This is a genomic window from Accumulibacter sp. (assembly GCF_029255125.1).
In the GTDB taxonomy this organism is placed as follows: domain Bacteria; phylum Pseudomonadota; class Gammaproteobacteria; order Burkholderiales; family Rhodocyclaceae; genus Accumulibacter.
Genome location: NZ_JAPUVR010000081.1, coordinates 1 through 57,671, shown reverse-complemented (window position 1 = coordinate 57,671; position 57,671 = coordinate 1). Strand labels below are relative to the sequence as shown.

The following is a 57,671-nucleotide window of genomic DNA, read 5'->3' as shown; positions in this document are numbered from 1 at the left end:
GCCAGCGACCTGAGCGACCCTCTCGTCGGTCATCTTGCGCGTCTTGGCCTGGATGTTCTCGCCTTCCTTGACCAGCGCGTCGAACACCTTGCCGCCTTCTTCCTGCGCTTTGGCAAAGGCGCCAAGGCCGGCCAGCCAGATTTGCTGCGCCGATTCCTTGACCGTCATTGCCAGTTGGTTGTCCGCCAGTCCACCCGCCAAATCACGCAATTTCTTGCCCATCATCATCTCCTTAACGTCGTTGTCGAAAGGTCAACAAGTTTTTTGCTTGCCCTCAGGAGCTAGTCTAGTGACAATATCTAGAGGACGCACACTAAAGACCAGCAAAGTTGCCCGCCGAGCGTGTGTGTCCAGCCACGGCAGGCTTCGCACGACGACCTTGAGTCCAGGGAGACAAGCATGAACTACTTCGTGACCGGCGCCACCGGTTTCATTGGCAAACGCCTGGTTGCCAAGCTTCTGGCGCGACCGGAGGCCACAGTGTACTTCTTGACGCGCGCCATCGAAATGCCGCGGCTGGCTGAACTGTACGCCTACTGGCAGACGAACGAAGCGCGCGTCATTCCGATTGTCGGCGACCTGACGCAGGCGCAGCTTGGCGTCTCGCAAGCCGACCTGGGCAGGTTGAACGGCCGCATCGACCACTTCTTTCATCTGGCCGCGATCTACGACCTGAAAGCCAGCGCTGCCGATCAGCAGCAGGCCAACGTCGAGGGTACGCGCAACACGGTACGCCTGGCGGAAGCGATTGGCAGCCGGCATTTCCATCTGGTCAGTTCGATCGCTGCCGCCGGACTTTTCGAAGGACTCTTTCGCGAGGACATGTTCGAGGAGGCTGAAAACCTCGACAACCCCTACTTCCGTACCAAGCACGATTCGGAGGCGATCGTGCGCAAGGAGTGTTCGCTGCCATGGCGCGTCTTCCGTCCTGCTATCGTCGTCGGTGATTCGCGCACCGGTGAAATGGACAAGGTCGATGGGCCCTACTACTTCTTCAAGCTCATCCAGAAGATGCGCAAGCTGTTTCCGGCTTGGATGCCGACCATCGGCATCGAAGGCGGGCGCATCAACGTCGTCCCGGTGGACTTCGTCGTTGCGGCAATGGATCACATTGCCCACCTGGACGGCGAGGACGGTCATTGTTTTCATCTGACTGATCCAACGCCGATGCGCGTCGGCGATCTGCTCAACACCTTCGCGCGTGCTGCGCACGCGCCGGAGATGGCCATGCGGATCAATGCTGCATTGCTCGGCTTCATCCCTCGTTCGGTGCGCAAGGCGATGTTTGCCCTGACCCCGGTACGGCGAATCCGCAGCGCAGTGATGAAAGACCTCGGCCTGCCCGACGACATTCTCGAATTCATCAACTACCCGACGCGCTTCGACTGCCGTGAAACGCAACGCGCGCTACGCGGCAGCGGCATTGCCGTGCCGCCGCTCGACACCTACGCCTGGCGGCTATGGGATTACTGGGAACGCCACCTTGACCCGGACCTCTTCATCGATCGCACCCTGCGCGGCCAGATCGAAGGCAAGCTTGTCCTCGTCACCGGCGGATCATCCGGGATAGGCAAAGCCACCGTACGCAAGATGGCGGAAGCCGGAGCCATCGCGGTGACCATTGCGCGCGATGCACAGGCGCTGGAGGAAACCCGGCGCGAATTCGAGGCTGACGGGCTGAAGCTGATCACCTACGCGGTGGACGTTGCGAACCCTGAGCAGTGTGCCGCTTTCGTCGAGGAAATCAGCCGGCTGTACGGGGGCGTAGACATCCTGGTCAACAACGCCGGGCGCTCGATTCGCCGTGGGATAGAAAGCTCGTTCGATCGCTTTCACGACTTCGAGCGGACGATGGAGGTCAACTATTTCGGTGCGCTTCGGCTGACCATGGGCTTCCTGCCGGGCATGATCGCCAAACGCAAGGGCCACGTAATCAACATATCGTCGATCGGCGTACTGACCAACGCTCCACGTTTTTCCGCTTATGTGGCGTCCAAGGCCGCGATGGACGCCTGGGCGCGCTGCGCGGCCTCGGAATTTGCCGACCGCGGAATCGAATTCACGACGATCAACATGCCACTCGTCAAGACTCCGATGATCGCGCCAACCAAGCTTTACGACCAGGTGCCGACGCTCAGCCCGGACGATGCCGCGGAGATGATCGTCGAGGCGATCATTCACAAGCCAGTGCGCATCGCAACGCGGCTCGGAATCTTTGGTGCGCTGCTTCATTCGCTGACGCCGAAAGTCGCCCAGATCGTGATGAACACCAGTTTCCGCATGTTCCCCGATTCGAGCGCTGCGTCGCACGCAAGCGCCGAATCGAAACAGCAAACCGCCGACCAGATCGCCTTTTCGCAGATCATGCGCGGAATTCATTTCTGACCCGGCGGCACGACAAGCGATGAATACCACGAATCCTGGCAGCGCCCATAGCGCGAGCGCGCGTCAGCTCCTGAAAGATTTGCACGACAGCTTCCCTGTCCTGCGCGACTGTCGCCCGCTGGCCATCGGAATAGACAAGCAGTTGCTGGCGCGTCTCCCCGGTCTTGATCGCAAGCACTTGCGCATCGCGCTGGGCATACACACGCACTCCCTGCGCTACCTGAAAGCGATCGAGAAGGCGCAGGTCAGGCTTGATCTGGAAGGTAATCCGGCGGGCGAGATTACGCCTGAACAACGTGTTTACGCCAGCCAACTGGTCAAGGAGCGGCTGGAGAAGCAGGCGGCGCAACGTCGTGTGCAGCGCGAAGCAGATGCTTTGGCGCGACAACACGCCGAGAAACTCGGCCGCCTGGTCGAGAAGTTCGGTCGCCTCAAATAGGCAATGGTGCAGCCCAGGCGGCGTGGCTGGTGCCTGATCGCTCATCAAATCGAATCGCCGCATGAAGCACCTCTTGCGAGACAGCGCACCGATCGAGCTCTATGCGTGGCTGGACGCCGACGCTGAACTACCCGGCTGGGATATCCTGCTCGGCAATCCTTTCGGCAAGTCCTTGCCGGAAGATCAGTTCACGACGGTGCAGAATTACTTTGCCGAGTACCACCTGGAGTACTTCCGGCAACGGCTCTATCAGCACTTTCCCAGCCGCCTGCATGCGCTGCTGCTGTTTGCCACGCGCGTGGACGCCGAAACCTTCCGCCGCAAGCACCCGGCTCGCGTCTGCGGAAAGCTGCTCGTTTGCGCGCGCAGCAAGGGAACGTACACGTGTTCGTTTCACGACTCCAGCTGGCTTGATTACCTGCGGCTGCCGCACAGCCTGAACCTTGCGATGCTCGACGAAGTCGCCCGCCACTACTGGAGCGGTGCGCTGGTCGAAGAAGTTGGCCTGACCTTCATGAACGAACGCTGGCACGAGCCGCCGGTCATCGAAGCGCTCTTCCAGGGAATGCTCGAGCCCCTCGCCAACGCACCCGACAGCGGCTGGCTGCCGGGCTTTGCCTGAGCGTGCCGGTGACACCCTCGCCTTCCCGCGGGCGCTCGCCAGGCGTTCGAACGCCGGGCGGGCTGCAGCTTCGCCGGTGAACCGCCCGCCGATCAGCGGAGTCGTGCTGGCGGGCGGATTGGGCCGCCGCATGGGGGGCGCCGACAAGGGGCTGCAGTTGCTCGCCGGCAAGCCGCTCGCGCAATGGGTCGTCGAGCGCCTGCGACCGCAAGTCGACGAAGTGCTGATCAATGCCAACCGTCAAATCGCCGTCTACGCGGGTCTGGGCTACCCGGTAATCAGCGACCGCGTCCCGGGTTTCGCCGGCCCGCTGGCCGGCTTGCACGCGGCCTTGGCCAGCGCCACGCATCCGCTCGTCGCCTGTGTTCCCTGCGACTCGCCGCGACTGCCCGCCGATCTGGTTGAACGCCTCTACCACGCACTGGCCAGCCAGCGGTGCGACCTGACGCTCGCCCGAACCTGCGCGCAGCGGCAGCCGGTATTCTGCCTCTGCCGGCGTGCCTTGCTGCCCCATCTCACCCAGTTCCTGCACGACGGCGGCCGTCAGCCTGGCCTCTGGTACAGCACTTTGAACGCCTGCGAAGTCGCTTTTGACGACGAAGTCGCGGCTTTCTGCAACATCAACACGCCCGACGATCTCGCTCGTCTGGCGGGTGAAGCGCCTTGGCCCGAAGGCACTTCGGCCTCCGCTGCAGATCAGCTTCAGCCTTTAGCTGCGCGCTGCACGCACTCGAGGTAGGCGACAGCATCGATTGCAGTGCGCTCCCTTTGCGAGCGCCAGAGCGCTTCGCCCAGGCATTCGAGGATGCGGTGTTCTGCCGCGTGCGGGTCGAGGCGCGCGGCCAGGGCCTGAAAAGCCGCGCGGATTCCGCGCGGCTGGTCGATGCTCAGTTGCTCGGCAATCGCCAGATGCAGCGACAGATGAAGAAAGGGGTTGAGCTGTCCGCCCTCGGGCGGATATTCCTGTGTGGCGGCGAGCGCCGGGTCGGCGAGCAAAGCATGATACTCGGGATGGCGGATGATCACATCGACCGCAGCAGCCTCGGCACCTTCCAGCAGCGAACGCTCGCGGTGTTTCTTCCACGCGCGGCAGAAGAAGTCGCGCACCTGCTCTCGCGTCGGATTAAACATCTGACGACGCGAGCGATTGGCCGACCACAGCGTTGTGCGCGCAGAGATCGGCAAGGCAACAGCGCGCGCATTCCGGCCGGCGTGCCTTGCAGACGTAACGCCCATGCAGGATCAACCAATGATGCGCCGACCGCCGGAATTCCTCGGGAACACACTGCAGCAACTCCCGTTCGACAGCCAGCGGAGTTTTTCCGCTGGCCAGGCCGATCCGTCGAGCAACGCGAAAAATGTGCGTATCGACAGCGATTGTCGCTTCGCCGAAAGCAACGTTGAGCACCACGTTCGCCGTCTTTCGCCCGACGCCGGGCAGGGCTTCGAGCGCTTCACGCGTCGCTGGAACCTCCCCGGCGTGCTTGTCGAGCAGTTGCCGGCAGCTTGCGATGACGTTTTTCGCTTTGCTTCGGAAGAGTCCTATCCGGTTGATATAGGGAACCAGACCGGACTCGCCGAGAGCGAGCATGGCGTCTGGCGTCGGGGCATCGGCAAAGAGCGCACGCGTCGCCTGGTTGACGCTCTTGTCGGTCGCCTGCGCCGACAGGATCACGGCAACCAGCAGTTGAAACGGCGTCGCGAACTCGAGTTCCGTTTCCGGTTGTTCGTTTGACTCCCGCAAACGGGCAAAGATCCGACCGATGTCAGCCGCGCTCAGGCCTGTCGAATCGGCCATCTCAGGCACCGCCGACCAGCTTGCCCAGCGTCGTTGCCGACTGACCTCGGCTGCGCCGCGCCGCCGTCCGTGCTTCGACCCAGTTCTTCCAGGCAATCAGGCAGCCGAGAACGATGAAAGCGCCGGGTGGCAGGATGGCGAGCAGGAAACCCGGATAGTCCTCCGGCAGGATCTGCCATGGACGCAATGCCGGAATGACCATGTCGATGCCCGCAAACAGCGTGCCGCCGCCGATGAACTCGCGCAGGCCGCCGAGCAGCGCCAGCGTCCACAGCATCCCGACGCCCATGAAGACGCCGTCGAAGGCCGACTGCAGCGGGGGATTGCGGTTGGCAAAAGCCTCGACGCGCGCCAGTACGATACAGTTCGTGACGATCAGCGGAATGAAGATGCCGAGCACCTGATACAGCTCATGAAACTGTGCGTTGAACACGAGATCGACGACGGTTACCAGAGCGGCAACGATCAGGATGAAGACCGGAATCCGAATTTCGTGTGGTATCAGGTTGCGCAGGGCGGCCACCGCAACGTTGGCAATCGCCATGACCAGAATCGTCGCCAGCGAGAGCATGACGCCGTTGACCATGTTGCTGGTTACCGCGAGCAAGGGACAAAGGCCGAGGATCTGGACCAGGCTGGTATTCTGGTGCCAGACGCCATTATCCCGGATCTCCTTGAACTCAGCGCGGCTGATCATCGCTTTTCTCCTCTCGGGTGCCGTCGGCCAACCACTCCGCGCGGTGTTTGGCAAAATGCTGCAAGGCTTTGTGTACCGCGCGGATGATTGCCCGCGGCGTGATCGTCGCGCCGGCGAGCGAGTCGAAGCGTCCGCCATCCTTCTTCACCCGCCAGTCGTGCTCGCCCAACGCAGCCAGCGACAGGCCATCGAACTGTCTGATCCACGGATGTTCCTTGTTCTTGTCCTTGCGCGGCTCGATGTAATCGCCCAGCCCAGGTGTTTCCTTGTGCTGAGTGACGCGCACGCCGAGCAGCGTTCCGTCGGCGGCTACCGCGATCAGCAGGCGGATCTTCCCCGAGTAGCCGTCAGGCGCAACGGCCTCGAAGACGAGTGCGGTGATCACACCCTGCCGGCGTGCCCGATACGCCGCCGATTCCTGCTCGAGGCCCAACTCCGGCGTCGCCGCCAGTGGCCGGACATCGCTGAGAAAGTCATTGTCATACAGCTCGCTGGGCAGCACCTCGCTGATCAGTTTCATCTTCTCAGCCAGCGCCGCCGCTTCGACCGCGGGTCGTGTCCATTGATAGGCGGCTGCCAGCAGACCGGTGAACGCGATCACGAAGAGAAACAGGATAAGTGCCGTGCGCGCGGCCATCCTGAGCGGACTCGGTGTCTTCGCCGCCGAGCTCATCGCTCTTTTTTCATGCCGAAGATCGGCGGCTGAGTGTACATGTCGATCAGCGGTACGCAGAGGTTCATCAACAAGACAGCGAAAGCGACGCCGTCAGGATATCCGGCGAAGACGCGGATGACGTAGGCGAGAACCCCGGCAGCAAAGCCGAAGACGAGCCTTCCCTTGGCCGTCGTGCAACCCGATACCGGATCGGTCACGATGAAGAAGGCGCCCAGCATCGCGCCACCCGAGAAGAGATGGAACAGGGGATTGGCGAAGCGCTCCGGCTGCCATGCCCAGAGGGCTGCGGCGAGTAACGAGAGGCCGGCGATGAAGGCGAGCGGCGCCTGCCAGCCGATCACCTTGCGCTGCCATAGCCAGAGGCCGCCGAGCAGGTAACCGGTGGTCACCCACTCCCAGCCGCGCCCGGCAAAGTTGCCGAACACCTCTTGCGTCGCGAGCAGCGTCGGCACATCGACGCTACCCTCGCTCACCTTCAGTGCGGTCTTGATCGCATCGAGTGGCGTTGCTCCGCTCATCACGTCGATGCGCGGCGCCAGCCCGGCGACCAGCTCGAACTGCTCGCGCAGCGAAAGTTGCAGACCGATGACCGGCCACTGTGACATCAGCGCCGGAAACGAGACGATGCACGCGGCGAACGCGACCATCGCCGGATTGAAAGGGTTCTGCCCCAGCCCGCCGTACAGGTGCTTGGCAATGACGATGGCGAACAGGCTGCCGACGACGACCAACCACCACGGCGCCATTGGCGGAACGGTCAGCGCGACCAGCCACGCAGTGACCACCGCGCTGCCGTCAGTGAGAAACATCGCCATCGGTCGGTTGCGCAGCCGAAGCATCAAGGCTTCGCCAGACAGCGCAGCAATCGTTGCCAGCAACAACTGGAACAGGATGATCGGTCCGATCAGCCAGACGTAGGCGGCGATTCCCGGCAACAGACCGATCAGCACCTGCAGCATGATGCGCCGCACGCTGGTGCGCTCAAGCAGCAGATAAGGGGGAGTCGAGAAGTCCATCGCTCAATCGCCCGATCCGGCAGAATCGGACGAGCGCTCAGGCGGCGCGGGCGGCGCACTGGCGCTGCTTGCCTGCCGTGCCCGGCGCGCGTCGACGGCGGCGATTTCCTTCGCCTGCTCCGGGGTGAGGCGGTCAGTATTTCGCGCCGCTTGTCCGGCGCGTTGGGCGCGCGCTCGTTCCATCGCAGCCTGGATCGTCGCCTTCTTCAGCGCTTCAGCGTCGAGTGCGCCGGCGCTGTCGGCCGCTTCGCCGGTCGCCGGCGGCGTGTCCTGCGGTTCGAGCGCGCGCGGCGTGCCTGCCGCGTCGCTGTTGGTTTGCGCCACCACGGTCTTGCGTTCAGCCGCCTTGGCGGCAGCCGCTTTCGCCAGCCGCTCGGCCTTTTCCTCCTTCTCGCGTTCCTCGCGCGCGTTGCGCAATTCAAAACGCGCCTTGGCGGCGTCGGCCGCCTTCTTCTCGCGCTCGCGTGCCCAGATTTCGCTCTTGGCAAAACGAAAATACTGGACCAACGGAATGTGCGACGGGCAGACATAGCTGCAGCAGCCGCATTCGATGCAGTCGAAGATGTGATACTCCTGCGTCTTGCCGAAGATCCGGGCCCGCGAAAACCAATACAGCTCGAAAGGCTGCAACTCGTGCGGACATACGTCGGCGCACGCTCCGCAACGGATGCACGGCATCTCGGGCGGATTCGGCGGAAATAGTCCGGCCGAGCCGGCGATGATACAGTTGGTCGCCTTGACCACGGGGGCGTCGAGGCTGGGCAGGGCAAAGCCCATCATTGGCCCGCCCATCAGGAAAGCGTTCGTATCGCGCTGCGGCTCACCGAGCGCTACGAAGTCGCGCAGTGGCGTCCCGATACGGACGTCCCAATTGCGCGGATGGGCGACGTTGCCGGTGAGCGTGACGATGCGCGAAATGACCGGCTCGCCGAACTCGAGCGCGCGGTACGCCGTGTAGACGGTGGCCACGTTGAAACATTGCACACCGAGTTCGGTAGACCGCCGACTGGCCGGCACCTCCTTGCCGGTCAGCACGCGAATCAACTGCTTGGCACCACCTGCCGGGTAGCGCGTCGGAACGGCCACGACCGCATAATCGAGGCCCAGGTGCGCGACCGCATTGCGCATTGCGGCGATCGCTTCCGGCTTGTTGTCCTCGATGCCGATCAGCACGCGCTGCGCCGCCAGCAACTCGCGAAAGATGGCAATACCGCGCACCGTCTCCTCGGCCCGCTCGCGCATCAGCATGTCGTCGCAGGTCATGAAGGGCTCACACTCGGCGCCATTGATCACCAGGTCTTGCACCACCACGGACTTCGCTGGCGCCAGTTTGGCATGGCTGGGAAAGACCGCGCCGCCCAGGCCGACGACCCCGGCGTCGCGCAGGGCCTCGCGTACGCGTTCAGGTGGCTGGCTCCGGTAATCGATCGGCTGGCGCTCCGCCCACTCGTCGCAGCCATCGGGCTCGATGACAACGCTCAGCGTAGTCAGCCCCGAGGGGTGCGTCGCGACATGTTCTTCAACCGCCAGGACACGACCCGAAGTCGGCGCGTGCACCGCCGACGACATCCAGCCGTCGGCACCGCCGATCAACTGGCCTTTGCCCACCTTTTCGCCCGGGCGGACGAGCGGATTGGCCGCCCCGCCGATGCTCTGGTGCAAAGGCACGTAGAGGCGCGCGGGCAGCGGCGCGAAGCCGATCGCTTCCTGTACCGACGGGCTCTTGTTGGTCTGTGGCTTGACGCCGCCTTTGAAGCTGAACAGTCGCTGCAGCATCAGCCGGCCCTAGGCAGCCCGCCGAATCTCGAAGACCGGGTACTTCCACTTCCAGTTATCGAGATTCTCGCTCAATGGCTCCATGCGGATACATTCGACCGGACAGGGCGGGATACACAGTTCGCAACCGGTGCAAAGCGGCCCGACGATCGTGTGCATCTGCTTTGCTGCGCCGACGATGGCGTCCACCGGGCACGCCTGAATGCAGAGCGTGCAGCCGATGCACGTCTGTTCGTCGATGATCGCCACCTGCTTCGGCTTCTCCTCGGCGGCCAGGGGCTTGACCTCGCGGCCGAGTAGATCAGCCAACTTGCGCACGCCGTCCATGCCGCCAGGCGGGCAAAGGTTGATTTCCGCTTCGCCCGACGAGATCGCCTCGGCGTAGGGTTTGCAGCCGGGGTAGCCGCACTGGCCACACTGCGTCTGCGGCAGGATGGCGTCGATCTTTTCAACCAGCGGATCACCCTCGACCTTGAACTTGATCGAGGCGTAGCCGAGCGCAGCGCCGAGGACGATGGCGCCGAGCGCCATGATGGCCAGGCTGGCGATCATTGATACTTGTCCAGACCGACGAAGCCCATGAAAGCCAGGCTCATCAGCCCGGCAGTAACCATTGCGATGGCTGCACCCCGAAAATAGACGGGCACGTCTGCCCCTTCGATGCGCTCACGAATACCGGCAAAGAGAACGAGAACGAGCGAGAAACCTGCCGCGCTGCCGGCCCCGAAAAGCAGTGACTCGACGAAATTGAAACGGTTGGCGACGTTCAGTAGCGGCACCCCGAGGACGGCGCAGTTGGTGGTGATCAGTGGCAGGTAGATACCGAGCACCTGGTGCAGGAGTGGGCTGGTCTTCTGAATGACCATCTCGGTCAACTGGACGATCGCCGCGATCGTCACGATGAACGACAGCGTGCGCAGGTATTCGAGCCCGAAAGGCATCAACAGGTAATGGTCGATGACGTAACTCGCTCCCGTCGCCACGGTGAGCACGAAGGTGGTCGCGGCGCCCATCCCGAAAGCCGTGTCCAGCTTCTTCGAGACGCCCATGAACGGACACAGACCGAGGATCTTGACGAGAACGACGTTATTGACGAGGACGGCGCCGACGATGATGAACAGGTAATGGGTCATGGCTGTGGCATGGACGCTGGGCAGCACGTTCCGAAGCGGAGAGATTATCCCGGGCGCGAGCCCCGTACGCAAGCGCCGTCGAGCGCGCTGCGGTCATCCCTGCCGCAGGCTGGCAATCGCCTTGGCCGCTTCGGCGACCAGTTGGGGACCGCGATAGACGAAACCCGTGTAGAACTGGACGAGACTCGCTCCAGCAGAGATCTTCGCGGCCGCATCGGTACCGCTCATGATCCCGCCGACACCGATGATCGGCAGCTCTCCCGCCAAGGCTTGCGCCAACTGACTGACGACCGCGGTCGAGCGCGCAAACAGTGGTTGCCCGGAAAGTCCTCCTGCCTGATCCGAGTTTGGCAGGCCCTCGACCCCGCTACGCGCGACCGTCGTATTGGTGGCAATGACCGCGTCGATCCGGTGCCGGCGCAACAGGTCGGCGATCAACTGGACTTGCCCATCTTCAAGATCAGGCGCGATCTTCAGCGCGAGCGGCACGTAGCTGCCGTGCACATCGGCCAGCCTGGTCTGCGCTGCTTTCAGGCGAGCCAGCAAGGCGGCGAGCGCATCGTCCTTCTGCAACTCGCGCAGGTTCTTCGTGTTCGGACTCGAAATGTTGACCGCAACGTAACTGGCTGCCGGATAGACGCGATCAAGGCAGATCAGATAGTCATCGGCGGCCTGCTCGATCGGCGTGTCGAAGTTCTTCCCGATATTGATGCCGACGATACCGCCGCCGCGTTTGAACCGGCTGCCGGCAACATTCGCCAGCAAGCGGTCGACGCCATCATTGTTGAAGCCCATGCGATTGATGATCGCCCGCTGCTGTGGGATACGGAACAGACGCGGGCGTGGATTTCCCGGCTGTGCGCGCGGCGTCACCGTGCCGACCTCGATGAAGCCAAAGCCGAGGCTGGCCAGCGCATCGATGTGGGCGCCGTTCTTGTCCAGCCCGGCGGCCAGACCGACGCGATTGGGAAAGTCCAGCCCCATCACCCGCAGCGGGTCGGCTGCTACCTTCCCGCTCAGTACGCAGCCGGCACCGGTGGCCGCGAGCAGATCGACACCCGCCAAGCCAAGCACGTGTGCGGTCTCCGCGTCGAGCGAAAAGAAGAAGCGGCGAATCACCGGATAGAACATGGGCGCATTCTAGCGCATCGCAACATGCCAGGCGACCGCTGTTTTCCGGGTCAGACGGCAGCGGCGACGCGCGCTACCTCGAACGTCTTTTCGCGCCTGAGCACGCTCGACTGGCCGACGCGCAAGCAGAAGTCACTTACAATGTTGTGTTGCTGTCCCCCGACTTCATCAACGAGAAAGGATCAACCATGTCATATTCCGCTTTCGTGCAGGCACGTGATTTCCTTCTGGCGCACCGTACCGACTATCAGACCGCCTACGACGGCTTCAAGTGGCCGGAACTGACCGAGTTCAACTGGGCCATCGACTACTTTGATGCGATGGCAGCCGGTAACGATCGGCGAGCGCTGTGGGTGGTCAACGAAGACGGATCGGAACAGACAAGGTCGTTTGCCCAGATGTCTGCTCGTTCGAATCAGGTCGCCAACTGGTTGCGCGGACAAGGCGTGCGGCGCGGTGATCGAATCCTGATGATGCTCGGCAATGAAGTCGCGCTCTGGGACACCATGCTCGCCGCTTTCAAACTCGGCGCCGTGCTCACGCCAGCGACGACGCTGCTCGCACCGGACGATCTGCGCGACCGCCTCGACCGCGGTCAGGTGCGGCACGTCATCATCGGCCATACGCACGTCGACAAGTTCGCCAACCTGCCGGGCAACTACTCGCGCATCACGGTCGGCGGCGCGGTGAGCGGTTGGCACGCGCTGGAAGATGCCTACCAGGAGTCGAGCGACTTCCGGCCGGACGGCGCGACGCTGGCGACCGACCCGATGCTCCTCTACTTTACCTCCGGCACGACCTCGAAGCCGAAGCTGGTGCTGCACAGCCATCAGAGTTATCCGGTTGGCCATCTGTCGACGATGTACTGGCTCGGCCTGCAGCCCGGCGATGTGCACTGGAACATCAGTTCCCCGGGCTGGGCAAAGCACGCCTGGAGCTGTTTCTTTGCGCCGTGGAACGCTGGCGCGACGATCTTCATCTACAACTACTCGCGTTTCGCCGCGTCGGCGATTCTCGACACGCTGGTGCGCTGTTCGGTCACCACGCTGTGCGCCCCGCCAACCGTCTGGCGCATGCTGATCCAGGAAGACCTGGGCAAGTACCCGGTCAAGGTGCGCGAGTTGATCGGCGCTGGCGAGCCGCTTAATCCGGAAGTCATCGACCAGGTCAAGGAGGCTTGGGGGATCACGCTGCGCGACGGTTTTGGCCAGACCGAGACAACGGCGCAGGTGGGCAATTCGCCGGGCCAAGCAGTCAAACTAGGGTCGATGGGACGACCAATGCCGGGCTACCAGGTTCGCCTGGTCGACAGCGACGGTCATGTCTCGGATGAAGGCGAAATCTGCCTCGACCTGAGTGCACGCCAGCTTGGCCTGATGATTTCGTACGCCGATGACCCGGAAAAGACGGCCGAGGTGATGCGCGACGGTTTCTATCACACTGGCGATACCGCGTCGGTCGATGCAGACGGCTACATCACCTACGTCGGACGCGCCGACGATGTCTTCAAGGCTTCCGATTACCGGATCAGCCCGTTCGAACTGGAAAGCGTGCTGATCGAGCATGAGGCCGTCGCCGAGGCAGCCGTCGTCCCGAGTCCGGACCCGCTGCGGCTGGCTGTTCCGAAGGCTTTCCTGACGCTACGTGCGGGTCATGAACCCAGCCGCGAACTGGCGCGCGACATTTTCGTCTTCCTGCGTAGCCGCCTCTCACCTTACAAGCGCGTCCGCCGCATTGAGTTCGGCGAGTTGCCGAAGACGATCTCGGGCAAGATTCGCCGGGTCGAGCTGCGCAAGGGTGAGCAGGAGAAGGCGGCGGCACCGCAGCGCGGCGCCTTCGAGTACTACGAAGACGATTTCGAGTTCTGAGGCGTCCCCGGCTGGTCGAGCGAATGACCGCCTGACCAAGCCAAAGCCGAATCTGCCGCTCCGCTGGCCAGCGCCGCGGCAGATTCGCTGACCTTACCTGGTGCAGATCGACCGGGGCGTGCGGGTTGAGCGAGCGGCCACCATCCGCGTCGGCCCGTGGTGCGGACTGCGGCGTCGGGGTTTGCCACGAGGGCGATCAGGCCGGGCGATCGAGCTTTGCCGCGAGTTGGTCGCCGCCGCGTGCGTCGCCCGCCTTGCCGACCAGCTGTTGCTCGATTCCCTCGAGCAGTCCGCTCGCCGCGTCTTCGATCATGTCGAGTACGAGGTCAAAGCCGTGCCCCAGACCATAGTATGGATCCGGGACTTCGTCGTCGTCGAAATTCTTTGAGTAGCTCATGAACAGACCGAGACGCTCATGCTTGTCGGGCGGACAGATGCGCTTCAAGGCGTCGAGATTGTTCTGATCCATGGCCAGAATCAGGTCGAAGTAATCGAGGTCCTGCGCGGCAACCTTGCGCGCGCGCATGTCGGAGAGATCGTAACTACGGCTTGCGGCGGCCCGCTGCGTCCGTTGATCGGGAGCCTCGCCAACATGGTAGCCGTGCGTCCCGGCTGAATCGACTTCGACTTTGTCCTCGAGGTTCTTCTGGCGCAGAAGATGACGGAAGACGCCCTCTGCAGTCGGCGAGCGGCAGATGTTTCCCATGCAGACGAATAGAACCTTGATCACCCTCGACCTTCCAGTTTTGTTTCCACTTCGGCGCCGCGCCGGCTCGCGCGGGCGGCACCGCCTGTCCACGCGTATCTTATAATGAATTGCTTCTTTTCCGAAACTCACCGAGTGGCGGGCGGGCGGCTACCCGCCTGCTGCTCCACGCCGGTTGCTTGGCTGCGGGCACCCATCGGTGTGGCCTGCGCCGCGTAGACGGGGCTACGGGCAGGCTGCACCTACCCGTCAACGGCTGCGCGGCGGCGGCTTCGTTTGGGCAGGGGATGGCTTTGTGCCGACGCCGCCCCCCGCTGCTCGTGCTTGGCTGCTGAGCTTCGCGTGCGCGCCGCTCGTCGGTCCGTCAGACTCGCTCGCCGGACGCCGGCCGGCCGATGCCTTGCCGCTCTTTTCCGCTTTGTCAGAATGGTCGTTCTTCTCGCTGGCAAAGGGATTGATCGACACGTTGAACTGTATGCGCAGCGGTGTCCCCTGCAACTCGAAAACGCTGCGGAAAGTGTGCTCGAGATAGCGACGGTACGACGCGGGAACCTTGTCGAGGGCGTTGCCGTGGATGACGATCAGAGGCGGGTTACGGCCACCCTGATGCGCATAACGCAGCTTCGGGCGAAACTGGCCGCTGCGCGGCGGCGCCTGACGCGCAACGGCGTCGATCAGGGCGCGCGTCAGCTTCGGCGTTGGCAACTCGGCGCTGGCCGCACGATAGGCGGCGTCAACCGAGCGAAAGAGCGCCTCCAGCCCGTGCCCACGCAGCGCAGAAACGTAGTGGAAACGAGCAAAGTCGATGAACAAGAGCTGCTTCTCGAGGGTTTCCTTGATCTGCTGGCGACGATACGAGTCGAGGTCATCCCACTTGTTGACCGCGACGACCAAGGCTCGACCGGCCTCGCGAATGAACGCGGCAATGTGCGCGTCCTGATCTGCAATGTCCTGTCGCGCATCGAGCACGAGAATCACCACCTGGGCTCCCTCAATTGCCTGCAGCGTCTTGATCACCGAGAACTTTTCGATGGTTTCGAAGACCTTGCCGCGACGCCGCAGACCAGCCGTATCGATCAGCGCATAACGACGCCCGCCGCGCTCGAAGTCGACCACGATCGAGTCGCGCGTTGTGCCTGGCTGATCGAAAGCAATCACCCGCTCCTCGCCGAGCAGCGCGTTGACCATCGTGCTCTTGCCGACGTTCGGTCGCCCGACGATGGCCACCCGGATTGCCGAATCCGCCTCGGCTTCCTCCTGCAACTCACCAAAAGGCGCCAGCGCCACCTCGAGCAGGCTGGCAACACCTTCGCCATGCGCGGCAGAAATCGCCCGCGGTTGGCCCAGACCAAGCTCGTGGAAATCGGCGCCGACCACAGCGGCGATCATGCCCTCCGCCTTGTTCACCGCGACCACCACGCGCTGCCCGGACCTGCGCAAGCGGATGGCGATCTCCCGGTCGAGCGCAGTCACGCCGCTGCGCCCATCGACAACGAGAATGACGACGTCCGCCTCGTCGATCGCCTGCTCGGTCTGGCGCGCCATCTGGTAGCTGATTCCCTCTTTCGCCAGGGGCTCGAAACCTCCCGTATCGATCACCAGGAACGGCTTACCACCGAGGCGGCCGTGCCCGTAGTGCCGGTCGCGTGTCAGTCCGGGAAGATCGGCGACCAGCGCATCGCGGGTGCGCGTCAGGCGGTTGAACAAGGTCGATTTGCCGACGTTCGGCCGGCCGACGAGAACGATGTTGGGCTTCACTCGACGCCTATCGCGAGGACGCTACCCGCGCTCGTCTGCAGAATCAGATCTCTTGTTGCGAAAAGCTGCGGCGCCGCAAGTACCGGACTCCCGTCGCTACGTACGCGTGCGGCGAATGAACCATCCTCGCGGTTCAGGAAGTGTACCGTCCCCTGTACGTCGGCGACGGCCAGCAAGCCGGAGAGCACCAGCGGCGCAGTCAGCCGGCGCAGGAAGAGCTTGTCCTGCTTCCAGATACTTGCCCCGCTCGCCCGGTCCAGCGCATGCAATGCGCCTTTATCGTCGGTCACATACACGTAGCGGTTATCGAGCGCCAGCCCGGCGGCGCTGGAAATGTCGCGCGTCCACATCAGGTTGCCCGAACCGAGGTCGAAACACGCGACGCGTCCCTGGTAGGCGGCCGCACAAACGGTGCGCCCATCGATCACTGGAACACTGGTCACATCGGCAATCCGGTCGAGTTCGGTGGCTCCTTTGGGCAGCGCAACCGTTCCTTCCCACAAGGGCGCGCCGTTGTCCAGCCCCAAGGCAATCAGTTTGCCGCCGGGAAAACCAACGAAGACGTATTTGTCGACCAGCACAGGCGGCGCCGTGACACGCAGCGACAGCGGCGGGTTTGGGCGCTGGTAGATCCACTTGCGTTTGCCGTCGAAGGCATCGTAGGCGGTCAGCCGATGGTCGCCGCTGCGTACGATCACCAACCCCGGCCCAAGGACCGGCGGCGCAATGATCTCGCTGTTGGTCGAGGTCTTCCAGAGCAACTTGCCGTCGGCCGCGGCAAAAGCAAGCACCTCGCCCTTTGGCGAACCGACGACGAGCATTCGCTCGTCGGCCGCAACGCCGCCCGACAAAGGTCGCTCGGCCTTGATCCGCCAGCTTGCCTGTCCGTCGTCCAGGCGAACGACCGTACCGTTGGCCGCCGCTGCGTAAACCGACGACCTGACGACGGCCGGCACGAATGCCTGGCCATCGCCCTTGCCGACATCGTACTGCCAGAGGACGCGCGCCGCGACTGTCGCCTGAATAGGTTCCAGCGAGGCCATCTTCGGGCCGCTGCTGGAGAAGGGATTCAATGCGTCAAGCAGTGAACAGCCGCTGGCCAACAAACATAGCAGCAAAACGGCGGCCGCCCGCCTCATCAACCGCCCTCCCCTTGCCCATCGAGCTTCTGCTGGACGAGTTCGCGATAGGCAGCGGCTGCCTGTCGATCCTGCACGCCCGCCGCCCGGCCATCCTTTTTGGCCGTTTCGTCAAGCCGGGTCAGCGCCGCCTGATACGCCGTGCGGGCTTCCGCTTTCTTCCCCTGCGCGGCAAACACGTCGCCGCGCACTTCGGCAACGCGCGCGGCGAAACCACCCGCCGTCGCCCGCTCGAGTTGTGCCAGCGCTTCGTCGTAGGCCTTCTCGTCGATCAGCAAGGTGGCCAGGCGCAAACGCGCCAGATCGCGCAGGTCATCGCTGGCGCGCTCGGCGACCCATTGCAACTGCAGCTTGGCCGTTTTCGTGTCGTTCGCGGCGCTTGCCATGTGCGCTGCTTTCAGTGCCGCCAACGCGGCGTACGTCGTGCTGCCGTACTTCTCGAGCAGTTCGCCGCTCGCCGCCTTGATGCGCTGCGCGTCGTTGTCGAGCACGGCTTTCTGGAGAACGGCGTAGGCGGCCGACGCCTGCACCGCCTGATTGCGCTGATACCAGTTCCAGCCCTGCCAGGCGATGACGCCCAACGACGCGACCGTCGCCAGCGTCGTCACCAGGTTGCCGTACTGCTTCCACCACGCCTTGAGTTCGGCGATCTGCTCCTGTTCTTCGAGGTCATAGGTAGCCATCAACACTCATCCCGATCCAGATCCAGTAAATAACTTCTGATTGCTTCACCCACGCTGTCGGCTGCGACGCGCTGCTGGGTCGTCGACTGCTCGTGAGCGCTGCGCAGCGGCTTGAGAGTCACCTCGCCGGCTGCTGCTTCGTCGTCGCCAACGATTACCGCAAAGGCGGCGCCGGAGGCATCGGCCTTTTTCATCTGCGCCTTGAAACCGCCGCCGCCGCAGTGAAAGAGGACATTGATTCCCTGGTCGCGCAGACGTTCGGCGATGCCCACGGCAAAGCGCGAAGCGGCGCTGCCCTGATGCACGAGGTAGACCTCGACGGCGTCGCCCCGGGTCTCGCCGCCGGCCTCGCGGACCAGTGCCAGCAAACGTTCGACGCCCAGGGCAAAACCGCAAGCCGGCGTCGGCTTGCCACCGAGTTGTTCGACCAAGCCGTCGTAGCGCCCGCCGGCACAGACCGTCCCCTGTGCGCCTAGGCGATCGGTAACCCACTCGAACACCGTCAGATTATAGTAGTCCAGTCCGCGCACCAAGCGCGGGTTGACGACGAAGGCCTGACCAGCATCGTGCAGCACCTGTTGTACGCCGTCAAAGTGCGCCCGCGACTCGCTGCCCAGGTGATCGATCAGCCGTGGCGCGCCCTGCAGCAGGTCGTGCAGTGCCGGATTCTTGCTGTCGAGGATGCGCAGCGGATTGCTCTGCAGGCGGCGCCGAGAATCGTCATCGAGCGCCTGTTCGTTGCGCGTGAAATAGGCGATCAGTTCACTGCGATGTCGCGCGCGCTCGTCGGCCTGCCCGAGCGTATTGATTTGCAGGCTGATCCCGTCCAGGCCGAGATCCGCCCACAAGCGCGCACCCATCAGGATCTGCTCGCCATCGATATCCGGCCCGGGCAGGCCAAGCGCTTCGACGCCGACCTGGTTGAACTGCCGGTAACGTCCTTTCTGTGGCCGCTCATGCCGGAACATCTGGCCCATGTACCACAGGCGCTGCGCCTGCTGAGCGGCCAGGTTGTGCTGAATGGCCGCCCGCACGCAACCGGCGGTACCCTCCGGGCGGAGCGTCAGCAGCTCACCGTTCAGGCCGTCGACGAAGGAGTACATCTCCTTTTCAACGATGTCGGTGACCTCGCCGATCGCCCGCTTGAAAAGCGGCGTCGGTTCGACGATCGGCAGCCGAATCGGCCGGTAGCCATAGCGCTTCAGCCAGATACGGACGGCGTCCTCGAAAAGCTCCCAGAACTCCGCCTCATCGGGCAGGATGTCGTTCATCCCGCGGACGGATTGAATCTTCGGCGCGTTCATTGCCCGGGCAACTTTCTCCGATAGGTGCGTGCAACATAGGCGTCGACGATGGCGGTAAACTCTTCGGCGATATGTGCGCCGCGCAGCGTCACACTCTTGACGCCATCGACAAAGACTGGGGCTGCCGGTGCTTCGCCGGTGCCGGGCAGGCTGATACCGATGTTGGCGTGCTTGCTCTCACCCGGACCATTCACCACACAGCCCATAACGGCCAGCGTCATGCTCTCGACGCCGTCGTGATCGATTCGCCACTGTGGCATCTTCGCCCGCACATGCGCCTGAATCGACTGGGCAAGTTCCTGGAAGAAACTGCTCGTCGTGCGGCCGCACCCGGGGCAGGCAACGACCATCGGTGTGAACGCGCGCAAGCCCATCGTCTGCAGCATCTCCTGCGCGACGATCACCTCCTGCGTCCGCTGCCCCCCCGGCTCGGGCGTCAGCGAAACGCGGATCGTGTCGCCTATCCCCTCCTGCAGCAGAACGGCCATCGCTGCGGTCGAGGCGACGATTCCCTTCGAGCCCATACCGGCCTCGGTCAGACCCAGGTGCAGCGGGTAGTCGCAGTGCTGCGCCAGTTCGCGATAGATGGCGATCAGATCCTGCACCCCGGATACCTTGCACGAAAGGACGATCTGGTCGCCCGCGAGACCGATTTCCTCGGCCCGCGCCGCCGATTCGAGCGCTGAAGCAACCATCGCCGTGCGCATCACCTCAAGCGCCGGCATCGGCTGCGCGCGGCTCGCGTTCTCGTCCATGATGCGGGCCAGCAGATCCTGGTCGAGACTGCCCCAGTTCACCCCGATACGCACCGGCTTGCCGTAGCGGCAGGCCAGTTCGATCATTTGGGCAAACTGCTCGTCGCGTTTTCGCCCGTGTCCGACGTTGCCCGGATTGATCCGGTACTTGGCGAGCGCTTCGGCACAGTCGGGATGCTCGCTGAGCAGACGATGCCCGTTGTAATGGAAATCACCGATCAGCGGTGCGTCGATTCCCATCCGGTCCAGATGCGCGCGAATCTTTGGCACGGCCAGCGCGGCCTCCGCTGTATTCACGGTGATCCGCACCCACTCGGAACCCGCGCGCGCCAACTCGGCGCACTGGATCGCCGTGCGCAGCGCGTCGGCGGTATCGGTGTTCGTCATCGACTGGATGAGCACCGGCGACCCACCACCGATCGCCGTCTGTCCGACGCGAACCTGCCGGGTCGGCCGCCGCCGGCCGGCCGTGATGCCGCGGCTCACGCCTGCCTCGTCGTCGACTGGCCGATCATTCGACATTCAGCCGCGCGACCTCGCCCTTGTTATACGGCGCCAAATCGATGATGCGCCCCTGATACTCCAGTCTGACCTGCGTCGCGTTGCCAACGACCAGGGCAAAGGGCGGTTGCCCTTCGACCTCACGCTGACTACCCGCCGGATTGTTGTCCGCGACGATGATCTGTCCGCGGCCATCGCGCACCTGCAGCCAGGCGGGCTGAGCAAAGGTGAACTTGAGCCGGTTGGTCGCCGGTCGCTGTTCGCTGCCCGCCGAAGGAGGTGCCGGCGTCGCCGTTTCCGACGAGAGGACGGTCGCGTTGGGTGCGCTCACCGGAGTTACCGATTCGCCGGCAGCGGGTGGTGTGCTCGCCTGCGGCGTCGCAACCTGAACGGCGGCTGGCGTCTCCGCGGTCCGTGCCTCGGCCGGCGCCGGCGAGCGCTCGGCCGGTGCTGACCGGCCAAAACTGCTGATCAGTCCGGCCATCCTGTCGTGCCAGGCCTCAGCCGGGACGTAGAAGTAGATGAGCAGAGCCAGAACGAGGAGCAGCAGGCCACCCACGATGGCCAGAAAGTCGCGTCGTTCGACCCGGTTGGCAACATGCGGCAAGCTGGCGCTGGTTCCCGCGGAGGCCTCGAGTCTCGGCGTTTGTTGCAGTTGTGCAGCGTCCAGCGCACGCATCAGTCCTTCCGAATCCAGACCGAGCAGCCGCGCGTAGTTGCGGACAAAACCGCGGATCATCGTATTCCCGGGCAAGGCCGACCATTCCTCGGCTTCCAGCGCTTCAACCTGTCGCGGTGCCAGCTTGAGCGACTGCGCGGCTTCGCTGACGCTCAGGCCGCGCGCTTCGCGTGATCGTCGCAAGCGCTGCCCAACGCCGCCGACTTCGGCGCTCGCCGCCAGGATCTCGTCCGCGGAAAGCGCCTCGCCAACACCGATCGCTGTCTGGTCGGCTGCATCCGGGTGGACAGAACGGGTTTCTTCACTCATTCGAAGTTGCCTTTCAGCAGTTCCTGAGTCTCGCTCGACAACGGAAACCTCCGTTTCAATAGGCTGGCGTAACGCGCTTCCGCCTGACGGTTGCCCAAGTTCCGCTCGATCCGGACGATCAGCCATAGCGCATCGGCGCTCGGCTCGGCGACGCTGAGCAGGCTCTGCATCTGCTGCCTGGCCAGTGCGAAGTCGCCGCGACGATAGCTGATCTCGGCCAACTGCAGCAAACCAGCCGGATTATCCGGCTTGATACGCAAGCTGTGCTGAACGAAATCCTCGGCTTGCGCAAGATTGCCGAGTCGGGTGTAGCAGGCACCGGCATTCAGATACGCCATATCGGGAGTTCCGTACAAGGGATTGCGGATTGCCCGTTGAAAGAAGGCGATGCCTTCCTTCTCCCGGCCCACCTGGCAGAGAAACCATCCGTAGTTGTTGTGGACTTCGGGATCGTTCGGTTCCAGGCTCAGCGCGCGCTGAAAGTCGCGCTCGGCCAGCTCCATTTCCTTGATGTGGTAATGGGCGAGCCCACGCGCATTGTAGGCCTTGGCGTAATCAGGGTCGATCGAGATGGCAATCAGCAGTTCCTCGAGCGCCACGGCAAGCTGGCCTTCCTGCAAGTAGAGCGAGCCGAGTTCAACATGCAGCTTGGCACGCGTTCGCGTGTCGCGCGGAGCGGTGGGTATGCGTGAATCGCTCGCCTCGTCAGCTTTCGCTCGGCTACCCGGGGCGAGTACACCGGTCGAGCATGCGCTGGCCGACAACACAATCAGCAGGAGCAGCGCCGTCCTCGTCATTGTGGCAGGCCGCTGTGGACGAGGTGAACCGCATACTGTCGGGTACGCTGCGTGCGATCGTGCACCTGGCCCGCCAATTGCCCACAAGCTGCGGCGATGTCGTCACCGCGCGTCTTGCGGGTCGTCGTGACGACGCCGGCGGAGAGCAATATCTCGGCAAAACGCCGGATGCGCGTGGCTGGCGAACGGCGATACGAAGTGCCTGGAAACGGATTGAAGGGGATGAGGTTCAGCTTGCAAGGCACCTCACGCAGCAGGGCGAGCAGCTCGTGCGCCTGCGCGTCCGAGTCGTTCACGCCGTCGAGCATGATGTACTCGAAAGTAACGAAATCTCGCGGCGCCCGTTGCAGATAGCGCAGACACGCCGCCAGCACGCTGGACAAAGGGTACTTGCGGTTGATCGGAACCAGTTCATCACGCAGACGATCGTTCGGCGCGTGCAGCGAAACCGCGAGCGCTACCGGACACTCCTCGCGCAGGCGGTCGATCGCCGGGACGAGGCCGGAAGTTGACACGGTGACCCGGCGGCGCGAGAGACCGTAGGCGTTGTCGTCGAGCAGCAGGCGCAGGGCGACGATGACATTATCCAGGTTGGCCAGTGGCTCGCCCATCCCCATCAAGACGACATTGCTGATTACCCGCTCCCCGGCTGCCTCCCGGCCCGAGTAGGCGCCCAGTGCGTGCCTGACCTGCCACAACTGCCCGACGATTTCGCCGACGCTCAAGTTGCGATTGAAGCCTTGCTTACCGGTTGCACAGAACGAGCAGTCGAGCGCACAGCCGGCCTGCGTTGAAATGCACAAGGTTCCGCGCTCGACCTCGGGAATGAAAACCGCTTCGACCGCGTTGCCGCCACCAACGGCGAAGAGAAACTTGCGCGTTCCGTCTTCGCCCAGACGGTCGGCCACGATCGCCGGCGGACTGATGATCGCGAGCGTAGAGAGCTTTTCCCGCAGGCTTCGGGCAAGATCGGTCATGTCGGCGAAGTCGACCTGGCCGCAACGATGCAACCAGCGCAGAACCTGGCGGGCGCGGAAGGCGCGCTCGCCATGTTCGGCGAAGAGTCCGGTCAGCCCGGCGGCGTCGAAATCGAGCAGATTGATCGCCATGTGCCCGCGGGTCAAAAATCAGCGGCCGGTATAGACGCTCATTGCCGGAAAGAAGAAGGCGATCTCGGTGCGCGCCGTCTCCTCGCCATCGGAACCGTGTACGGCGTTGGCATCGATCGACTCGGCAAAGTCCGCGCGAATGGTTCCCGGATCGGCCTTCTTCGGATCGGTCGCACCCATCAATTCGCGGTTCTTGGAGATGGCATTTTCGCCTTCCAACACCTGGATCATCACCGGACCCGAGATCATGAAGGACACCAGATCCTTGAAGAACGGGCGATCCTTATGCACGGCATAGAAAGCACCCGCCTCCTGCGGCGACAGCCAGGCCATTTTCGCGGCGACGACCTTCAGGCCGTTCGATTCGAAGCGGGAATAGATCTTCCCGATGACGTTCTTGGCAACGGCATCGGGTTTGATGATTGACAGGGTACGTTCGCTAGCCATGAGCAACTCTCCCAACGGGGGTGGACGAAAAAGGACGGCAAATCATGTCTCTAGAAAGCTAATCCGAGATTATACCAACAGTCGCGGCGTTCATGCCGGAATTGCCAGGCGCAGGCGGCGCAATCAAGAGTACGCCTGACGGCAGAGCGAGGTGGTATGCCAAGGCATTCGGCCTGTCGACAGCAGCCTGGACGATCACGCTGGCCCGGGTTCCGCGTTCCGCTTCACCCGCAGCCTCGCTGTTCACGGTCCACAGGTTCTGTCGACGAACACAAGGAAGTGTTGCCGACCTTGCGCCTCGTGCGAGGACTCCTCTCGAGCAAGGATGCGCAGACACACGCCTGTCCGACATACGCGCGCGACAGGGGATCTGGGTGGGATCAGGCGTCAGCGAACCGGTAGGCATTGCGCCAGCCGGCTAACTCGGCCGAGCGCCGGTCCCCGGTTCGTGGGCAGCACGACAAGCGGTACGAACGGCTGCCGCGGCGGCTTCAACAGGAGCAGGAGCATGACAAACACGGACGCTACATGGTGCGCGGTGCGATCACATCGCCGCCCGTGCCGATTCCAAAGGGGAACAGTCCCTGCCGGCACGGCGTTGACCAACGCGACAGCGCATGTCCCCACCACACCTACGCACGGTACCCGCACGAAGCGAGCCGGCGATCTTTCGTGCGTCTACAAAGTTCACCTGGCCGCCGAGGCCAGTCCGCGCGTTACAGCGGCTACCCCTTCGTCCGCATGAAGTGGCCGAATCGACAAGTGTTGGAGCAAAGTCGCTTCGTTACTCCCGAATACGAGCAGGGTTGCCAACCACGGTTGCGCCGGCCGGTACGGACTTGGTGACCACGGCACCCATTCCGATGACGGCACGCTTGCCAATGACCAGCGGATTGCCTGGACTGCCCTGTTTGATGATGGCTCCCGTGCCGATGTAGGCGTGCTCTTCGACGACTACATTGCCGTTTACCTTCACCGACGGCGCCAGTGTGACAAAGTCCCCAAGCACGCAGTCGTGCGCAACGGAGGAGTAAATGTTCGCGTGGAAGTAGCGCCCGATGCGCACATTGGAGGTCACCGTGGTGAAGCCACAAAGGATGGCACCCTCTCCAATGGCGTTGCAGTCGAGCACACAGGCGTTGGCAGCGACCACCTCGAACGGTTCTACGCCGTCCGCAACGCACTGTGCCGCCAAGCGCTCGCGCACGCTGCTATTGGCAATGGCCAGAGTTGCGCTGCGCCGCCCGGCTGGCTCTGCCAAAAACTGAGCATAGGTGAGCAAGCGGTGCCCGTTGACCTCACCACACGCGTAGCCGTCATCCACGAACACCAGTTCGATCGTGTCGTCGTCACCGCTTGCGGCACGCGCGCTGTGGCGCGCCAGGGGCATGACTTCGCGCCCACAGCCGCTGGCGCCGTACACAGCAATGAGGTGTTTCACAGTGTCTCCTTACCAGGGTGGCTACCTTCGAATCCGGCCCCGTCGCGGGGCGCGCCGTCGGCGGACGCTCCTGCACGGCCGCAACACGCGCCGCACGGTGAGAAGGCAGCCTTTCAGGTCGAAGACGGCAGAGCGATGGTCAGCGACGGATAGGAAATCCGAGGTAGGCGGCGCAGTGTAGGACTCTCGCAGCGCGCTCGTCAAGCTGGAATCCGTTCGCGCAACCCTGACGCCAGAAACCAGGCAAGCGAAGCGACTCCGCGGAAAAGACGCGGTTCCGGAAAGCAGGACAAGCGGATGAGTCATCGCCCTCGCCCGTCAAAGGGCTGCGGCAGCAGCTTCAACCATGGCGGGAACATGACAAGAAGGGCGAGGCGGAGCCACGCCCGGCACAGGACGCTGCCCGATCGCTCAGCCCATACGCGCCTGATCGCCGGAGTTCCCGTTTTGTGTCATCGGGTTTCCCGCCACAGCAAGGCCAGCTTGGCCGTTGATCAGGAAGTAGGCCGCACGGCTTCGATTCAGTCCATACCCGCTGGATATCAGGACATCGGTTGGCTGCGTGTTTGCCCCGGGGCAAGCCACGTGTGGGACTGCCCCGGGGCACAGGCGTCGACGGGCGGCCTGATTGATAGTCGCGCTTCCAATTGCGCACCGGTCACAGAAAGCGGAAAACGCGTGCCGGTCGCCCGACACGCGCTTATTGGGGACATCGGCAGTATCTGCTGCGTGGCTGCGCCGCTGGCAGCGGCGCAGCCACGGCCTGTCGCTACATCATTCCCAGCGTCTTCGGCAACCAGGTCGACATGATCGGCACATAGGTGACGGCGACCAGGAAGACGAGCATCGACAGCAGCCACGGCCAGACGGCGACGGTCAGTTCGGTGATCCCCATCTTGGTGATCCCCGAAGCGACGTAGAGGTTGAGCCCGACCGGCGGGTGGCACATGCCGACTTCCATGTTGACGGTCATCAGGATGCCGAAATGCACCGGATCGATTCCCAGCTTCATCGCTACCGGAAAGAGAATCGGGGCAAAGATCAGCACGATCGACGACGGCTCCATGAAGTTACCGGCGAGCAGCAGGATGATGTTCACCGCGAGCAGGAAGGCAATCATCCCCAGGCCATGACCCAGCATCCAGTCGGCCAGCGCCTGCGGGATGTTCTCGTTGGTCATGATGAACGAGAAAAGGACGGCGTTGGTGATGATGTAGAGCAGCATCGCCGACATGTTGGCCGAGTTCAGCAGGACGCGTGGCACGTCCTTCATCGTCAGGTCCTTATACACGAAGACCGCGACGAAGAAGGCATAGACGGCGCTCATCGCCGCCGCTTCGGTCGGGGTGAACATACCGCTGTAGATCCCGCCCATGACGACGACGATCAGGAACAGACCCCATACCGACTCGCGAAACGCGCTCACCCGTTCGCCGAAAGACGCTTTCGGCATGCGCGGATAGTCGAACTTGCGCGCGCGGAACCAGGTGACGCCACCGAGCACGGAGGCGAGAATGATCCCCGGAATCACGCCGGCCATGAACAGCGCGCCGACCGATGTATTGGTTGCGACCGAATACATGACCATCACGATCGATGGGGGAATCAGGATTCCCAATGCCCCTGAAGTGGTGATCACCCCGGCCCCGAACTTGTTCGGGAAACCCGCCTTGACCATCGCCGGCATCAGGATCGAGCCGATCGCGACGACCGTCGCGGGCGACGAACCGGAGACCGCGGCAAACAGCGCGCAGGCCAGCACGCCAGCCAGACCGAGGCCGCCGTACCAATGGCCGACCATGCTGGTGGCAAACTTGATCATGCGTCGGGCAACGCCGCCGTGGGTCAGGAAGTTGCCGGCCAGAATGAAGAACGGAATGGCCATGATCTCGAACTTCTCGATTCCGGTAAACAGCTTCAGCGCAACCGATTCGAGCGGCACCTGGGTAAACATGAAGAGGAAGCTGAGTACCGTCAGGCCGAGCGAGATCGAGATCGGCATGCCGGTCAGCATGAGGACCAGCAGGATCAGGAAGATGATGGTTGCATTCACTGTTGTTTTCCTCCCTTGTTCGACGGATTGCCGGCATCGTCCTCCGGATGGCGCTTCCTGTAGGTCAGATCGTGCGGATGCAGGTTGTCCTCCATCTCGTAGGGCGTGATCTCGTCGGCCGGCGGCGTTTCGTCCAGACCGTCAACATGCCCATGATCATGGTGTGGCAGCTCGCCGGTCTGGATGAAACTCACCGCAACCTGCAGGAAGCGGAAGCACATCAGGCTCGAACCGAGCGGGATCGCGCTGTAGACGATCCACGTTGGCCACTCGAGGTCAGGCGTCGTCGGCCCCTCGGGAACGTCGCCCGGATCCCAGCCCAGCGAGGTGTACAGCCAGTAGTGGAAACCGTTTTCCCAGACGAAATTGGCGCCCAGGGTGCCGACGATTCCGGTGAACAAGGCGCCGGCGAGCAGACCGAAAACGACGAACTTGGCGCGCGTACGGCCAGTCATCCGGTTGATCAGCACATCGACGCCGACGTGTATGCCGGTGCGAACGCCGTAAGCAGCGCCGAACTTGGCCATCCAGACGAACATGATGATGCACAGCTCCTGCGCCCAGCCGAAGTTCAGTCCGAGCAGCCAGTCCTGCAGCCCGGGAATCGGCATTCCCGACAAATAGCGATGGGCAACAGAGAAGAAGATGATCGTCGTCGCAGCCCCCATGAGGAAGGTGATCAGCCACTCCTCGAGGTGATCCAGAATTTTCATGGCAATGACTCCCCCGCCTGCCTGAAAAGAAGCCCGCCGGGATCAGGCCCCCCAGCGGGCTATTGCGTGCTCTTCCGTCGTGCTCAGAGCTTGTTCGGATCGAAACCGGTTTCCTTATAGACGGCTTGCAGCAGATCCTTCCCGATACGCGATTCCATCTTGGCGTGCACCGGGGCGAGCGCCTTCTTGAAGGCCAGTTTCTCTTCCGCACTCGGCACATACACCTGCGTCTTGCCCGACTTCTTGACGCCTTCCAGATCCTTCTCGTTCTGTTCCTTGGCGATCTTGTTGGCGTAGGCGGTCGATTCCTTCATCGCCGCTTCGAGCTGTCCGCGCACATCAGCCGGCAGTCCCTCCCAGAATTTCTTGTTGACGATGACGGCGTAGCCGAGATACCCATGCTCGGTCATCGTCAAATACTTCTGGACTTCATGCATCTTCTGCGTGTAGAGGTTGGAAACCGGGTTCTCGGTGCCATCGACGACGCCCGTCTGCAGCGCCTGATAGACTTCCGAGAAGGCCATCACCTGGGGCAGCGCGCTGAGCGCGCGGATCTGCTCTTCCAGCACCTTCGACGACTGAATGCGCAGCTTCTTGCCCTTCAGATCAGCCGGCGTCTTGATCGGCGTGTTCGCCGAGAACGACTTGAAACCGTTGTCCCAGAAAGCCAGGCCGGTAACGCCCTTGGGCTCCAGCTTCTTGAGCAGGCTTTGCCCGACCGGCCCCTGCGTTACCCGGTGCAGTTCGGTGTAGTTGTCGAACACGTACGGCAGATCGAACAGCTCGAACTCCTTGACGCCGAGCGGGCCGAATTTGGCCAACGACGGCGCCAGCATCTGCACGGCGCCCAGCTGCAGCGCCTCCATTTCCTCCTTGTCCTTGTACAGCGTGGAGTTGGCATAGACTTCAACCTTCACCTTGCCTTTGGTCATCTCGCCAGCCTTCTTGGCAAAGAATTCGGCGGCCAGACCCTTCGGTGTGTCGTGCGCCACCACATGGCTGAACTTGATGACAATCGGCTGCTGCGCGAGGGCGCCCAAAGGCAGTGCGGATAGCGTGCCAGCCAGCAGACCGAAAAGCAAAGCAGATATCTTCATGGTGTCTCCTCCTGAGTTTCTGGGTTGAAAACGGGCCAAGCCCGGGGTACCGCGTCAATATCACAAATCGCTCGCACGTTGCATATTGTGGAAATCCGCAATCTGTGGAAACCCACAATCGCGCCCGCCTGGGGCGAGCCGGCGCCACTCGCCGGGCGCGCAGGAGCTACCGATCGCGCAACAAGTTGGCTATGATGGCCCGTCATGTACGACACGTCCACTCCCCTGGCGGCGGACCGCCGGCCGCTTGCTCCGCTGAAGTGGTCGAACTGGTACCTGTCGATCCTGCGCCTGGCGGTCGGACTGCTGCTCGCCCTGCTCATCGCCCTGCTTTGGCTATTGCACCGCAACGAAGTCGAAGAGCAACGCGCAACGCTGATTGCAGACGTGCTGTGGCTAGAACAGAGCCTGCGCTTCCACCTCGACGGGCACTCGGAACAACTGCAGCAACTCGCTCTCGATCTGACGCAAACGCGCAAACCGCATCCGCTCTTCGATCTCCGCGCGCGGCATATTCTGAAGAACAATTCCGAGCTGCAGCAACTGCTCTGGATCGATGCCAGCGGCAAGACGGTGGCCGGCATGCCCAACCCTGCCCTGCCGCGCGTCGAACCCGGGCCTTTTGGCGAGGACCGGGTGAGCCGATCGCTCGAGCTCGTCCGCTTGGGCAACCCCGTCTATAGCGATGCCTACGCGCTCAATGATGCCGTCCAGTTCGAGATCTACGTTCCCCTCTTTCGCGGCGGTCGCCACCGAGGCACGCTGCTCGGCGTCTACTCGCTGAACGGTCTGCTCAAGCATCAGGTCCCCTGGTGGTTTGCCGAACGCTATTTGCTGCGCATCCTTGACGGGAATGGTCAGACGCTGGCCAGCAAGTCGAAGGTCGACGCTTCGCCGACGACGCTGACCTACGCGGTCAGCTTCGAGCCACCAGGTTACGGCATGACGCTCAAGGCCACTGCCTATCGCGCTGCCGACAATCTGGCCCAGACACTGATTTCGACGCTGATGGTGATTCTTGCCGCGGCGGTTTTCTGGAGCCTGTGGGCGGTGCGCGGATCGATACAGCGACGCCTGCTGGCCGAGCAGGCGCTACGCTCGGAGTACGCCTTCCGCAAGGCGATGGAGGATTCGCTGATGGTCGGCATGCGGGCGCGCGACCTCGCCGGCCGGGTCACCTACGCGAACCCGGCATTCCTGCGCATGGTCGGCTTCCGCAGTGACGAACTGATCGGCCGCGATCCGCCGATGCCCTATTGGGCGCCGGAAGAAATGGAACGTACGCTGCACCTGCACAATTCCGTGCTGGAGGGTAATGCGCCACACGAAGGTTTCGAAATCCGCCTGATGCGCAAGGATGGCAGCCGCTTCGACGCGCTGGTCTATGAAGCGCCGCTGATCGACAGCGACGGACGACAGACCGGCTGGATGGGATCGATCATCGACGTCACGGCGCGCAAGCGTGCCGAAGACCTCGCCCGCCAACAGCAAGAAAAATTGCAGATCACCGCTCGCCTGGTCACCATGGGTGAGATGGCGTCAACACTGGCGCACGAGTTGAACCAGCCGCTGGCCGCCATCACCAGCTACACCGCCGGCTGCATGAACAAGCTGACCACGGGCAACTTCACGCCCGAGCAGCTCAAGGAAGCGCTTGGCAAGCTGGCCGTGCAGGCGCAGCGCGCGGGCCACATCATCCGCCGCGTGCATGACTTCGTTCGCAAGAGCGAGCCCAAGCTGGCGCCCTGCGACCTTGCCGAGGTGATCGACGACAGCATCGGCTTCATCGAAGGCGCCGCCAAGAGTCGCGGCGTACGCATACAGCGCGAGATCCAGGGAATGCGTCCCGAACTGCCGGCCGATCGGGTGATGCTCGAGCAGGTTCTGCTCAATCTGATGCGCAATGGCATTGAGGCGATGAGCGAAATGCCTGCTGAGCGGCGCCGGCTGACGGTCAAGCTGAGCCAGGTCGAGCAGCAGATGGAGATCCGGGTGATCGACCACGGCCTGGGAATTCCGCCCGAAATAGAAGAGAAACTGTTCACGCCGTTGTTCTCGACCAAGGCTGACGGAATGGGGATGGGCCTGAGTATCTGTCGCTCGATCATCGAGTTCCACCACGGCCGCCTGTGGGTTGAAGCGAATCCCGCTGGTGGTTCGATTTTCGTCATCACACTGCCGATCGGAAGACAATGACGCCCTGCGCCTACCTGGTTGACGACGACGAAGCGATCCGCGATTCACTCGCCTGGTTGCTCGAATCACGCGGCGTCTGTTGCCGAAGCTTTCCGTCCGCCGAGGATTTCCTCGCTGCCTGGGAGCCGGCGCTCGCCGGCTGCCTGCTGCTCGACATCCGCATGGACGGAATGAGCGGTCCCGAACTCTTCGACGCGCTGAACGAACTCGGCAACCGCATGCCGGTCATCTTCCTCACCGGCCACGGCGACGTGCCGATGGCCGTCTCGGCGCTCAAGAAAGGCGCTTTCGATTTCGTCGAGAAACCGTGCAACGACAATGAACTGGTCAATCGCGTCATCGAAGCACTGCAGCTCGATGCCAACCAGCGTGCCGCGGCGAGCGGCGCCGATTCGGTCAACGAACTGCTCAACCAGCTCACGACGCGCGAACGGCAGGTCATGGAACTGATTCTCGCCGGAAAACTCAACAAGCTCATCGCCGACGAACTGCAGATCAGCATGCGCACCGTCGAGGTCCACCGCGCCAAACTCTTTGACAAGATGGGCGTACGCACTGCCGTCGAGCTGGCCCAACTGCTTGCCGGGAAGCGCTGACCGGCCGCCCGGCTCCGGCGAACCTAAGCCAAACGGTGCACCGCCCGGCCAGCGCGCCGTGCCCGACGAGCAGCCGGGCGAGGCGCTAACGCCAATCGCCGCGCAGCCCGGCAACCAGGCTCTGCAGCCGTTCGGGCGTCGCTGCGCCGGGTGCCACCGGCGCGCCGATGTTGAGGCAAATACGCGAAAACATGCCGCGCCGCAGCGGTCGACTCATCGCCGGTCCGTCCTTGCGGCTGAAGAAGCTTCCCCAAAGCCCCTGCAGCGCCATCGGAATCACCGGCACCGGCGTGCGCGCAACGATGCGCTGGACGCCCGGACGAAACGGGTAGAGCTCGCCGGTATCGGTAATCCGCCCTTCGGGAAAGATCGCGACCAGTTCGCCGGCGCTCAGCGCATGCGCGACCTCTTCGAAAGCCGCTTCCATCATGCTTTCATCTTCGCGCGCCGGCGCAATCGGAATCGCATGCATGTGCCGGAAAACGAAACCGATCAGCGGCTGGCGATAAATTCGGTGGTCCATCACGAAGCGGATCGGACGGCGGCAGGCGGCGGCAATGACGATCGGGTCGACGAAGCTGACATGGTTGCAGATGAGCACCGCGCCACCCTCGGCCGGGATGTTTTCCAGTCCCTGCTGACGCAGGCGATAGACCGAGTGCACCAGCAGCCAGGCGACGAAACGCAGCATGAACTCGGGAACCAGGCTGTAGATGTAGACGGCCACGGCCGCATTGCAGAGGGCGGCGATCGCGAAGAGGACGGCAATCGACACGCCGCTGCTGAGCAGGCCGGCGGCGGCGAGCGCACCGCAGACCATGAACAGGGCGTTGAGGATATTGTTGGCGGCGATGATTCTCGCCCGTTGTTCAGGCGCGCTGCGCAACTGGATCAGCGCGTAGAGCGGGACGACGAAGAAACCGCCGAAAAGTCCCAGGGCGAAGAGGTCGAAGAGGACGCGCCAACTGGCATGCAGCGCCAGCAGGCGGGTCAGTTCCAGCGGCGCGCCGAGCGGCAGTTGCGCCGGTGACGCGAAGGCCAGATCGATGCCGAAAACGGTCAGGCCGATTGAACCGAAGGGCACCAGACCGATCTCGACGTGTCCGGCCGACAGTCGCTCGCAGAGGAGAGAACCAAGGCCGACGCCAACCGTGAACACGGCCAGCAGCAAGGTAACCGAAGCCTCGTTGCCGCCAAGCACGTTCCTGGCGTAGGCCGGAAACTGTGCCAGAAAAAGCGCACCGTAGAGCCAGAACCATGAGATGCCAAGGATCGACAGAAAGACCGTCCGGTTCTGCCGGGCAAAACCGATGTTGCGCCAGGTTTCCGAGAAAGGGTTCAGCCCGACGACGAGTTGCGGAACCGGCGCCGGCGCGGCCGGAATGCCGCGGCTGAACAGATAGCCGAGCGCCGCGACGAGCAACCCGGCGTAAGCGACCCAGGTCGGATGCGCCGCCGCGCCGGCAAGGAGGCCGCCCGCCAGCGTGCCGAGCAGGATGGCGACGAAGGTTCCTGCTTCGACCAGCGCGTTGCCCCCGACGAGTTCGTGGTCGCGCAGATGCTGCGGCAGAATGGCGTACTTCACCGGTCCGAAGAACGTCGAATGCAGGCCAAGCAGGAAGAGAGCGACGAGCAGGATGGGCAGGCTGTGGCTGACGAAGCCGAGCAGCGCGACGCCCATGATCAGCACCTCGAGCAGCTTGACGAGACGCGCCAGGCGGGCTTTGTCGAACTTGTCGGCCAACTGCCCAGCGGTGGCTGAGAAGAGAAAGAATGGCAGGATGAAGATACCGGCAGCGATGTTGGTGAGCACTTCCGGCGCCAGCGTGGTCCACGCTGCCGCCTGGAAGGTGAGCAGCACGACGAGTGCATTCTTGAACAGGTTGTCGTTGAAGGCACCGAGAAACTGCGTGGCGAAAAACGGCGCAAAGCGGCGCGTTCCGAGCAGCGAAAACTGTGAACTCATGCCGTCCTCCTGTCAAAAAAGCGGCGCGTGGCGAAAACTCCGGGCGGAAAGCGATGCCCGTTCGACGACAGATGACGCTTCAGAACGAAATCGAAAAGCAGCGGATTATGCTCCCGGATGAGTTCCAGCCGGGCGACCGCCGACGCTGGCAGCAGGCCGCGCGCAGCAAGGTCGGCCGGCAGGATCAGCGGCACGACGCCGGGCAGAGGATAGTCCGAGCCGTTGAGCAGGCGAGCGTGCCATTCCTCGCGCTCGAGCAGGACGCGCAAGGTCTCGGGTGGGCGGTTGCGCAAGGTGAGCGCCGAGATGTCGGCGAAGAGCAGCTTGGCGTAACGGGCTTCGCCCATCATCCGGGCAAACAGATCGAAACACGCTACCGGCGCCGCGTGCGGACCACGATCGAGGTCGGCCGCCATGCCCAGCGACGCGCAATGCGCGACGACGACGCGCACGCCGTGGTCCAGCGCTCGGCGCAGGAGTAGCGGATTGCCGAGCGCTTCGAGTTCGGCACCGTGTACCGCCTTTTCTTCGCCGGCGTGCGTAATCAGCGGCAGATCGTGCTGCGCCAGCGCCTGGTAGAAGCGGTCGCAGCGCGGCGACGATGGATCGATCGCCATGGCCGGCGGCAGCCACTTCACTGCACGCGCGCCACCGCGCACCGCCGCCGCCAGTTCCTCGACACAGTCTGACCGGTACGGATGGATCGAAGCGGCCCACTCGAAGTACTGTGGATGGCGCTGCACGACGGCCTGCGCGTAGGCGTTCGGCAGGTAGAACGAACTGTGTTTGAAGTCCGGCCGACCCTGCTCGTCATACGCGCGCTCGAAGGCCAAGAGCAAGAGCTTGGCGCCCGGGCGCAAGCCATCGACCAGATTCTGCATGCGCTCGAGGTAGCTCGCGTCGACGCGGCCGGGTGCATTGTGCACGCAACCGGCGTTCAGGTAGAACAGGCGCTGCGCGTACTGCAGCGGGTGAAACAGACTCTCCATCTGCGGATTGACCTCGATTCCGCTACCCGAATCGCCGGTGCCGACCAGATGGACATGGCAGTCGACAAACTCGGCCGGGTCGATGCCCTGCCAGGCAAAACCAATCAGTTCGTCGAGCGCCGCGTCCGCCGGCAACCGCGCGCGACACGAGTTGAACAGAGTCGCGGACCCCAGGCTCATGCAGGCGGCCAGCGCTGTGCCGCCGATCGCTGCCCCGCCCAGCAGGAAGCGGCGCCGACTGCGTCTGCGCGCATCGTCTGTCGGCAAGCGCTCGCGCTTCATTGCACCGACTCGCGCAGGTAACGCAGGACGTTGCTCAGACACTCCTCGAGAAAAGCGTGGTTGATCCAGAAATAGACTTCCTTGCCGAGCTTTTCCGAGGCGAGCACTTCGGCCTCGCGCAAGGTCTTCAGGTGGTGCGAAACAGTCGATCGGGCAAGTGTTGAAACGTCCGCGATCTGGCTGACGTTCAGCCGTTCACCGGGTTCGAAAAGCAGCAGGATTCGCTGCCTGTGCTCGTCGCCCAGCGCCGTGAAGACCTTCGACATGGCACTCCACTCGGGCGGAATCCTGCGGCCGTAATCGCCTCGCATCAACGTACCTCCAGCACGTTTCAAAATATGTCGATGAGTGTAGGCACATCGATATAAAAGTCAAGCAGAATGTTGTATCGTGCCTCACGTTGTGAGGGAATGACGATGAAGGACGATGCAGAACTGACATTCGATCATCCGGCAGGGACGCCCGAGATGACGTTGCTTGAGGTCGGCGAATGGCTGCGCGGGATCGGCACCTGGCAATGGACGATAGGCAGCAATGTGATCGTCTGCACGCGCGGATGGCTGAGCATTCATGGCTGTCGCCAGGTTCCGAGCTCGCTCGCCGAACTGGTCGGTCTGGTACACGCAGACGACTCGCCGGCTTTCACGCAAGCGCTGCACGCCGCTCTGCTGCGCAGCACGCCGCAGGCGCTCGACTACCGCATCGTGCGCCAGGACGATGGCAAGACGCGCCTGCTGGGCGCGCGTCTGCAGATCTTCGAGCAGGCGGACGGTTCACAGCGCCGTCTGGTTGGCGTGGTGCAGGACCTGGGCGCCGATGCGGCGCACGGCCGCGCGCAGGCGCTGGGCGAACTCGACGACGCTCGGCGATCGGAAAGGGAACTGCGCGAGCTGACCGAAAGCCTGGAAGCCCGGGTCGAAGAGCGCACACGGCAACTGGCCGAGGCAATGCATAAGGCCGAAGCGGCGAGCAAGGCGAAGAGTGCCTTTCTCGCCAACATGAGCCACGAGATTCGCACCCCGATGACCGCCATCCTCGGCCTCGGCGAGCTGATGAAACGCGAAGGTCTGCCGCCGCGTCAGGCCGAGCGTCTGCAGAAAATGAACGATGCCGCGCAGCATCTGCTCGGCGTGCTCAACGCTGTCCTCGACCTGTCAAAGATCGAAGCCGGCAAGCTCATCCTTGAAGAGACGACGATCGACATCTGCGCCATCGTGGACAGTGTCGTCGAAATGACCAGCGAGGCTGCACAAAGAAAAGGTCTGCGGCTGGACAGCAACTGCCAGGGGATTCCCGGCCCGCTGCTCGGCGATCCGACGCGCCTGCGTCAGGCGCTTCTCAACTACGTCAGCAACGCGATCAAGTTCACGGAGCGCGGAGGGGTTGCTCTCGAGGTGGACGTCCTGGAAGACCGCCAGGAAAGCGTCCTTTTGCGCTTTGCCGTGCGCGACAGCGGAATCGGCATTCCCACGGGCACGCTGCAGCGCATCTTCGAGCACTTCGAGCAAGGCGACAATTCCCTGACCCGCCAACACGGCGGCAGCGGCCTTGAACTGGCGATCGTCAAGCAGATCGCTCAACTCATGGGAGGCGAGGTCGGCGCGCAGACGGAACCGGGCAAGGGCAGCACCTTCTGGTTCACCGTACGCCTGAAGAAAGTCATGCAGAAGCGGTCGGCCGCACCACCGGCCGCCACGCCGAGCGACGAGACCGGCGAGCGTCGGCGCCAGGCGAGCCGGATTCTTGTCGTCGATGACGAACGGGCCAACCGTGAAGTGATCGCCGCCATGCTGACCACCGTCGGTCTGGCGATGGACTGTGCCGTGAACGGGAAGGAAGCGGTCGAGCTCGCGCTGACGACGCGCTATGGATTGATTCTCATGGATCTGCATTTGCCGCAGGTCGACGGCCTTACGGCGGCCCGGCTGATTCGCCGCAAGTCCGCGAACCGGCACACGCCGATCCTGGCTTTGACCGGCAACGTCGTCAGTGGCGTCCAAGAGGCCTGTCTTTCAGCCGGGATGAACGGCTTCATCGGCAAGCCGTTCGCCATGGACGTCTTGCTCGAAGAAGTTACCCGGTGGCTGCGCACACCGCCGGGCGCCTGAGCGTGCGACGAATTCGCGGCGCTGGTTCAGCCAAGGCGCGCGGTGTTGGCCGCCGGCCGCCTCGCCGTACCGTCTTCTGGAAACACGTCGGTCGCGGCACCGGCTGGCCTCAGCGGTCAGCCGCGGGCCTCGGCTCGATCGGCAGGAAGACGGCAAGCTCGCAGCCCCCGGCGGCTGGGCTGACGAGCTGCACATGGCCGCCATGTAAATGCGCCAAGCCATGCACCGCGGTCAAACCCAAGCCGATCGCGCCAATCTCCCGACGCGTCGTGAAGAACGGCTCGAAGACACGCTCGTGCAGCGCCAACGCGATCCCCGGCCCCTGGTCGCGCACCGCCAGGCGGACGAAATCGCCGGCGATCGCCTGCCGACATGAGGTGCAGGTTTCTCCCCGAGCAGACCGCACGACACGCGCCGAGAGGATGACCGAACCCGGGCTACGCATCGCGTCGCGGGCGTTGCGGCACAGATTGGACAGAATCCGGTGCGCGTGCACGCGGGGGATCGCCAGCGGGGGCAGATCGTCGTCGATCACTATCGCCACGCTCACCCCGGGGGCAAAGGAATCCGCCAGCTGCTCGACCAACTCCCGGGCAAGCAGCGCGAGCGAGAGCAGATCGCCCTGCCCGGGTGCCTCGCGCGCCAGCCTGGCCAGTTGCTCGACCAGCGCGCGCGCGCCCTGGCCGGCCGCTTCGATCTCGCCGAAATACGAACGCAGGCGCGGCAGCGCGTCGTCGCTCGCCGGCAGACTCCTGCCGAGTGTGGCGAAACCGATGATCGATACCAGCAGGTTGTTGAACTCATGGACGACACCAGCCGACACCGCGCCCATCGTCAAGAGCCGGTCGAGACGCTGTTGCAGAGGCGCTGCCGCGGCGCCTGGCTGCTCGTCGTTTTCTGTGCGGGGCAGCGCCGCGCTTATCGAATTCCTCCCTCGCGTCATCGATCATCCCTCCAAAGGTTCCTGGCAGCGCATTCTCCCCTTTTTGCGGCGCGCACGTATAATCGAGACCCCTCGCGTCCGATCATGTTGGAATTCGGTCGACCGATTCGCCAAAGTGCCATGACTCAATCCATGCGGCTCACCACCGTCTGCATCGTCGACGACGACGTACAGGTTAGGCGTTACCTGGTCGATGTACTGACCAGCATCGGCCTCACCACGCTGGAGTTTTCCTCGGGCGAGGACTTCATGCGGCGCTGGCGACCCGGTGAAACGGGTTGCGTCCTGCTTGACATCCGCATGCCGCGCATCACCGGACCAGAAATCCACGACTGGCTCCGCCAGCGCAGCCCACAACTGCCGGTGATCTTTCTTTCCGGATACGCCGACGTTCCGACAGCCGTGCGCGCGATGCGCCTCGGCGCTTTCGATGTCATCGAGAAGCCTTTCAACGTTCAGCACCTGATCGAGCGCGTCAACACGGCCCTGCACCTGGCCGAGGAGCGGCGCGTCGCCGAGACGACATCCGCCAACAGTTGGCGGCAGTCGCTGACGCCGCGCGAGCACGACATTCTGAGCGCGATCATCAGCGGCAAGCGCAACAAGCTGATCGCGGCCGAACTGGGAATCAGCGAACGCACGGTCGAGAGTCATCGAGCCAGCATCATGGCCAAAGCCAAGGCACACAGCACGGCCGAACTGGTCGCCATGGTCGTCGGCCAAGCCCCCACGAGCTGAACCCACCGCCTGCGCTGGGCGGCGCTCGCTGATCGTCGTTCGCAGCGCTCGCCGGCCACGCGCGCCGCATGCCAAGCGCATGCTGCTGGCGGCCCGCTCCGGCCGCATCTGCGGCGCCGCAAGCGAAAGAGGACCATCCGAGGCCTCTCGCGGGGTGAACAATTCCCTCATTAGATCGAGTAGTAGGCCGGCGCGCGCCGGTGCCGATCGAAGATCGAACATCCGTATTTCTACTGAGGCGTGCGTGTATTTGCGGATTTTCATCCGGCGTTGGTCCGGCTAGGCTCCAGCCTCGACAAACCCAGCGCGGCGAGCTTGCTCGTCGCACACGTTTCGACGAGCCCAAATGCCAACGACACTATTGATGCCGGCCACTCCCGCCCCGGTCCCGACAGCTTTTCAGCCCAATAAGGAAGGAACGTGATCAAGAATCTCCGTATCGGCGCCCGTCTCGGGCTGGGTTTCGGCATCGTCCTCGCCCTGCTCGCCACCCTCGCCATCGTCTCCTACAACCGCACCCAACTCCTGGCAGATGGAATCGGCGAGTTGGTCGAAGACCGCTTTCCGAAGACCGTCTGGGCGAACGACGTGATCGAGCAGATCAACGTCGTCGCCCGTGCTGCGCGTAATGCGATCATTCTCAGCGAACCGGCCGAGGTGCAGAAGGAACTCGAGCGCGTTATCGAGGCACGACACACAGCGAGTGCAGCGATCGCCAAACTGGAGAAGTCGAGCAATACCGAAACCGGCAAGAGACTGCTCGGCAAGATGATCGACGCGCGTAAGGCCTTCGCCGCCGAAATGGATCAGCTCATCGCCAACGCCAGAGCGGGCAAGCGTGACGAAGCGAGGGCGCAGTTGGTGGGCAGCTACCGCAAGGTGCAGAACGACTACCTGGAAGCGACGCGTAACTTCATCGAGTTCCAGGTCTCAGTGATGAATGAGACCGGCGCCCGTGCCGAGAAGGACGCCAGGCAGGCCGCCTTGATCATTCTCGGCCTGTCTTCCGGCGCCTTCATCGTCGGCATTGGCTTCGCCTTCTGGATCACCCGTTCGATCACCCGACCGATCAACGAAGCGGTGAGCGCAGCGAATTCGCTGGCCGGCGGCGACCTCGCGGTCGACATTCGCTCGGACAGCCAGGACGAAGTCGGCCAATTGCTCGCGGCGATGCGCGCGATGGTCGGCAAGCTGGGCGAGATCATCGGTGAGGTGCGGACGGCTGCCGACAACCTGGGCAACGCCTCCGGCCAGGTTTCGGCGACCGCACAGTCGCTCTCGCAATCGGCCAGCGAGCAGGCTGCTTCGGTCGAGGAATGCACCGCCAGCATGGAAGAAATGAGCGCTTCGATCGTTCGGAACACCGAGAGCGCACGGGTCACCGACGGCATGGCGGCGAGCGCCGCGCGCCAGGCGGCCGAAGGTGGCGAGGCCGTCGGGCGTACGGTCGCCGCGATGCGCAGCATTGCCGAGAAGATCGGTATCGTCGACGAGATCGCCTACCAGACCAACCTGCTGGCACTCAACGCGGCGATCGAGGCGGCGCGCGCCGGCGAGCACGGCAAGGGCTTCGCGGTCGTTGCGGCCGAAGTGCGCAAGCTCGCTGAACGCAGCCAGGTTGCCGCTCAGGAGATCAGTAACGTCGCCCATGACTCGGTCAAGCTCGCTGAGCGAGCCGGGACGCTACTCGGCGACATGGTGCCGTCGATCACGAAGACGTCCGATCTTGTCCAGGAAATCGCTGCCGCATCCCGGGAGCAGTCGGCCAACGTCGGCCAGATCAACGGCGCGATGGGCCAGTTGAACCAGGCGACGCAGGAAAACGCGTCCGCCTCGGAAGAACTCGCCGCCACGGCCGAGGAACTCGGTGGGCAAGCCGCCCAGTTGCAGGAGTTGATGACTTTCTTCCGCCTTGCCGCCGCCTCCCGCTCGCCGGCCAGCGCCGGGGCAAGCACGCCCGCTGTGCCCGCCGGACGCAAGGGCACAACGCTCACGCGTCGGCTGCCGCTGCCGCCGGCCGCTGGCGCAGCGCCGTCAGAACATGATTTCGAACGCTTCTAGCCCGCCTACGAGGAAGGCCACCGCCAAGGCCCACTCCAGCAATGCTTTCGTCAGCGAGTTGACGCGCCCCCTGCAACTCCCGGCTGCCGTACCGCTTGATTCGCGGCAGCGAGGAACAGGCAAGCGGCGTGTACGCTCATCCGGAACTGCCCTTGACTCGGGAGAAAACCATGTGCACAAGAAGCTTTGAGTTGCCACCCACCGTGAGCCGCGTTTCCGTTGCGCACTCGACGCGACCGCGTCGACTTCGTCAGCCGGATGCAGCCGAACGTCTGCCAGTCCGTCATCCAGCGCAATATCGCTGGCGCACCGTGGTGCGCGGAAACCGCTGCCCTTGCCGATGCCGCTAAGCTGGCCCGCCACCGAGCAGGCGTCAACGAAGCAATTCAGGCGAGTCGCACAGTAACGCCCCCCTTGCCGGCGTAGCGAGGGAGCGCGCCCGGCTGCGCCCCTGCCGGGAAAACTCGCGCCTGCCGCGCACTACCCCGGGGGCGCGCTCGCCACTGGCACTTCTCCGTACTTCTACTGAGCCCTGCGTAGATGTCCGGATAGCCGAAGCGCAGCGCCTCGACTAGCCTGTAGTCATCAGCAAAAGTACGCGACGGCCTTGCCATCGCGCCCTGGTAAAGGACTGACCATGGCGAAAACGATCTTCCTCGTCGACGATTCGACGACCATCCTGCTCAGCGTCTCGAGCATTCTGGGCAAGGCGGGCTACGCCGTCGAAAAGGCCGCCAACGCCGAGGAAGCGCTGAGGAAGTTCAACAGCGGGGTGAAGGTCGACCTCCTGATCACCGACCTCAACATGCCGGGAATGAACGGCATCGAGCTGATCAAGAAAGTTCGTTCGCTCACTGCCTACCGCTTCCTGCCGATCCTCTTCCTGACCACCGAGTCGCAACAGAGCCGCAAGGCGGAAGCCAAAGCGGCGGGCGCCTCGGGCTGGATCGTCAAGCCGGCGACCGCCGACGACCTGTTGAACACCATCAAGCTTGTGCTCAAGTAAGACGAAACGCGCGCCATGGCTACCCCGCCGAACGAACTCTACCGCCAATTCCGGCAGCGCACGCTGCTCACCGGTATCGCGGCGACCCTCGCCGCGGTCCTCGCGGTCTTTCTCTGCCATGGCCTATACAACCACCTGCTCGGCCGCGTTTTTGGGCTCGGCGACCGCAGCATCGACACGCTGATGACCTTCTGCGGGCTGCTTCTGTTCGTTGCCGTGCAGCACCTGGCCTCACGCCTGCTCTATCACGACGCGCACATGGGAATCGACTCGCAGCTCAAGGACGAACGCCCCCCCTGCCCGTCGAACAAGGTCTGCCAGCGCGTCGCCCTGCCCGAACTGCGTGACGTTCCGCGTTTCAACCAGATTCTCGTCAGCCACTTGCGCAGCGTCGTCGAGCAGACCGAGAAGGCCGCTTTCGACATGACTTCACGCCTGCAGACGATCGACGACGTGGTCACCGAGCTCAGCGGCTTCGTCTCCGCTGCCGCCGCCGAGGCCGAGTCGGTGGCACAGCATTCCGAGGGCGCGCGCGTCGCCAATCGCCAGTTGATCCACCGCCTGAAGGCCTTCATCGCCCAACGCATCGACGAAACGGCGGCCGATGCAGCGCGCAGCGCCGACGCCGTGCGCGAAGCAAAGGCACTGCAAGCGCTGGTCGACCTGATCCGGCACATCGCCGGCCAGACCAATCTGCTCGCCCTCAACGCCGCCATCGAGGCCGCGCGCGCCGGCGAGGCAGGGCGCGGCTTCGCGGTCGTTGCCGACGAAGTGCGCAAGCTCTCGCACGAAACCGAGACGGCAGTGAAGAAGATCAACGACGGCATCGCTGCCGTCGCGCGCATCATCGAGAGTCAGTCGTCCGAACGCGTCGCGCGCTCGCACATCGACGAGGAGCGCGACAGCCTGGAGCGTTTCGCTCAGCAGCTCGAGGCGCTCGGCACCAGTTACGAAGACCTCACCGCGCGCGAGCGCAGCATCCTGGCAACGATCAACCAGAGCAGCGGAAAGCTTGCTGCGATGTTCCTCGACGCCCTGGCCAGCGTGCAGTTCCAGGACGTGACGCGGCAGCAGATCGAACAGGTGATCGGTGGCATCGAGCGCCTCGACCGCCAATCCGAAGCGCTGGCCGGTGTGCTGGAAGCGGGCGTCGACGTGCGCCGCGAGGACGCCGTCGAACCGCTGGCGAAGCAGATGGAACAGGTCTTTTCGAGCTACGTGATGGATCAGCAACGCAGCGCCCACCAGCAGGCGATGCGCGCTGCTCCCGCCAGCCAGGCGCGCTCAGCCACGCGCCCGGGCGCCGGGGCTGGCGCTGACGCGGCGGCGCGCGCCGCGCCGAAGCCAGGCAACGTCGAACTGTTCTGAACTGCATCAGCCGCTCACCAAGGAGGGCATCACCATGGACGACTACCCGGCCAAGCCTCTCGTCATCGACGACGACATGACGATCTACCAGGCGTTGGCACAGAAGGAACAGTTGCTTGCCGCGCTGGCCGCGGCCGACCACCTCGAACTCGATCTCGCCGGCGTGGCGACGATGGACACCGCCGGCCTGCAACTGCTCATCCTGCTCAAGCGCGAAGCGCTGCAGCAAGGCAAGCGGCTGACGATCAGCCGACACAGTCCGGCTGTCCGTCATGTCCTCGATTTCTGCAATCTGGTCGCCGCTTTCGGCGACCCGCTGATCATCCCGGCGAACGCCTGAAGCCGCCGACCGCGACGATCGAACGACCCAACCAGGAGCCCAGCCGATGGACGAACTGACCAGTACCTTCGTCACCGAAAGCCGCGACCAGTTGCTGGCGATGGAGGACGGACTGCTCAAACTCGAGCAGGCGCCCGACGACGCAAGCAATCTCGGCGCCATTTTCCGCGCGGCGCACACCATCAAGGGCGGTGCCGGCGTCGTCGAATGCCACTACATCGAAGCCTTCACGCACAAGGTCGAGAACGTCCTCGACAAGCTGCGCAATGGCGAGATTCCGGTCAGCAGCGAACTGTCGACCGTCCTCCTCGAATGCTGCGACCACCTTGGCGCACTGCTCGACGCGCTGGCCAACGGCCTGCCGCAGCCCGAGGCGGCCGTCCAGCAACGCGGCGACGCCTTGCTCGCCGAACTGAGCCGCAAGTTTCTCGGCGAGGACGCAGCCGGCGGCGCCTTGCCCGTCGAACACGAGGCAGATCTCGCCGCCTCGGGTGGCGGCATCGTCGTCACCGACGCCTGGCATATCTCGCTGCGCTTCGGGCCCGGTGTGCTCAAGAACGGCACCGACCCGCTGTCGTTCCTGCACTACCTCACTTCGCTCGGCGAGATCATCGCGCTCACCACGCTCGCCGACGCGATGCCGGGCGCCGCTCAGATGGACCCCGAGTGCTGCTACCTGGGCTTCGAGCTGCGGTTTCAGACGCGCGCCTCGAAAGCGCAGATCGAAAGCGTCTTCGACTTCGTGCGCGACGAGTGCACGCTGCACATCCTGCCGCCGAACTCGAAGATCGAGGAGTACCTGAAGCTGATCGACCAGTTGCCCGAGGACAGCATGCGCCTGGGCGAGATTCTCGTCCGCTCGGGCGCCCTGACGCAGTCCGAACTCGAGGCCGGCCTGGCTGCCCAGTCGGGCGCCGCGGCAGCCGGCGAAATGGCGGCACCGCCGCCGATCGGCGAAATTCTCGTCGGCCAGAAGGTGGTCCATAAGGAAATCGTCGAAGCGGCTGCCAATCGGCAGGCCGCCGTCAACGAGAAGAAGGCGGGCGAGGCACGCATGATTCGCGTGCACGCCGACAAGCTCGACCAGTTGATCGACCTGGTTGGCGAACTCGTCATCGCGGGCGCGGGCACCAGCCTGCTCGCCCAGCGCAGCGGCTACTCCGAGCTGGTCGAATCGACCTCGGTGCTGCGTCGTCTGGTCGAGGACATCCGCGACTCGGCGCTGCAACTGCGCATGGTGCAGATCGGCGAGACCTTCAACCGCTTCAACCGCGTCGTCCGCGACGGCTCGCGCGAACTCGGCAAGAGCATCGATCTGCTGATCACCGGCGCCGAAACCGAACTCGACAAGTCGGTGGTCGAGAAGCTCGGCGACCCGTTGATGCATCTCGTGCGCAACGCCATCGACCACGGCATCGAAACGCCCGCCGTGCGCGCGCAGCGCGGCAAACCCGAAAACGGCACCGTCCAGCTCAACGCCTATCACGACTCGGGTAGCGTCGTCATCGAAGTGATCGACGACGGCGGCGGACTGCCGAAGGAGAAGATCCGCGCCAAAGCGATCGAGCGCGGCTTGCTCGACCCGGCCGCCACGCTCACCGAGCACGAGATCATCAACCTGATCTTCGAAGCCGGCTTCTCGACCGCCGACCAGGTGACCAACATCTCCGGCCGCGGTGTCGGCATGGACGTCGTCCGCCGCAACATCCAGGGCCTGCGCGGCAGCGTCGAGGTGAGCACGAACGAAGGTCAGGGCTCGACCTTCACCGTTCGCCTGCCGCTGACGCTGGCGATCATCGACGGCTTCCTGACCGGCGTCGGTAAAGCCGCCTACGTCGTGCCGCTCGAATCGGTCGTCGAATGCATCGAACTGACCGAGACGACCGCCGGGCGCAACTATCTCAACCTGCGCGGCGAGGTGCTGCCTTTCGTCCGCCTGCGCGAGCTTTTCGAAATCGGCGGCGAAGTCCCCGCGCGCCAGAACGTGGTCATCGTGCACTACGCCGGTCGCAAGGCCGGGTTGGTCGTCGATACGCTGCTCGGCGAGTTCCAGACGGTGATCAAGCCGCTCGGCGTCCTCTTCCGCCATCTGCGCGGGATCGGCGGCTCGACCATCCTGGGCAGCGGCGAGGTCGCGCTGATCCTCGACGTACCCGCGCTGGTCGGCCTGGTCGGCAGCAGCGAGGAACGGCGACTCGCCGCGCCGCGCCGCGAAACGGCGCTCACCCCGTGAACCGCCAAAGCCATCCGTTCGCTGTCGGGCGCGTGCCTGCGTGCCTGCCCCCGGCCAGCCTCGCCCGGAGCAGCGGTGCCGATGACCCCCCGCGTCTGCCCCCTGCCCCGAGCGAGCTGGCGCCGGCGCCCCGGCGCCATGCCGCAAGGCTTTGCCCGTTCGCCGCGCGCGCTGGCGCGTTGCCCGGTAGAACGTGCCAAGTGTTTGAACGATCGCTCGCCGATTGGCTGCGCGATCTGCTTCTGAAAGTGTTGTACCAAGACGGTCCGGACCATTGCGCTGATCGCCCGGACCCGCATCACCGACCGCATGCGTGCCGACCCCGTCCAGGGCAAAGGCAGATTCGCCGGCAGGCCCACGCCGTCCGCGCCAGCAACCGCCGGTTGCTGCCACGCACCCGGCGTGAACTGCTGGCGAGTTTGAGCAGCAAGGGCAGCCCGCCGCTTGTGCCACCGAGATGCTCGCCGTGATCAACGCTATTGTTATTCGAATCAAAGGAGTCCGTCATGCTTAACAATCTGCGCATCGGCGCGCGTCTGATTGCCAGCTTTGCGCTGGTCATCGTGATTCTGGTCGCCATCAGCATCCTGGCCGTCGTGCGAATGAACGACCTGAACAATTCGATCAACGAGGTGGTCGACGTCCGCTATCCACTGACCGCGCTGGCCGCGGACGCCATCCAGGAAACGCTCGACAGCGGGCGCGAGATCCGCAATGCCGCGCTGGCCGGCAACCTGCCCGAGGCCGAAAAGGCGCTTGCCGGGATCGACAAGAACCGCAACGATCTCAACAGTGACCTGGGCAAGATAGAGAAACTGGTCAACACCGAGCGCGGTCGCGAGCTGCTGCGCGTCGTACGCGAAAAAGAGAAGCGGCTCGCCCCTGAATTCGACGAAGCGTACAAGCTGGCGCGTAACGACCGGGCGGCGCTCGCCGCGTTCATCCGCAGCAACATTGCGCCGAACAACAACGCGCTGGTACAGGCCCTGCAGGAGTTCAGCCAGTTCCAGGCCAAGATGATGGAGAAGGCCGGCCGGGATACCGACGTCATGTACGAGACCGGGCGCAACCTGGTCGTCGGCGGCGCGATCATCGCCACCTTGTTGTCCGCGCTGCTCGGTTTCCTGCTCGCGCGTTCGATCACAAGACCGATCGGCGACGCCCTGAACGCCGCCAACGCGCTTGCCACGGGCGATCTGACGGTCGACATCCAGATCAAGGGCAAGGACGAGGTCGGCCAACTGATGAGCGCGATGCACGCCATGGTCGGCAAGCTCGGCGAGATCATCGGCGAGGTACGCGGCGCCGCCGACAACCTCGCCAACGCCTCCGGCCAGGTCTCGGCGACCGCGCAGTCCTTGTCGCAGTCAGCCAGCGAGCAGGCTGCCTCGGTCGAGGAAAGCACCGCCAGCATGGAACAGATGAGCGCCTCGATCGTCCAGAACACGGAGAATGCGAAGGTGACCGATGGCATGGCCTCGACCGCCGCCCGCCAGGCTGCCGAGGGCGGCGAAGCGGTCGGCCGGACGGTCGAAGCGATGAAGAGCATCGCCGAAAAGATCGGCATCGTCGACGACATTGCCTACCAGACGAACCTGCTGGCGCTCAACGCAGCGATCGAGGCGGCGCGTGCCGGCGAGCACGGCAAGGGCTTCGCGGTCGTCGCCGCCGAGGTGCGCAAGCTGGCCGAACGCAGCCAGGTCGCCGCGCAGGAAATCGGCAACGTCGCCAAGGATTCGGTCAAGCTGGCCGAACGCGCCGGAACGCTGCTCGGTGAAATGGTGCCTTCGATCAAGAAGACTTCCGACCTGGTGCAGGAAATCACCGCCGCGTCGCAGGAACAGACAGCCGGCGTCGGGCAGATCAACGGTGCGATGAGCCAGTTGAACCAGGCGACGCAGCAGAACGCCTCGGCCTCCGAGGAACTCGCCGCGACCGCCGAAGAACTCGGCGGTCAGGCCGGTCAGTTGCAGGAACTGATGACCTTCTTCCGGCTGGCCGACAGCGGCCGGTCGCCAACGACCACGCGGCGAGCCGCCGCGGCCGGTCGAACGCCACGTGCCAGCGCGCCGCCGCCAGCAGCGCCGCGCGCCCGCTCCGGCGGGCGGCCAGCCGCTGCAGCAACGCCGACCGCTACCCACGACTTCGAACGCTTCTGAGGGAGAGCCAACGATGAGCCTGATCGCCCACAACCAAGCGCCGGCCGGGCCCGCCAACGCACTCGTCCGAACAGGCGCCGGCAGCGTCCGTCTGGCCGCCGCCGACGCCCCGCAGCAATACCTGACCTTCCTCCTGGGCGGCGAGATGTTTGCCGTTGCCATCCTGAACGTGAAGGAAATCATCGAGTACGGCAGCCTCACCGAGATCCCGATGATGCCGCCGTTCATCCGGGGCGTGATCAACCTGCGCGGCGCCGTCGTGCCGGTAATCGACCTCGCCGCGCGCTTTGGCGGCACGCCGAGCCGGGTCGGCAAGCGTTCGTGCATCGTCATCCTGGAAGTCAGCGAGGGCGACGCGCGACACGACATCGGCGTCATGGTCGATGCCGTATCCGAGGTGATCGAGATTCCCGGCAGCGAGATCGAACCGCCACCGACCTTCGGCGCCAGAATCCGCGCCGACTTCATCCAGGGAATGGGCAAAGTGTCCAACCGCTTCGTCATCATCCTCAACATCGTCAAGGTGTTGTCGGTGGACGAGATCGTCCTCCTGGCACAGGTCGCCAACAGCGAAGCGGGCGGCACGACATGCAACTAGAGTCGGCCTCGGCCAGGCTCGGGCGAGCTCGCTCAGGCGCGCGCTGACCGGCGAAACAGGCGCCTCGCCGCAACTTCCGGCGAGGGCGCCGCGGCCGGCCCCGGCCGCCCGACGAAATGCTTCGGAGTGGTGCTCAGCGCGCGCAGTGCCGCACAGTTTCGACGCAATTGTGAATTCATAGCACCACACCGAAAGGGACACGCGATGAACAAGACGCTCACGATCAGGCAGGTTTTCATCGCGCTCGGCTCAACGACCGCCGTCCTCATGGGCCTGCTCTGCCTCATCACCTACCTGACCAACGCAGCCTATCAGGAGGTGCGCCGGGCCGACGAGTCGCGCTACCACTCGTATCTGCTCGCTGACGAGTTGCGCCAGTCGTCGGACGACCTCACCCGCCTTGCGCGCACCTTCGTCGTCACGGGCGATGCTCGCTATGAACAGCAATACCTCGACATCCTGGCAATCCGCAACGGGAACAAGCCGCGCCCGCAAAGCTACGAGCGGATCTACTGGGACTTCGTCGCTGCCAACGACGCGCCGCCACGCCCGGACGAAAAGGCAGTGCCCCTGCTCGATCTGATGCGCGCCCAAGGCTTTACCAGCGATGAACTGGCCAAGCTCGAGCAGGCGAAGGCCAATTCCGACGCCCTGGTGAAGACCGAGACGCTGGCGATGACCGCAGTGCGCAACGCAGCGCGCGAGGCCGGCGGCAGCCAGGCGAAGACCGCGACCAAGGATGCGGCGAACACCCTCTCGCGCCAGCAGGCGGTCGAGATGATGCACGACCGCAACTACCACATCAACAAAGCCAAGATCATGAAGCCGGTCGATGAGTTCTTTGCCATGCTCGACAAGCGCACGTCGACCGCCGGGCAGCCAGCCGCCGAGATTGCCCACCGCCTCCAGCTCGCCACCTACGCCGTGCTGGTTCTGGCGATCGTCGTCCTTGCCGCTTCGCTCCTCTTGACCTATCGCTGGCTGATGAAGCACTTGGGCGGCGAACCAGCAGCGATTGGCGCAACGATGGAGCGTCTGGCCGCCGGCGATCTCTCGGTCGAGGTCAACACGCGCAGCGACGACACGAGCAGCGCGGCCTGGTCGATCAGGACGATGGTCGAGCAGCAGCGCGAGATCATCGGCAAGGTGCGGATCGCCGCCGACAACCTGTCGAATGCCTCCGGCCAGGTCTCGGTGACCGCGCAGTCGCTCTCGCAGTCGGCCAGCGAGCAGGCGGCGTCGGTCGAGGAAAGCACGGCCAGCATGGAGGAGATGAGCGCTTCGATCGTGCGCAATACCGAGAATGCCAAGGTCACCGACGGCATGGCGGCGGCGGCCGCCCGTCAGGCGACCGAGGGCGGCGAAGCAGTCGGCCGCACCGTCGAAGCGATGCGGACGATCGCCGAAAAGATCGGCATCGTCGACGACATCGCTTACCAGACGAACCTGCTGGCACTCAACGCGGCGATCGAGGCGGCGCGCGCCGGCGAGCACGGCAAGGGCTTCGCGGTCGTCGCGGCGGAGGTCAGGAAACTCGCCGAACGCAGCCAGGTGGCCGCGCAGGAAATCGGCAACGTGGCCAAGGAGTCGGTGAAACTCGCCGAACACGCCGGAGCGCTGCTCGGCGAGATGGTGCCAGCGATCCGGAAGACGTCCAACCTGGTGCAGGAAATCGCTGCGGCGTCGCAGGAGCAATCGGCCGGCGTTGGCCAGATCAACGGCGCGATGGGGCAACTGAACCAGGCGACGCAGCACAACGCCTCGGCCTCGGAGGAACTCGCCGCGACCGCCGAAGAACTTGGCGGGCAGGCCGCGCAACTTCAGGATCTGATGACCTTCTTCCGTCTGGCCGAAGGCGAACAGTCGACCAACAGCGCCGCGCGCCGCACGACCACCGCCAGCCGCACGCAGCGCGCTGCCGCCGCACCGCCGGCCGCCGCGACGCGCGCCCGTGCGCCAAGGCGCGCCCCGGCCGCCAAGCCCGCCAGCGAGCACGACTTCCAACGCTTCTGAGCCCGCGGCAGCGATGAACCTGATCATCCACCGGCGCAACATGTCGCCGCCGACGGGAGGCGGGCGTAGCGGCGCCAGCAACGGCCGGAGATGACTGAAAGAGAGCGCGAGCGGAACGATCCTGGAGGCCGCTCGCCAGCCTTCCACGCAGGGCGAAGCCAAGCGGCTTGCCCGTGCGCCGGGAACGAACACGCGTTGCAAGATGGCGACCTGCTGCCGCCTGAGTTGTCAAACTGACCAGACTTCATGCCATGAATGTTGCCAGCAGAGCCAGACTCGAACGTCACCTCGTCGCCGGAATCGACAGCGCTTCGCCATGGGCAGCGATTCTCGACCAGGCGGGCGTTGCCGTTGCCGTACTCGACGCCGACTTTGCCTTCCTGGGTGTCAGCCCGAGCTACGCCGATGCGATTGGCAAACCGGTAGCGTTCTTTCCTGGTCGCAAGTATTTCGAACTCTTTCCACACGCGGCGAGCGAAGCGGTCTTTCGCCAGGTGCGCGATTCCGGCATCGCACGCGCCTGCTCGGCTCGGCCCAGCCGCTGGCAACCCGGACACGGCGGCGATCTCGATCGCTGGAACTGGTCGCTGACACCCTTCGCCGAGCATGCCAAGTCCGACGGCACGCGCTATCTGGTGCTGACCATTCAACACCCGGCCGCACGGCCGGACGCTGCGCCGCGCGAGCCGGGCGACGGCAGCGTTCCAGTGGCCGGCGAAAGACGCTTCCGCAGCCTGTTCGAAACGCTCACTTCGGGCTTTGCGCTGCACGAGATCGTCCTCGACGCGGAGGGCAAGGCGTGCGACTACCGTTTCCTCGAAGTCAATCCCGCCTTCGAAGCGATCACCGGCCTCGATCGCTTGCGCATCGTCGGTCGTTGCGCCAGCGCGGTCGTCCCGCAGCTCTACAGCCGTTGGCTCGAACGATACCAAGTCGTTGCCTTGAAAGGAGACTGCGCACAGTTCGACGATTTTTCCAGCGATCTCGGGCGCCACTACCGGGTGACCGCCTACTGTCCGCACTATGGCCAGATCGCGGTCATCTACGACGATGTGACCACACTCCGGCGCCCAGGTACTTGCCCGGCGCCGGCGCCGGACAGCCAGCAGGAGGGTCGGTGAGCGATCCGCGCGAGCTCGAGCGGATGGCGCGCACGGTCAAGCCTGGCGGCTGGGCGGTCGAAAGCGAACGCCCGATGTCCACCCTGCTCGGTTCTTGCGTCGCCGTCTGCTTGTGGGATCCGGTGCTGCACGTCGGCGGCCTGAACCATTTCATGCTGCCGCGCCATGAGAAGTCGAGCAACCGCGACCTCGATGTGTTGCTCTGTGGCAACTTCTGCATGGAAGCGCTAATGAACGGCATGCTCAACCGCGGCGCGCAGAAGAGGCGCCTGCAGGGCAAGGCCTTTGGCGGCGGCAACGTGATTTCGTCGCTCACTGGCGTCAGCATCGGCGAACGCAATGCCGAATTCGCCCGCGAGTGGCTGGCACGCGAGGGAATCCAACTGCTCGCTGCCGACCTGATGGGCCCGTGGTCGCGCAAGGTCATCCTCAACCCGCAGACGGGCGAGGTCTTCTGCAAGCGCGGACAAACCAGTCAGAGCATCGTCGAAGCCGAGAGGTCGTACGCCAGCACGCTGCTCGCCGCGCCGAAGAAGACTGACATCGAACTTTTCTGAGCACCGATGAACACCGTCCGCCCCGCCATCACCGATCAGGAGTTCGCCCTCTTCCAGCGGCTGATCTATCGTATCGCCGGGATCAGTCTGTCGGACGCCAAGCGTGTGCTGCTCGTCGGCCGCCTCGGCCGCCGGCTCGACTACTACGGACTCGCCACCTACGGCGAGTACTACCGGCTGCTGTCGTCGGACGAAGAACCGAACGAACTGCAGACGATGGTCGATCTGCTGACGACCAACGAGACCTATTTCTTTCGTGAGCCGCAGCACTTCGACTTCCTGCGCGACCTGGTGCAACAGGAGGCGGGTGCTGGCGGTCTCTTCCGCATCTGGAGCGGCGCCAGTTCGAGCGGCGAGGAAGCCTACTCAATGGCCATGGTCCTCGCCGAGTACTGCCCGCTGCGCGCGTGGGAGGTTTTCGGCTCGGACATCAGCATGACCGTACTCGCGCGCGCGCAGGCGGGCGTCTACTCGCTCGAGCGCATCTCGGGGATTCCGCCGGCGTTCTTGCGCAAGTACTGCCTGAAGGGTGTCCGCTCGCAGGAAGGGAAACTTCTGATCGACGGCCGGCTCCGGCAGCACGTCCGTTTCGCGCAGGTCAATCTGACGCAGCCGATCAGCGGCGTCGGCCAGTTCGACGTCATTTTCCTGCGCAACGTAATGATCTATTTCGATACTGAAACCAAGCGCAAGGTGGTTGCGAACATGCTGCCCAGCCTGAAACCGGGCGGCCACTTCGTTGTTGGCCATTCGGAATCGCTCAACGGTCTGACCACCAACCTGCTGGCGGTCAGACCGACGATCTATCGCAAGCCAGCCGGATGATCGGGCAAGGAACGATGAGTAAGCCAAGAATTCGCGTGCTCGTGGTAGACGACTCGGCGGTCGTTCGGCAGGCGGTGGCGCGAGCGATCGGCGAAGCGGGCGATATCGAACTGCTGGCGACTGCCGCCGACCCGCTGTTCGCGATGGAGAAAATGCAGCGCGCCTGGCCGGATGTGATCATCCTCGATATCGAGATGCCGCGCATGGATGGCCTGTCGTTCCTGCGCGCGCTGATGGCCAAGCGACCGACGCCGGTGATCGTCTGCTCTTCGCTGGCCACCGCCGGCAGCGATGCCTTGACGCAGGCGCTGGCAGCCGGCGCCTTCAGCGTAATTAGCAAACCGAAACTCGGGCTGAAAGCCTTTCTGGAGGATTCGTCGGACGACATCGTCGCCGCTGTGCGTACGGCCGCGCGGGCCAACGTCAACGCGTTGCGCGCAACGGCCAGCACCAGCGGTACGACACGTCTCGTTGCGCCACCAGCCGCGAGTCAGCCGGTCAACCGGGCAGACGTGATTCTGTCTGCCGGAACGGCGCCGGTGCTGCAAACGACCGACAAGGTGATCGCCATCGGCACCTCGACGGGTGGCACGCAGGCGCTCGAAACGGTCCTCACCAGCCTGCCGAAGACGGTGCCGGGAATCGTGGTCGTCCAGCATATGCCCGAGCGCTTCACCGGAATGTTTGCCGCCCGGCTCGACTCGCTGGCCGCGATCGAGGTTCGCGAAGCCCGCTCGAACGATCGCGTCCTGCCCGGCCGTGCGCTGATCGCACCGGGCGGCAAGCACATGCTGCTCAAACGCAACGGCGCCCAATACCACGTGGAGATCGTCGATGGGCCACTGGTCAATCGCCACCGACCGTCGGTCGACGTGCTTTTTCGTTCGGTGGCCCGCTTCGCCGGACGCAACGCACTCGGCGTGATCATGACCGGCATGGGTGACGACGGCGCGCGCGGTCTGAAGGAGATGCGCGAGGCCGGTGCGACAACGATCGCCCAGGATGAAGCGTCGTGCGTCGTTTTCGGGATGCCCAGGGAGGCAATCAAGCTGGGGGCCGTCGAGCAGGTCCTGCCGCTATCGCAAATTGCCACGGCGCTGGTCGCTTCCGAACGCTGAGCAGCGCCCGGTGAAGCCGCCAGGAGCCCGGAGATCAACGTGGAACGATATGAGATCCTCAAGACCATCGCGGCGCAGATCGAGCGCGCCGAAGTCAGCTTTCCAACCAGCGCCGTAGTCGCCCTGAAGCTCAAGAGCACGCTCGACGACCCCGACTGCTCGCTCGACCAGGCAGTCCGGCTGGTCCAGGCGGAACCGCTGCTGGCGGCGCGCGTCGTCGCCGTTGCCAACTCGGCAGCCTGCAATCGTTCAGGCCGACCGATCACCGACGTACGAACGGCGGTCATGCGGCTCGGCTTTCGCTACCTGCGCGCACTGGCCAGTGCGGTCGTCAGTCGGCAATTGGCCGTATCGGCGACAGCGCGCGACCGCGAACTGGCCGAGCGACTGTGGGAGCATACCGCGCACGTCGCGGCCTTGGCGCAGGTGCTCGCCCGCCGGGTGACCCGACTCGACCCGGAAACGGCGCTCTTCGCCGGCATCGTGCACGAAGTCGGCGCCTTTTACCTGATTTCGCGCACGTCCGACTACCCTGGCCTGCTCGATGAAGACTTTCCCGCCTGGAGCGAAAGCGGCGAGGCGGAAGTCGGACGAGCCGTGCTCAAGGCGCTGGCGGTCCCGGCAGTGATCGTCGATGCGGCCGAAGTCTGCTGGCAGGGTTTCCTTGCCATGCCGCCAATGACGCTCGGCGATACCCTGCTCCTCGCCGACGAGCTGGCGCCGGTCGAAAGCCCGCTGCGCGACCTCGACGGTTGTCCGCGCGAGGGGATGGCGGCGACGATCGATCTCGTTGTCGGTGAGGAAACCCTGCGCGAAATCATGCGTGAGTCGGCCGACGACGTTGCCTCGCTGGTCGCCGCTCTGCGCCACTAGGCCGTCACCACAACGCACGGTCGCGTGCGGCGGTCGTGGCCCCTCCCCGCCTGTGGCAGGGAAAAAAAGCGTGATCGAATGCACGATCAGGCGGTCGAAAACAGGGTAAATTGTCTCTCGCCAGCACTGACGCCGATTGTCGCGGCGATCAGCCTGGCCGTTTGACGAGCGGGATCGGCAAACGCCAACTCCCGGCTGGCAACCCTCACGAGCCATCGATCATGACATCCATCTCCTTCGCCAGCAGCCAAGTCGAACGGCAGATTCTGGGTGGCCTGGCCACCGACTCGCCCTGGCTTGCGATTCTCGAGCACGCGGGTCTGGCCATCGCCGTGCTCAATGCCGACTTCGATTTCGTCTACGTCAACCGCCATTTTGCGCTCGCCAATGGCAAGACGCTGGAACTGCTGCGCGGCCGCAACTACTTCGACGTCTTTCCCCAGACGCGCGTCGAACAGGTGTTCCGCCGGGTCCGCAGTTCGGGAATGGCGCACGTGCACACCGCGCGTCCGTTCCTGACCAATGTCAGCCCAACCGGCGAACCGGGCGACTGGAACTGGTCGCTACGTCCGATTGGCGATGCCGACTACCCGTTGACCGGCAACGCGCGCCATCTCCTGCTCAGCATCCAGGCGGCGCAATTCACGCGCGAATCAGCGGTTCGCCACACACCCGAATTGCGCGAGACGGTGCTCGACGGCTTCTGGCTGACCGATCTGACCGGCCGTCTGCTCGACGTCAACGAGACCTATTGCCGCCTTTCCGGCTATACGCGCAGTGACCTGCTGCAACTGACCACCCAGCAACTCACTGCCGGCCCCACCTGCCCGATGGCGGCGATCGCCGGCGATGGACTGCCGCCCGCCGGCAACGAGCGCGTGCTCACCCGCCACCGCCGCAAGGACGGCACGACGTGGGCAGTCGAAGTCACCACTTTCCACTCACCGGATTCTGGCGGGCGTCTCTTTTCGCTGCTCCGCAGCACCGGAGAGCAGAAGCGCGACGAGGTCCGATTACGCGCGCACGATCGACTGAGTGAACTGGCGGCAAGTGCTGACCTCGAGGCGCACCTGCAGATTGCCCTGGAAAGCGCAATCGAGCTTACCGGGAGCACGAGCGGGACGATCGAGATGCTCCCGACCCGGCCACCCGCCGCTGGGCAGAAGGCGGCGTCGGTGCTGCCCGACGAGCGTCGAGCAGAGAGCGACAGCAATGAGCGCGTGTTGGCCGACAAACACCCGGCCGCTACCGAGAGCAGCGAGCGGCACAACGAAGCAAGCACCCCGTCCAGGGAAATGGCGCTGCCGATCGTGCACGAGGAAAAGGTGCGCGCCCTGCTCAAGCTGGCCAATCGCTGGGGTGGCTATTCCAGCGACGACATCGCGAACGTTTCTGCGCTCGCCGAATACGCGGTCAAAGCCTTTGCCAGCAGACGTGCCGAGACCGCGCTGCGCGCATCCGAGCGATGCCTGCGCAGTCTCTTCAACGCGATGACCTGTGGCTTCGCCGTGCAGGAAATCCTGTTCAGCGCCGACGGCATACCTTACGACTACCGCTTTCTCGAGGTAAACCCGGCGTTCGAGGCGATCGCCGGTCTCACCCGGGCAGAAATCGTGGGCCAGCGGGTGAGCGAGGTCATGCCGGGGATCGACCCGCGCTGGATTGAACGCTTTGCCGCAGTCGCCGTGAGCGGCGACGACGCGCACTACGACGATTTCACCAGCGATCTCGGACGGCGCTACCGGGTCACCGCCTATCGCCCATCGGGCGGCTGCTGTGCGGCCGTTTTCGACGATATAACCGCGCTTTGGCAGGACGAGGAAGCAATTCGGCGCGCCGCGACGGTCTTTGTGCACAGCCGGGATGCCATCCTGATCACCGATGCGGCAACGCACATCGTCGCCGTGAACGGCGCCTTCAGCGAGATCACTGGCTATAGCAGCGAAGAAGCGATCGGCCGCACCGTTGGCATGCTCAAGTCCGGCCATCATGGCGCGACCTTCTACGCCGCTTTGTGGAGTCAGCTTTCCGAGCACGGTTTCTGGCAGGGTGAGATCTGCAACCGCAGGAAGAACGGGGAAACCTATCTGCAGTGGTTGACGATCACCGCCGTAGTCAACGAAGCGGGGGTAACCGAACGTTACATTGGTGTATTCACCGATATCACGCGTCTGCGCGACTTCGGCCAGCGCGCCGAATTCATCGCTTGCTACGACCCCCTGACCCACTTGCCCAACCGCACGCTGCTCAACATCCATTTCGAACACGCACTGACCAAGGCGGAACTGATGAATGCCAGGCTGGCGCTGCTGGTTCTCGACGTTGACCACTTCAAGGAGGTCAATGAGCGTTTCGGCTACGAATCCGGCGACCGCCTGCTGACGGCCATTGGCGAACGGATCAAGTCACGCCTGCGCGACGGCGATACGCTGGCGCGCCTGCCCGGCAACGTCTTCGCGATCCTCATGGAAGAAGTGGAGAACGCCGACGACGCTGCCGTGCTCGCGCGCGACCTGCTCGAGGTGCTCGCCACCCCCTTCCGCATCGGC

Annotated in this window: 51 protein-coding genes (1 of these 51 running past the window's edge); 23 read left to right on the top strand and 28 right to left on the bottom strand. The window is 64.1% G+C overall.

The window, feature by feature from the left end:
- On the bottom strand, nt 1-222 hold the start of the coding sequence (locus Q1L59_RS05010; protein WP_300328924.1) for a phasin family protein. Its footprint begins 354 nt before the window's first position; the window shows 222 of its 576 coding nt (coding positions 1-222); it begins with the start codon at nt 220-222; its stop codon lies off the left edge, out of view.
- A 177-nt stretch (nt 223-399) separates the two neighbouring features.
- On the opposite strand from Q1L59_RS05010, the gene Q1L59_RS05005 reads away from it, so the two are divergent.
- The 4 genes from Q1L59_RS05005 to mobA all read left to right on the top strand — a co-directional run bounded on the left by Q1L59_RS05005 (nt 400) and on the right by mobA (nt 4,185).
- Nucleotides 400-2,385 (top strand): SDR family oxidoreductase, encoded by a 1,986-nt coding sequence (locus Q1L59_RS05005; protein ID WP_300328921.1) that lies wholly within the window; start codon nt 400-402, stop codon nt 2,383-2,385.
- A 19-nt stretch (nt 2,386-2,404) separates the two neighbouring features.
- Nucleotides 2,405-2,824, top strand: coding sequence for a ProQ/FinO family protein (locus Q1L59_RS05000; protein ID WP_300328918.1), 420 nt, complete (start codon nt 2,405-2,407; stop codon nt 2,822-2,824).
- Nucleotides 2,825-2,885: 61 nt separating this feature from the next.
- Nucleotides 2,886-3,446, top strand: a complete 561-nt coding sequence (locus Q1L59_RS04995; protein ID WP_300328915.1) for a hypothetical protein — start codon at nt 2,886-2,888, stop codon at nt 3,444-3,446.
- Nucleotides 3,447-3,522: 76 nt separating this feature from the next.
- Entirely contained in the window at nt 3,523-4,185 is a 663-nt protein-coding gene (mobA, locus tag Q1L59_RS04990) for a molybdenum cofactor guanylyltransferase MobA (RefSeq protein ID WP_300328912.1), read from the top strand.
- Here mobA and Q1L59_RS04985 read toward each other — a convergent pair.
- The 9 genes from Q1L59_RS04985 to Q1L59_RS04945 form a co-directional block, all read right to left on the bottom strand.
- Nucleotides 4,149-4,577 carry a DUF1841 family protein gene (locus Q1L59_RS04985; RefSeq protein WP_300328909.1) on the bottom strand — a complete coding sequence of 143 codons (429 nt, stop codon included), beginning with the start codon at nt 4,575-4,577 and terminating at the stop codon, nt 4,149-4,151. The two genes, mobA and Q1L59_RS04985, sit on opposite strands and share 37 nt — an antisense overlap.
- Nucleotides 4,570-5,244 (bottom strand): endonuclease III, encoded by a 675-nt coding sequence (gene nth, locus Q1L59_RS04980; RefSeq protein ID WP_300328906.1) that lies wholly within the window; start codon nt 5,242-5,244, stop codon nt 4,570-4,572. The genes Q1L59_RS04985 and nth overlap by 8 nt, the downstream gene beginning before the upstream one ends.
- A gap of 1 nt (nt 5,245) precedes the next feature.
- Nucleotides 5,246-5,941: an electron transport complex subunit E gene (locus Q1L59_RS04975; protein ID WP_300328903.1), complete on the bottom strand. Its 696-nt coding sequence runs from the start codon at nt 5,939-5,941 to the stop codon at nt 5,246-5,248.
- The gene (rsxG, locus tag Q1L59_RS04970) at nt 5,925-6,614 is read right to left on the bottom strand and encodes an electron transport complex subunit RsxG (protein WP_300328900.1); all 690 of its coding nucleotides are present in this window, start codon (nt 6,612-6,614) and stop codon (nt 5,925-5,927) included. The genes Q1L59_RS04975 and rsxG overlap by 17 nt, the downstream gene beginning before the upstream one ends.
- Complete coding sequence (locus Q1L59_RS04965) at nt 6,611-7,633, bottom strand: RnfABCDGE type electron transport complex subunit D (RefSeq protein WP_300328898.1); 1,023 nt, start codon at nt 7,631-7,633, stop codon at nt 6,611-6,613. Before Q1L59_RS04965 ends, rsxG begins: the two co-directional genes overlap by 4 nt.
- A 3-nt stretch (nt 7,634-7,636) precedes the next feature.
- Nucleotides 7,637-9,409 (bottom strand): electron transport complex subunit RsxC, encoded by a 1,773-nt coding sequence (rsxC, locus tag Q1L59_RS04960; protein ID WP_300328895.1) that lies wholly within the window; start codon nt 9,407-9,409, stop codon nt 7,637-7,639.
- A gap of 9 nt (nt 9,410-9,418) precedes the next feature.
- Nucleotides 9,419-9,961, bottom strand: a complete 543-nt coding sequence (gene rsxB, locus Q1L59_RS04955; RefSeq protein WP_300328892.1) for an electron transport complex subunit RsxB — start codon at nt 9,959-9,961, stop codon at nt 9,419-9,421.
- A complete protein-coding gene (gene rsxA, locus Q1L59_RS04950) occupies nt 9,958-10,542 on the bottom strand; it encodes an electron transport complex subunit RsxA (RefSeq protein ID WP_300328889.1) in 585 nt (194 codons plus the stop codon). Before rsxA ends, rsxB begins: the two co-directional genes overlap by 4 nt.
- A gap of 93 nt (nt 10,543-10,635) precedes the next feature.
- Nucleotides 10,636-11,673 (bottom strand): quinone-dependent dihydroorotate dehydrogenase, encoded by a 1,038-nt coding sequence (locus Q1L59_RS04945; RefSeq protein WP_300328886.1) that lies wholly within the window; start codon nt 11,671-11,673, stop codon nt 10,636-10,638.
- A gap of 188 nt (nt 11,674-11,861) precedes the next feature.
- Here Q1L59_RS04945 and Q1L59_RS04940 point away from each other — a divergent pair, with 188 nt between their 5' ends.
- The gene (locus tag Q1L59_RS04940; RefSeq protein WP_300328883.1) at nt 11,862-13,541 is read left to right on the top strand and encodes an AMP-binding protein; all 1,680 of its coding nucleotides are present in this window, start codon (nt 11,862-11,864) and stop codon (nt 13,539-13,541) included.
- A gap of 196 nt (nt 13,542-13,737) precedes the next feature.
- Here the strand turns inward: Q1L59_RS04940 and Q1L59_RS04935 are convergent, their stop codons facing one another.
- From Q1L59_RS04935 to Q1L59_RS04870, 14 genes are all read right to left on the bottom strand, one after another.
- Nucleotides 13,738-14,271: a low molecular weight protein-tyrosine-phosphatase gene (locus Q1L59_RS04935; protein WP_300328880.1), complete on the bottom strand. Its 534-nt coding sequence runs from the start codon at nt 14,269-14,271 to the stop codon at nt 13,738-13,740.
- A gap of 225 nt (nt 14,272-14,496) precedes the next feature.
- Nucleotides 14,497-16,005 carry a ribosome biogenesis GTPase Der gene (der, locus tag Q1L59_RS04930; RefSeq protein WP_300328876.1) on the bottom strand — a complete coding sequence of 503 codons (1,509 nt, stop codon included), beginning with the start codon at nt 16,003-16,005 and terminating at the stop codon, nt 14,497-14,499.
- Nucleotides 16,002-17,144, bottom strand: coding sequence for an outer membrane protein assembly factor BamB (bamB, locus tag Q1L59_RS04925; RefSeq protein ID WP_300328873.1), 1,143 nt, complete (start codon nt 17,142-17,144; stop codon nt 16,002-16,004). The genes der and bamB overlap by 4 nt, the downstream gene beginning before the upstream one ends.
- Nucleotides 17,144-17,827 carry a tetratricopeptide repeat protein gene (locus Q1L59_RS04920; RefSeq protein WP_300328870.1) on the bottom strand — a complete coding sequence of 228 codons (684 nt, stop codon included), beginning with the start codon at nt 17,825-17,827 and terminating at the stop codon, nt 17,144-17,146. Before Q1L59_RS04920 ends, bamB begins: the two co-directional genes overlap by 1 nt.
- A complete protein-coding gene (gene hisS, locus Q1L59_RS04915; RefSeq protein ID WP_300328867.1) occupies nt 17,827-19,131 on the bottom strand; it encodes a histidine--tRNA ligase in 1,305 nt (434 codons plus the stop codon). Before hisS ends, Q1L59_RS04920 begins: the two co-directional genes overlap by 1 nt.
- Nucleotides 19,128-20,408 carry a flavodoxin-dependent (E)-4-hydroxy-3-methylbut-2-enyl-diphosphate synthase gene (gene ispG / locus Q1L59_RS04910; RefSeq protein WP_300328865.1) on the bottom strand — a complete coding sequence of 427 codons (1,281 nt, stop codon included), beginning with the start codon at nt 20,406-20,408 and terminating at the stop codon, nt 19,128-19,130. The genes hisS and ispG overlap by 4 nt, the downstream gene beginning before the upstream one ends.
- Nucleotides 20,398-21,375 carry a RodZ domain-containing protein gene (locus tag Q1L59_RS04905; RefSeq protein WP_300328862.1) on the bottom strand — a complete coding sequence of 326 codons (978 nt, stop codon included), beginning with the start codon at nt 21,373-21,375 and terminating at the stop codon, nt 20,398-20,400. The genes ispG and Q1L59_RS04905 overlap by 11 nt, the downstream gene beginning before the upstream one ends.
- On the bottom strand, nt 21,372-22,172 hold the full coding sequence (pilW, locus tag Q1L59_RS04900) for a type IV pilus biogenesis/stability protein PilW (protein ID WP_300328859.1): 801 nt from the start codon (nt 22,170-22,172) through the stop codon (nt 21,372-21,374). Before pilW ends, Q1L59_RS04905 begins: the two co-directional genes overlap by 4 nt.
- Complete coding sequence (rlmN, locus tag Q1L59_RS04895; RefSeq protein ID WP_300328856.1) at nt 22,169-23,281, bottom strand: 23S rRNA (adenine(2503)-C(2))-methyltransferase RlmN; 1,113 nt, start codon at nt 23,279-23,281, stop codon at nt 22,169-22,171. Before rlmN ends, pilW begins: the two co-directional genes overlap by 4 nt.
- A gap of 18 nt (nt 23,282-23,299) precedes the next feature.
- Nucleotides 23,300-23,728 carry a nucleoside-diphosphate kinase gene (ndk, locus tag Q1L59_RS04890; protein WP_300328853.1) on the bottom strand — a complete coding sequence of 143 codons (429 nt, stop codon included), beginning with the start codon at nt 23,726-23,728 and terminating at the stop codon, nt 23,300-23,302.
- Nucleotides 23,729-24,512: 784 nt separating this feature from the next.
- Nucleotides 24,513-25,169 carry an acetyltransferase gene (locus tag Q1L59_RS04885; protein ID WP_300328850.1) on the bottom strand — a complete coding sequence of 219 codons (657 nt, stop codon included), beginning with the start codon at nt 25,167-25,169 and terminating at the stop codon, nt 24,513-24,515.
- A 769-nt stretch (nt 25,170-25,938) separates the two neighbouring features.
- Nucleotides 25,939-27,222, bottom strand: coding sequence for a TRAP transporter large permease subunit (locus Q1L59_RS04880; protein ID WP_300328847.1), 1,284 nt, complete (start codon nt 27,220-27,222; stop codon nt 25,939-25,941).
- The gene (locus Q1L59_RS04875) at nt 27,219-27,935 is read right to left on the bottom strand and encodes a TRAP transporter small permease (RefSeq protein WP_300328844.1); all 717 of its coding nucleotides are present in this window, start codon (nt 27,933-27,935) and stop codon (nt 27,219-27,221) included. The genes Q1L59_RS04880 and Q1L59_RS04875 overlap by 4 nt, the downstream gene beginning before the upstream one ends.
- Nucleotides 27,936-28,018: 83 nt before the next feature.
- Nucleotides 28,019-29,032: a TRAP transporter substrate-binding protein gene (locus tag Q1L59_RS04870; RefSeq protein ID WP_300328841.1), complete on the bottom strand. Its 1,014-nt coding sequence runs from the start codon at nt 29,030-29,032 to the stop codon at nt 28,019-28,021.
- Between the two features lie 204 nt (nt 29,033-29,236).
- Between Q1L59_RS04870 and Q1L59_RS04865 the strand changes: the two genes are divergently transcribed.
- Together Q1L59_RS04865 and Q1L59_RS04860 are read left to right on the top strand one after the other, a co-directional pair.
- Nucleotides 29,237-31,228: an ATP-binding protein gene (locus Q1L59_RS04865; protein WP_300328838.1), complete on the top strand. Its 1,992-nt coding sequence runs from the start codon at nt 29,237-29,239 to the stop codon at nt 31,226-31,228.
- Nucleotides 31,225-31,824, top strand: a complete 600-nt coding sequence (locus Q1L59_RS04860; protein WP_300328835.1) for a response regulator — start codon at nt 31,225-31,227, stop codon at nt 31,822-31,824. Before Q1L59_RS04865 ends, Q1L59_RS04860 begins: the two co-directional genes overlap by 4 nt.
- Nucleotides 31,825-31,909: 85 nt before the next feature.
- Here Q1L59_RS04860 and Q1L59_RS04855 read toward each other — a convergent pair whose 3' ends face one another.
- Genes Q1L59_RS04855 through Q1L59_RS04845 form a run of 3 tightly spaced genes read right to left on the bottom strand, consistent with a single transcriptional unit; the run spans nt 31,910 to nt 35,372 of the window.
- Nucleotides 31,910-33,790, bottom strand: coding sequence for an MFS transporter (locus tag Q1L59_RS04855; RefSeq protein WP_300328832.1), 1,881 nt, complete (start codon nt 33,788-33,790; stop codon nt 31,910-31,912).
- Nucleotides 33,787-35,061 carry an amidohydrolase family protein gene (locus Q1L59_RS04850; protein WP_300328830.1) on the bottom strand — a complete coding sequence of 425 codons (1,275 nt, stop codon included), beginning with the start codon at nt 35,059-35,061 and terminating at the stop codon, nt 33,787-33,789. The genes Q1L59_RS04855 and Q1L59_RS04850 overlap by 4 nt, the downstream gene beginning before the upstream one ends.
- Nucleotides 35,058-35,372 (bottom strand): metalloregulator ArsR/SmtB family transcription factor, encoded by a 315-nt coding sequence (locus tag Q1L59_RS04845; protein WP_300328827.1) that lies wholly within the window; start codon nt 35,370-35,372, stop codon nt 35,058-35,060. The genes Q1L59_RS04850 and Q1L59_RS04845 overlap by 4 nt, the downstream gene beginning before the upstream one ends.
- Nucleotides 35,373-35,477: 105 nt before the next feature.
- Here Q1L59_RS04845 and Q1L59_RS04840 point away from each other — a divergent pair, with 105 nt between their 5' ends.
- Complete coding sequence (locus Q1L59_RS04840; protein WP_300328823.1) at nt 35,478-37,169, top strand: PAS domain-containing hybrid sensor histidine kinase/response regulator; 1,692 nt, start codon at nt 35,478-35,480, stop codon at nt 37,167-37,169.
- Between the two features lie 109 nt (nt 37,170-37,278).
- On the opposite strand, the gene Q1L59_RS04835 is transcribed toward Q1L59_RS04840, so the two are convergent.
- Entirely contained in the window at nt 37,279-38,001 is a 723-nt protein-coding gene (locus Q1L59_RS04835) for an ATP-binding protein (RefSeq protein ID WP_300328820.1), read from the bottom strand.
- Nucleotides 38,002-38,244: 243 nt separating this feature from the next.
- Between Q1L59_RS04835 and Q1L59_RS04830 the strand changes: the two genes are divergently transcribed.
- From Q1L59_RS04830 to Q1L59_RS04760, 15 genes are all read left to right on the top strand, one after another.
- Nucleotides 38,245-38,850 carry a response regulator gene (locus Q1L59_RS04830; protein ID WP_300328817.1) on the top strand — a complete coding sequence of 202 codons (606 nt, stop codon included), beginning with the start codon at nt 38,245-38,247 and terminating at the stop codon, nt 38,848-38,850.
- A gap of 420 nt (nt 38,851-39,270) precedes the next feature.
- Nucleotides 39,271-40,911 (top strand): methyl-accepting chemotaxis protein, encoded by a 1,641-nt coding sequence (locus Q1L59_RS04825; RefSeq protein WP_300328814.1) that lies wholly within the window; start codon nt 39,271-39,273, stop codon nt 40,909-40,911.
- Between the two features lie 637 nt (nt 40,912-41,548).
- Complete coding sequence (locus Q1L59_RS04820; RefSeq protein WP_300328811.1) at nt 41,549-41,917, top strand: response regulator; 369 nt, start codon at nt 41,549-41,551, stop codon at nt 41,915-41,917.
- Nucleotides 41,918-41,932: 15 nt separating this feature from the next.
- The gene (locus Q1L59_RS04815; protein WP_300328808.1) at nt 41,933-43,285 is read left to right on the top strand and encodes a methyl-accepting chemotaxis protein; all 1,353 of its coding nucleotides are present in this window, start codon (nt 41,933-41,935) and stop codon (nt 43,283-43,285) included.
- A gap of 34 nt (nt 43,286-43,319) precedes the next feature.
- A complete protein-coding gene (locus tag Q1L59_RS04810; RefSeq protein WP_300328806.1) occupies nt 43,320-43,625 on the top strand; it encodes an STAS domain-containing protein in 306 nt (101 codons plus the stop codon).
- Between the two features lie 46 nt (nt 43,626-43,671).
- Entirely contained in the window at nt 43,672-45,858 is a 2,187-nt protein-coding gene (locus Q1L59_RS04805) for a chemotaxis protein CheA (RefSeq protein ID WP_300328803.1), read from the top strand.
- Between the two features lie 506 nt (nt 45,859-46,364).
- A complete protein-coding gene (locus tag Q1L59_RS04800) occupies nt 46,365-48,017 on the top strand; it encodes a methyl-accepting chemotaxis protein (protein ID WP_300328800.1) in 1,653 nt (550 codons plus the stop codon).
- 13 nt (nt 48,018-48,030) lie between these two features.
- Entirely contained in the window at nt 48,031-48,615 is a 585-nt protein-coding gene (locus Q1L59_RS04795) for a chemotaxis protein CheW (RefSeq protein WP_300328797.1), read from the top strand.
- Nucleotides 48,616-48,819: 204 nt separating this feature from the next.
- Entirely contained in the window at nt 48,820-50,628 is a 1,809-nt protein-coding gene (locus tag Q1L59_RS04790; RefSeq protein WP_300328795.1) for a methyl-accepting chemotaxis protein, read from the top strand.
- Between the two features lie 251 nt (nt 50,629-50,879).
- Entirely contained in the window at nt 50,880-51,749 is an 870-nt protein-coding gene (locus Q1L59_RS04785) for a PAS domain-containing protein (RefSeq protein WP_300328793.1), read from the top strand.
- Nucleotides 51,746-52,306 (top strand): chemotaxis protein CheD, encoded by a 561-nt coding sequence (locus tag Q1L59_RS04780; RefSeq protein ID WP_300328790.1) that lies wholly within the window; start codon nt 51,746-51,748, stop codon nt 52,304-52,306. Before Q1L59_RS04785 ends, Q1L59_RS04780 begins: the two co-directional genes overlap by 4 nt.
- 6 nt (nt 52,307-52,312) lie before the next feature.
- Nucleotides 52,313-53,131, top strand: coding sequence for a protein-glutamate O-methyltransferase CheR (locus tag Q1L59_RS04775; protein WP_300328787.1), 819 nt, complete (start codon nt 52,313-52,315; stop codon nt 53,129-53,131).
- A gap of 14 nt (nt 53,132-53,145) precedes the next feature.
- Nucleotides 53,146-54,249, top strand: coding sequence for a chemotaxis response regulator protein-glutamate methylesterase (locus Q1L59_RS04770; RefSeq protein ID WP_300328784.1), 1,104 nt, complete (start codon nt 53,146-53,148; stop codon nt 54,247-54,249).
- Between the two features lie 39 nt (nt 54,250-54,288).
- The gene (locus tag Q1L59_RS04765; protein WP_300328781.1) at nt 54,289-55,122 is read left to right on the top strand and encodes an HDOD domain-containing protein; all 834 of its coding nucleotides are present in this window, start codon (nt 54,289-54,291) and stop codon (nt 55,120-55,122) included.
- A 221-nt stretch (nt 55,123-55,343) separates the two neighbouring features.
- Nucleotides 55,344-57,671 (top strand): PAS domain S-box protein (locus Q1L59_RS04760; RefSeq protein ID WP_300328779.1); only part of this gene is annotated, 2,328 nt, incomplete at its 3' end.

Coding starts and splice junctions, on each gene's coding strand:
- Q1L59_RS05005 (WP_300328921.1), top strand. CDS start 400: ATGAACTACTTCGTGACCGGCGCCACCGGTTTCATTGGCAAACGCCTG.
- Q1L59_RS05000 (WP_300328918.1), top strand. CDS start 2,405: ATGAATACCACGAATCCTGGCAGCGCCCATAGCGCGAGCGCGCGTCAG.
- Q1L59_RS04995 (WP_300328915.1), top strand. CDS start 2,886: ATGAAGCACCTCTTGCGAGACAGCGCACCGATCGAGCTCTATGCGTGG.
- Q1L59_RS04985 (WP_300328909.1), bottom strand. CDS start 4,577: ATGTTTAATCCGACGCGAGAGCAGGTGCGCGACTTCTTCTGCCGCGCG.
- nth (WP_300328906.1), bottom strand. CDS start 5,244: ATGGCCGATTCGACAGGCCTGAGCGCGGCTGACATCGGTCGGATCTTT.
- Q1L59_RS04975 (WP_300328903.1), bottom strand. CDS start 5,941: ATGATCAGCCGCGCTGAGTTCAAGGAGATCCGGGATAATGGCGTCTGG.
- rsxG (WP_300328900.1), bottom strand. CDS start 6,614: ATGAGCTCGGCGGCGAAGACACCGAGTCCGCTCAGGATGGCCGCGCGC.
- Q1L59_RS04965 (WP_300328898.1), bottom strand. CDS start 7,633: ATGGACTTCTCGACTCCCCCTTATCTGCTGCTTGAGCGCACCAGCGTG.
- rsxC (WP_300328895.1), bottom strand. CDS start 9,409: ATGCTGCAGCGACTGTTCAGCTTCAAAGGCGGCGTCAAGCCACAGACC.
- rsxB (WP_300328892.1), bottom strand. CDS start 9,961: ATGATCGCCAGCCTGGCCATCATGGCGCTCGGCGCCATCGTCCTCGGC.
- rsxA (WP_300328889.1), bottom strand. CDS start 10,542: ATGACCCATTACCTGTTCATCATCGTCGGCGCCGTCCTCGTCAATAAC.
- Q1L59_RS04945 (WP_300328886.1), bottom strand. CDS start 11,673: ATGTTCTATCCGGTGATTCGCCGCTTCTTCTTTTCGCTCGACGCGGAG.
- Q1L59_RS04940 (WP_300328883.1), top strand. CDS start 11,862: ATGTCATATTCCGCTTTCGTGCAGGCACGTGATTTCCTTCTGGCGCAC.
- bamB (WP_300328873.1), bottom strand. CDS start 17,144: ATGAGGCGGGCGGCCGCCGTTTTGCTGCTATGTTTGTTGGCCAGCGGC.
- Q1L59_RS04920 (WP_300328870.1), bottom strand. CDS start 17,827: ATGGCTACCTATGACCTCGAAGAACAGGAGCAGATCGCCGAACTCAAG.
- hisS (WP_300328867.1), bottom strand. CDS start 19,131: ATGAACGCGCCGAAGATTCAATCCGTCCGCGGGATGAACGACATCCTG.
- ispG (WP_300328865.1), bottom strand. CDS start 20,408: ATGTCGAATGATCGGCCAGTCGACGACGAGGCAGGCGTGAGCCGCGGC.
- Q1L59_RS04905 (WP_300328862.1), bottom strand. CDS start 21,375: ATGAGTGAAGAAACCCGTTCTGTCCACCCGGATGCAGCCGACCAGACA.
- pilW (WP_300328859.1), bottom strand. CDS start 22,172: ATGACGAGGACGGCGCTGCTCCTGCTGATTGTGTTGTCGGCCAGCGCA.
- rlmN (WP_300328856.1), bottom strand. CDS start 23,281: ATGGCGATCAATCTGCTCGATTTCGACGCCGCCGGGCTGACCGGACTC.
- ndk (WP_300328853.1), bottom strand. CDS start 23,728: ATGGCTAGCGAACGTACCCTGTCAATCATCAAACCCGATGCCGTTGCC.
- Q1L59_RS04875 (WP_300328844.1), bottom strand. CDS start 27,935: ATGAAAATTCTGGATCACCTCGAGGAGTGGCTGATCACCTTCCTCATG.
- Q1L59_RS04870 (WP_300328841.1), bottom strand. CDS start 29,032: ATGAAGATATCTGCTTTGCTTTTCGGTCTGCTGGCTGGCACGCTATCC.
- Q1L59_RS04865 (WP_300328838.1), top strand. CDS start 29,237: ATGTACGACACGTCCACTCCCCTGGCGGCGGACCGCCGGCCGCTTGCT.
- Q1L59_RS04860 (WP_300328835.1), top strand. CDS start 31,225: ATGACGCCCTGCGCCTACCTGGTTGACGACGACGAAGCGATCCGCGAT.
- Q1L59_RS04855 (WP_300328832.1), bottom strand. CDS start 33,790: ATGAGTTCACAGTTTTCGCTGCTCGGAACGCGCCGCTTTGCGCCGTTT.
- Q1L59_RS04850 (WP_300328830.1), bottom strand. CDS start 35,061: ATGAAGCGCGAGCGCTTGCCGACAGACGATGCGCGCAGACGCAGTCGG.
- Q1L59_RS04845 (WP_300328827.1), bottom strand. CDS start 35,372: ATGCGAGGCGATTACGGCCGCAGGATTCCGCCCGAGTGGAGTGCCATG.
- Q1L59_RS04840 (WP_300328823.1), top strand. CDS start 35,478: ATGAAGGACGATGCAGAACTGACATTCGATCATCCGGCAGGGACGCCC.
- Q1L59_RS04835 (WP_300328820.1), bottom strand. CDS start 38,001: ATGGGCGCGGTGTCGGCTGGTGTCGTCCATGAGTTCAACAACCTGCTG.
- Q1L59_RS04830 (WP_300328817.1), top strand. CDS start 38,245: ATGCGGCTCACCACCGTCTGCATCGTCGACGACGACGTACAGGTTAGG.
- Q1L59_RS04820 (WP_300328811.1), top strand. CDS start 41,549: ATGGCGAAAACGATCTTCCTCGTCGACGATTCGACGACCATCCTGCTC.
- Q1L59_RS04815 (WP_300328808.1), top strand. CDS start 41,933: ATGGCTACCCCGCCGAACGAACTCTACCGCCAATTCCGGCAGCGCACG.
- Q1L59_RS04810 (WP_300328806.1), top strand. CDS start 43,320: ATGGACGACTACCCGGCCAAGCCTCTCGTCATCGACGACGACATGACG.
- Q1L59_RS04805 (WP_300328803.1), top strand. CDS start 43,672: ATGGACGAACTGACCAGTACCTTCGTCACCGAAAGCCGCGACCAGTTG.
- Q1L59_RS04800 (WP_300328800.1), top strand. CDS start 46,365: ATGCTTAACAATCTGCGCATCGGCGCGCGTCTGATTGCCAGCTTTGCG.
- Q1L59_RS04795 (WP_300328797.1), top strand. CDS start 48,031: ATGAGCCTGATCGCCCACAACCAAGCGCCGGCCGGGCCCGCCAACGCA.
- Q1L59_RS04790 (WP_300328795.1), top strand. CDS start 48,820: ATGAACAAGACGCTCACGATCAGGCAGGTTTTCATCGCGCTCGGCTCA.
- Q1L59_RS04785 (WP_300328793.1), top strand. CDS start 50,880: ATGAATGTTGCCAGCAGAGCCAGACTCGAACGTCACCTCGTCGCCGGA.
- Q1L59_RS04775 (WP_300328787.1), top strand. CDS start 52,313: ATGAACACCGTCCGCCCCGCCATCACCGATCAGGAGTTCGCCCTCTTC.
- Q1L59_RS04770 (WP_300328784.1), top strand. CDS start 53,146: ATGAGTAAGCCAAGAATTCGCGTGCTCGTGGTAGACGACTCGGCGGTC.